The sequence below is a fragment of the Photobacterium sagamiensis genome (genome assembly GCF_050337085.1).
Taxonomy (GTDB): Bacteria; Pseudomonadota; Gammaproteobacteria; order Enterobacterales; family Vibrionaceae; genus Photobacterium; species Photobacterium sagamiensis.
The window spans coordinates 230,687-288,357 of the sequence record NZ_JAKJSP010000012.1 but is presented as its reverse complement, the minus strand read 5'-3'; the positions used below and the strand labels follow the sequence as shown (position 1 = coordinate 288,357).

General features: G+C 45.8%; 47 protein-coding genes (2 of these 47 running past the window's edge). 23 read left to right on the top strand and 24 right to left on the bottom strand.

From position 1 onward, the window contains the following. On the top strand, positions 1 to 244 hold the 3' end of the coding sequence (locus tag L4D76_RS03570; protein WP_428439557.1) for a LysR family transcriptional regulator. It extends 659 nt beyond the left edge of the window; the window shows 244 of its 903 coding nt (coding positions 660–903); its start codon lies off the left edge, out of view; it ends in the stop codon at positions 242 to 244. 31 nt (positions 245 to 275) lie between these two features. Here L4D76_RS03570 and L4D76_RS03565 read toward each other — a convergent pair whose 3' ends face one another. Then, complete coding sequence (locus L4D76_RS03565; RefSeq protein ID WP_428439556.1) at positions 276 to 692, bottom strand: thiol-disulfide oxidoreductase DCC family protein; 417 nt, start codon at positions 690 to 692, stop codon at positions 276 to 278. A 136-nt stretch (positions 693 to 828) separates the two neighbouring features. Beyond that, entirely contained in the window at positions 829 to 2,043 is a 1,215-nt protein-coding gene (mlc, locus tag L4D76_RS03560) for a sugar metabolism global transcriptional regulator Mlc (protein ID WP_428439555.1), read from the bottom strand. A 379-nt stretch (positions 2,044 to 2,422) separates the two neighbouring features. Between mlc and queE the strand changes: the two genes are divergently transcribed. The 3 genes from queE (at position 2,423) to asnS (ending at position 7,854) form a co-directional block, all read left to right on the top strand. Then, positions 2,423 to 3,091 carry a 7-carboxy-7-deazaguanine synthase QueE gene (queE, locus tag L4D76_RS03555; RefSeq protein ID WP_428439554.1) on the top strand — a complete coding sequence of 223 codons (669 nt, stop codon included), beginning with the start codon at positions 2,423 to 2,425 and terminating at the stop codon, positions 3,089 to 3,091. A 212-nt stretch (positions 3,092 to 3,303) separates the two neighbouring features. Next, complete coding sequence (locus tag L4D76_RS03550; protein WP_428439553.1) at positions 3,304 to 6,084, top strand: hydrogenase expression protein HypA; 2,781 nt, start codon at positions 3,304 to 3,306, stop codon at positions 6,082 to 6,084. A 369-nt stretch (positions 6,085 to 6,453) separates the two neighbouring features. Continuing rightward, positions 6,454 to 7,854, top strand: a complete 1,401-nt coding sequence (gene asnS / locus L4D76_RS03545; RefSeq protein ID WP_428439552.1) for an asparagine--tRNA ligase — start codon at positions 6,454 to 6,456, stop codon at positions 7,852 to 7,854. Between the two features lie 149 nt (positions 7,855 to 8,003). Here the strand turns inward: asnS and L4D76_RS03540 are convergent, their stop codons facing one another. Next, positions 8,004 to 8,510: a YehS family protein gene (locus L4D76_RS03540; protein WP_428439551.1), complete on the bottom strand. Its 507-nt coding sequence runs from the start codon at positions 8,508 to 8,510 to the stop codon at positions 8,004 to 8,006. Positions 8,511 to 8,830: 320 nt separating this feature from the next. On the opposite strand from L4D76_RS03540, the gene L4D76_RS03535 reads away from it, so the two are divergent. Both L4D76_RS03535 and L4D76_RS03530 read left to right on the top strand, forming a co-directional pair. Next, positions 8,831 to 10,711, top strand: coding sequence for a putative nucleotidyltransferase substrate binding domain-containing protein (locus L4D76_RS03535; protein WP_428439550.1), 1,881 nt, complete (start codon positions 8,831 to 8,833; stop codon positions 10,709 to 10,711). Between the two features lie 17 nt (positions 10,712 to 10,728). After that, positions 10,729 to 11,463, top strand: coding sequence for a 3'-5' exonuclease (locus tag L4D76_RS03530; protein WP_428439549.1), 735 nt, complete (start codon positions 10,729 to 10,731; stop codon positions 11,461 to 11,463). Between the two features lie 112 nt (positions 11,464 to 11,575). Here L4D76_RS03530 and L4D76_RS03525 read toward each other — a convergent pair whose 3' ends face one another. Beyond that, the gene (locus L4D76_RS03525) at positions 11,576 to 13,150 is read right to left on the bottom strand and encodes a BCCT family transporter (RefSeq protein WP_428439548.1); all 1,575 of its coding nucleotides are present in this window, start codon (positions 13,148 to 13,150) and stop codon (positions 11,576 to 11,578) included. Positions 13,151 to 13,539: 389 nt separating this feature from the next. Here L4D76_RS03525 and L4D76_RS03520 point away from each other — a divergent pair, with 389 nt between their 5' ends. Continuing rightward, positions 13,540 to 14,733 (top strand): amino acid aminotransferase, encoded by a 1,194-nt coding sequence (locus L4D76_RS03520; RefSeq protein WP_428439547.1) that lies wholly within the window; start codon positions 13,540 to 13,542, stop codon positions 14,731 to 14,733. A 131-nt stretch (positions 14,734 to 14,864) separates the two neighbouring features. On the opposite strand, the gene L4D76_RS03515 is transcribed toward L4D76_RS03520, so the two are convergent. Together L4D76_RS03515 and L4D76_RS03510 are read right to left on the bottom strand one after the other, a co-directional pair. After that, positions 14,865 to 15,170, bottom strand: a complete 306-nt coding sequence (locus L4D76_RS03515; protein WP_428439546.1) for a hypothetical protein — start codon at positions 15,168 to 15,170, stop codon at positions 14,865 to 14,867. A 243-nt stretch (positions 15,171 to 15,413) separates the two neighbouring features. Continuing rightward, positions 15,414 to 15,821, bottom strand: a complete 408-nt coding sequence (locus L4D76_RS03510; RefSeq protein ID WP_428439545.1) for a MarR family transcriptional regulator — start codon at positions 15,819 to 15,821, stop codon at positions 15,414 to 15,416. A gap of 391 nt (positions 15,822 to 16,212) precedes the next feature. Between L4D76_RS03510 and L4D76_RS03505 the strand changes: the two genes are divergently transcribed. Further along, positions 16,213 to 16,878, top strand: a complete 666-nt coding sequence (locus L4D76_RS03505) for a DUF2982 domain-containing protein (protein ID WP_428439544.1) — start codon at positions 16,213 to 16,215, stop codon at positions 16,876 to 16,878. A 226-nt stretch (positions 16,879 to 17,104) separates the two neighbouring features. Here the strand turns inward: L4D76_RS03505 and L4D76_RS03500 are convergent, their stop codons facing one another. The 4 genes from L4D76_RS03500 to L4D76_RS03485 all read right to left on the bottom strand — a co-directional run bounded on the left by L4D76_RS03500 (position 17,105) and on the right by L4D76_RS03485 (position 20,714). Continuing rightward, the gene (locus L4D76_RS03500; protein ID WP_428439543.1) at positions 17,105 to 17,758 is read right to left on the bottom strand and encodes an MBL fold metallo-hydrolase; all 654 of its coding nucleotides are present in this window, start codon (positions 17,756 to 17,758) and stop codon (positions 17,105 to 17,107) included. 206 nt (positions 17,759 to 17,964) lie between these two features. Continuing rightward, on the bottom strand, positions 17,965 to 18,504 hold the full coding sequence (gene mepK / locus L4D76_RS03495; RefSeq protein WP_428439574.1) for a peptidoglycan L,D-endopeptidase MepK: 540 nt from the start codon (positions 18,502 to 18,504) through the stop codon (positions 17,965 to 17,967). A 163-nt stretch (positions 18,505 to 18,667) separates the two neighbouring features. Next, the gene (locus L4D76_RS03490) at positions 18,668 to 20,371 is read right to left on the bottom strand and encodes a L,D-transpeptidase family protein (RefSeq protein ID WP_428439542.1); all 1,704 of its coding nucleotides are present in this window, start codon (positions 20,369 to 20,371) and stop codon (positions 18,668 to 18,670) included. Positions 20,372 to 20,510: 139 nt separating this feature from the next. Then, entirely contained in the window at positions 20,511 to 20,714 is a 204-nt protein-coding gene (locus L4D76_RS03485) for a hypothetical protein (RefSeq protein ID WP_428439541.1), read from the bottom strand. Between the two features lie 292 nt (positions 20,715 to 21,006). Between L4D76_RS03485 and L4D76_RS03480 the strand changes: the two genes are divergently transcribed. Both L4D76_RS03480 and L4D76_RS03475 read left to right on the top strand, forming a co-directional pair. Next, positions 21,007 to 21,495 (top strand): MarR family winged helix-turn-helix transcriptional regulator, encoded by a 489-nt coding sequence (locus L4D76_RS03480; protein WP_428439540.1) that lies wholly within the window; start codon positions 21,007 to 21,009, stop codon positions 21,493 to 21,495. A gap of 93 nt (positions 21,496 to 21,588) precedes the next feature. Then, a complete protein-coding gene (locus tag L4D76_RS03475) occupies positions 21,589 to 22,434 on the top strand; it encodes a LysR family transcriptional regulator (RefSeq protein WP_428439539.1) in 846 nt (281 codons plus the stop codon). Here L4D76_RS03475 and L4D76_RS03470 read toward each other — a convergent pair. Together L4D76_RS03470 and L4D76_RS03465 are read right to left on the bottom strand one after the other, a co-directional pair. Beyond that, positions 22,394 to 23,164, bottom strand: a complete 771-nt coding sequence (locus tag L4D76_RS03470; RefSeq protein WP_428439538.1) for a TSUP family transporter — start codon at positions 23,162 to 23,164, stop codon at positions 22,394 to 22,396. The genes L4D76_RS03475 and L4D76_RS03470 overlap by 41 nt on opposite strands. A gap of 161 nt (positions 23,165 to 23,325) precedes the next feature. Beyond that, complete coding sequence (locus tag L4D76_RS03465) at positions 23,326 to 24,207, bottom strand: LysR substrate-binding domain-containing protein (protein ID WP_428439537.1); 882 nt, start codon at positions 24,205 to 24,207, stop codon at positions 23,326 to 23,328. A 203-nt stretch (positions 24,208 to 24,410) separates the two neighbouring features. Between L4D76_RS03465 and cuyB the strand changes: the two genes are divergently transcribed. The 5 genes from cuyB to aspA all read left to right on the top strand — a co-directional run bounded on the left by cuyB (position 24,411) and on the right by aspA (position 32,319). Continuing rightward, the gene (cuyB, locus tag L4D76_RS03460) at positions 24,411 to 25,121 is read left to right on the top strand and encodes a cysteate racemase (protein ID WP_428439536.1); all 711 of its coding nucleotides are present in this window, start codon (positions 24,411 to 24,413) and stop codon (positions 25,119 to 25,121) included. A 359-nt stretch (positions 25,122 to 25,480) separates the two neighbouring features. Beyond that, on the top strand, positions 25,481 to 27,181 hold the full coding sequence (locus L4D76_RS03455) for a transporter substrate-binding domain-containing protein (RefSeq protein WP_428439535.1): 1,701 nt from the start codon (positions 25,481 to 25,483) through the stop codon (positions 27,179 to 27,181). Then, positions 27,181 to 28,590 carry a sigma-54-dependent transcriptional regulator gene (locus tag L4D76_RS03450; RefSeq protein ID WP_428439534.1) on the top strand — a complete coding sequence of 470 codons (1,410 nt, stop codon included), beginning with the start codon at positions 27,181 to 27,183 and terminating at the stop codon, positions 28,588 to 28,590. Before L4D76_RS03455 ends, L4D76_RS03450 begins: the two co-directional genes overlap by 1 nt. Before the next feature lie 517 nt (positions 28,591 to 29,107). After that, positions 29,108 to 30,391, top strand: coding sequence for a dicarboxylate/amino acid:cation symporter (locus tag L4D76_RS03445; RefSeq protein WP_428439533.1), 1,284 nt, complete (start codon positions 29,108 to 29,110; stop codon positions 30,389 to 30,391). A 497-nt stretch (positions 30,392 to 30,888) separates the two neighbouring features. Then, a complete protein-coding gene (gene aspA, locus L4D76_RS03440) occupies positions 30,889 to 32,319 on the top strand; it encodes an aspartate ammonia-lyase (protein WP_428439532.1) in 1,431 nt (476 codons plus the stop codon). A gap of 129 nt (positions 32,320 to 32,448) precedes the next feature. Here aspA and L4D76_RS03435 read toward each other — a convergent pair whose 3' ends face one another. After that, positions 32,449 to 33,348: a LysR substrate-binding domain-containing protein gene (locus L4D76_RS03435; protein ID WP_428439531.1), complete on the bottom strand. Its 900-nt coding sequence runs from the start codon at positions 33,346 to 33,348 to the stop codon at positions 32,449 to 32,451. A 395-nt stretch (positions 33,349 to 33,743) separates the two neighbouring features. Here L4D76_RS03435 and L4D76_RS03430 point away from each other — a divergent pair, with 395 nt between their 5' ends. Continuing rightward, positions 33,744 to 34,928, top strand: a complete 1,185-nt coding sequence (locus L4D76_RS03430; protein WP_428439530.1) for a dicarboxylate/amino acid:cation symporter — start codon at positions 33,744 to 33,746, stop codon at positions 34,926 to 34,928. Positions 34,929 to 35,013: 85 nt separating this feature from the next. Next, entirely contained in the window at positions 35,014 to 36,699 is a 1,686-nt protein-coding gene (locus L4D76_RS03425; RefSeq protein ID WP_428439529.1) for an NAD-dependent malic enzyme, read from the top strand. A 140-nt stretch (positions 36,700 to 36,839) separates the two neighbouring features. On the opposite strand, the gene torA is transcribed toward L4D76_RS03425, so the two are convergent. The 5 genes from torA to iadA form a co-directional block, all read right to left on the bottom strand. Next, positions 36,840 to 39,317, bottom strand: coding sequence for a trimethylamine-N-oxide reductase TorA (torA, locus tag L4D76_RS03420; RefSeq protein ID WP_428439528.1), 2,478 nt, complete (start codon positions 39,315 to 39,317; stop codon positions 36,840 to 36,842). A 27-nt stretch (positions 39,318 to 39,344) separates the two neighbouring features. After that, positions 39,345 to 40,529: a pentaheme c-type cytochrome TorC gene (gene torC, locus L4D76_RS03415; RefSeq protein WP_428439527.1), complete on the bottom strand. Its 1,185-nt coding sequence runs from the start codon at positions 40,527 to 40,529 to the stop codon at positions 39,345 to 39,347. Positions 40,530 to 40,565: 36 nt separating this feature from the next. Continuing rightward, positions 40,566 to 40,739 (bottom strand): periplasmic nitrate reductase, NapE protein, encoded by a 174-nt coding sequence (locus tag L4D76_RS03410; RefSeq protein WP_428439526.1) that lies wholly within the window; start codon positions 40,737 to 40,739, stop codon positions 40,566 to 40,568. Positions 40,740 to 40,910: 171 nt separating this feature from the next. Continuing rightward, positions 40,911 to 42,374 carry a C4-dicarboxylate transporter DcuC gene (gene dcuC / locus L4D76_RS03405; RefSeq protein ID WP_428439525.1) on the bottom strand — a complete coding sequence of 488 codons (1,464 nt, stop codon included), beginning with the start codon at positions 42,372 to 42,374 and terminating at the stop codon, positions 40,911 to 40,913. Positions 42,375 to 42,384: 10 nt separating this feature from the next. Beyond that, positions 42,385 to 43,521, bottom strand: a complete 1,137-nt coding sequence (gene iadA, locus L4D76_RS03400) for a beta-aspartyl-peptidase (protein WP_428439524.1) — start codon at positions 43,519 to 43,521, stop codon at positions 42,385 to 42,387. 209 nt (positions 43,522 to 43,730) lie between these two features. On the opposite strand from iadA, the gene L4D76_RS03395 reads away from it, so the two are divergent. The 6 genes from L4D76_RS03395 (at position 43,731) to L4D76_RS03370 (ending at position 48,261) form a co-directional block, all read left to right on the top strand. After that, complete coding sequence (locus L4D76_RS03395) at positions 43,731 to 44,651, top strand: LysR family transcriptional regulator (RefSeq protein WP_428439523.1); 921 nt, start codon at positions 43,731 to 43,733, stop codon at positions 44,649 to 44,651. Positions 44,652 to 44,904: 253 nt separating this feature from the next. Next, a complete protein-coding gene (locus tag L4D76_RS03390; protein ID WP_428439522.1) occupies positions 44,905 to 45,096 on the top strand; it encodes a hypothetical protein in 192 nt (63 codons plus the stop codon). 30 nt (positions 45,097 to 45,126) lie between these two features. After that, on the top strand, positions 45,127 to 45,375 hold the full coding sequence (locus L4D76_RS03385; RefSeq protein ID WP_428439573.1) for an IS110 family transposase: 249 nt from the start codon (positions 45,127 to 45,129) through the stop codon (positions 45,373 to 45,375). Positions 45,376 to 45,676: 301 nt separating this feature from the next. Beyond that, a complete protein-coding gene (locus L4D76_RS03380) occupies positions 45,677 to 46,444 on the top strand; it encodes a class I SAM-dependent methyltransferase (RefSeq protein ID WP_428439521.1) in 768 nt (255 codons plus the stop codon). A 6-nt stretch (positions 46,445 to 46,450) separates the two neighbouring features. Then, complete coding sequence (locus tag L4D76_RS03375; protein ID WP_428439520.1) at positions 46,451 to 47,068, top strand: LysE family translocator; 618 nt, start codon at positions 46,451 to 46,453, stop codon at positions 47,066 to 47,068. Continuing rightward, positions 47,068 to 48,261, top strand: a complete 1,194-nt coding sequence (locus L4D76_RS03370) for an aminotransferase-like domain-containing protein (RefSeq protein ID WP_428439519.1) — start codon at positions 47,068 to 47,070, stop codon at positions 48,259 to 48,261. Before L4D76_RS03375 ends, L4D76_RS03370 begins: the two co-directional genes overlap by 1 nt. 122 nt (positions 48,262 to 48,383) lie before the next feature. Here L4D76_RS03370 and L4D76_RS03365 read toward each other — a convergent pair whose 3' ends face one another. The 6 genes from L4D76_RS03365 to cmoM form a co-directional block, all read right to left on the bottom strand. After that, entirely contained in the window at positions 48,384 to 49,163 is a 780-nt protein-coding gene (locus tag L4D76_RS03365; RefSeq protein WP_428439518.1) for a tetratricopeptide repeat protein, read from the bottom strand. Between the two features lie 433 nt (positions 49,164 to 49,596). Further along, complete coding sequence (locus tag L4D76_RS03360) at positions 49,597 to 50,673, bottom strand: DUF4382 domain-containing protein (RefSeq protein ID WP_428439517.1); 1,077 nt, start codon at positions 50,671 to 50,673, stop codon at positions 49,597 to 49,599. A gap of 276 nt (positions 50,674 to 50,949) precedes the next feature. Continuing rightward, on the bottom strand, positions 50,950 to 55,410 hold the full coding sequence (gene mukB / locus L4D76_RS03355; protein WP_428439516.1) for a chromosome partition protein MukB: 4,461 nt from the start codon (positions 55,408 to 55,410) through the stop codon (positions 50,950 to 50,952). Then, positions 55,410 to 56,135 (bottom strand): chromosome partition protein MukE, encoded by a 726-nt coding sequence (gene mukE / locus L4D76_RS03350; RefSeq protein WP_107281427.1) that lies wholly within the window; start codon positions 56,133 to 56,135, stop codon positions 55,410 to 55,412. The genes mukB and mukE overlap by 1 nt, the downstream gene beginning before the upstream one ends. Beyond that, positions 56,116 to 57,438: a chromosome partition protein MukF gene (gene mukF, locus L4D76_RS03345; RefSeq protein WP_428439515.1), complete on the bottom strand. Its 1,323-nt coding sequence runs from the start codon at positions 57,436 to 57,438 to the stop codon at positions 56,116 to 56,118. The genes mukE and mukF overlap by 20 nt, the downstream gene beginning before the upstream one ends. A 31-nt stretch (positions 57,439 to 57,469) precedes the next feature. Next, on the bottom strand, positions 57,470 to 57,671 hold the 3' end of the coding sequence (cmoM, locus tag L4D76_RS03340; RefSeq protein ID WP_428439514.1) for a tRNA uridine 5-oxyacetic acid(34) methyltransferase CmoM. 575 nt of this gene lie beyond the right edge of the window; the window shows 202 of its 777 coding nt (coding positions 576–777); its start codon lies off the right edge, out of view; the stop codon is at positions 57,470 to 57,472.

Sequence of the window (57,671 nt, the reverse complement as noted above, 5' to 3'; positions counted from 1 at the left end):
ATCAGACAATGCCGCAGCATTGAGAAAATCGACCCTCGCAGGGAATGGCCTCTCATATCTGCCAACCTGCCTGGTTTACGATGATCTGCAAAACAACACATTAGTCGAAGTATTACCGGAACATACCGGAAAAGTCGTGGGTATTTACGCGGTTTATCCTTACACCAGAAAACCGGCAAAACGGATCCAAGCTCTAATCGAACATATTCGTGAACGTTATATGGAAATTAAAGATCATTTCTGATGCCGGCAAAATGAAGTGGGCTTGTGCAAGTTCACTTCTCTTCTTTACTCCTCGCTAACCGTGCATCGACGCTGCGCCGGTACACAGTGGAAAGCCATGCTTTAATCCAGTTGAATGACATTAACCAGGCAACTGGCTTGAGCCACCAGATTTGATTGAACAGTAAGATATAAGCATCTAACTCGCGATAGATCCTGCCGTATTGATCCCGAACATGTAGTTCACGCAATGCCTGCGCAGGATCAATCCCCCAACCTCGTAGCGTTTCTTCCTGACCGGTAATATCAAACCATTCGACCTGTTCGCGTTGCTCTTCACCCTGTACTTTATTCTGCCGCTCGCGGAGTGATGTCACGCGCCTGCCAAGCCATGATTCATATCTGGCGCGATCTGTAACACAGCTCGGGCACGCCCCGTCATAGAAGACAATCAGTTTGCAATGTGACATGACTCTATCTCTTATCCCGATTGGTCTTATCATCCTGCTTTAAGTGTTGTACAGCAGCGTGTAAAAGGCATAAAAAAACACAGCCTAAACTGTGTTTTTGATAGCAATGGGTATTTGTGGCTTAGTTAATACCAAGTTAACCTTCAACCAGCTTCATCAGCAAATGGCCGTCATACATGGCTTGCTTGACCAGCGCCGCCCCCGGCATCGTTGCCTGAGTATAAAAACAACTTTCTTCAATCAATAAATCCCGGTTATACACAGGTAGCGACTGAGCACGAATACACTCCATTATCGAAGGATAAAGAACACTCTTTGCCCGATTAAACTCGCCACCAATCAGGATCTTCTGTGGATTAAACAGATTTACCATAATGGCGATGGCTTGTCCTAGGTTATGACCCAGCTCAACGATAACCTGTCTTGCCAAACTATCACCGTCCACGGCCGCATCACAAATCTTCTCGATGGTCAGTACCGTGCCATACAGGCTGGATGGGTGCCCTTCCCTTAGTCGCTGTTCAACCTGCTCCAAAATAGCGCTAAGACTGGCAACGGTTTCTAAGCAGCCATGATTGCCACAGAAACAGCGCTTGCCATAAGGTTTGATCTGGATATGCCCTAATTCTCCGACATTACCCGTACTACCTTGTAATACCTTGTCATCGAGGACAATACCCGCCCCTACTCCCTGGTGAACAGAGATCAGGATCGAATTTGCCACGCCACGGGAATTGCCAAATAGCTTCTCAGCCAGCGCCCAGGAACGAGTATCGTTACCGATAAATACGGGTAAGCCTGTTGCCGTATGAATAACCGGCCCCAACGCCAGGTTACGAACATTGTAGTGCGGCATCTGCAAGACAATGCCTTCCTGCGCATTGACTAATCCCGGTAGTGTCACCGCAATGGCGGTGATCCGATCAAGTTCACTAACATGATTGGCAAAAAACACATTAATTTCTGTCAGTAACTTCTCGACGACGGCATCCTGGTTAAGTTCTGTAATATTCTGTCGCTCCTCCACCAGAATATCACCCCCTAACTCATGCAACGCGATCGTTAAGTAACCACGCCCTAGCCTTATCGATAAAAACTGCCAACCTTCATTGGCAGGCAAGAGCCCAATAGCCGGCCGACCTCGACTGGTAGTCTCTTGATATTGGGTTTCTTTTATAAGGTGAGCATCAATTAACTCACGGGTAATTTTAGTAATACTGGCCGGTGCGAGCAAGCTTCGCTTAGATAATTCAATGCGCGAAATAGGTCCGTCTTGATCAATAAGTTTGTATACGCTGCCAGCATTATTTCGTTTAATATGGTCAATATGTCCTGGCTGTGCGACATACATGGCGTATGCTCCCGTAATAAAAAATACAAAAAATGATAATAATAAAAGTTTCAGAGCTGATTTTTTTACTTTGCGAAGTAATTGTGAAGCCGAAACTTCTCAGTCCGTGACAGCCATCACGTCGAATGGCTAAAGACAACCGCTTTTCGTTCTGACATAATGCTCTGCTGCTGTTTTTAACACATATATTTTCCAAAATAAAATTACCGTCATTCAACATTTCTCTCTGTTTCGGGTCAACTGACAGGTGGTTTGTTCAAGAAGGAGAGAGAAGTCGGTGTTTATCAGTAGATAATGAGCACTTCAGGTATAAGTGTTGAACAAAACAGCAAGAAGTGAAGAGTTACTAGATATTTTCCAATTCACCGCGAGGTTAGCAGTGTACAAGATTAATGAAGTCTTCGAGACAATTCAGGGTGAAGGTGTCTTCACTGGGGTTCCAGCCATTTTTGTTCGCTTACAAATTTGCCCTGTAGGCTGTTCATGGTGTGATACCAAACAAACCTGGGATGCCGAGCCTGCTGATTATGCGTCTGTCGATGACATCATGGCGAAGAAGGGCGATTCCCCACTCTGGACCAATATTGATGCCCAAGGTGTTGTAACTTTGCTTCGTGAGCATGGTTATACCGCCAAGCATATTGTGATAACCGGTGGTGAACCTTGTATCTATGACTTAGTACCTCTGACTCTGGCACTTAAGCAAGCGGGCTACCGTTGTCAGATCGAAACCAGTGGTACCTCAGAAATTCGTGCAACCGATGATACCTGGGTAACGGTTTCACCGAAAATCAATATGAAGGCGAAATTACCGGTTCTCCCTTCTGCGCTGCAGCGTGCCGATGAAATAAAGCACCCGGTTGGCACAACTAAGGATATCGAACAACTTGATACCCTGCTTGACGGCGTGCAGCTGAAAGAATCAGTGGAAGTGGCGTTGCAGCCGATCAGCCAGAAGCCACGTGCAACAGAGCTTTGTATCGACACTTGTATTAAACGCAACTGGCGTTTATCGATTCAGACTCATAAATATCTGGCAATTGCATAAGACGTTGAAACAGATAAGCTCGCTGAGCAAGTTATCATAAGAAGCCGCTGATTCAGCGGTTTTTTTATTCTCAGATTCTTATGAGAATCTCAAATATTAGATTCCGAACTATCTGCGAGACCCCCCTGCAGCTTTTACATTATTAGAATGTCACCTACCTATACTAACCAAAAACATAGACATCAATGTTTTCTATTATTGGGGAAATTAGTATGCGCGCTTATCTTGGCCTTTTTCTTTGCGCTGCCGCCGCAGGATTATTGCAGGCCTGCGGCGGGGGTAGTGGTGATCCCGCGGACGTAGCCGGTGAACAATTACCGGTTTCAACACGATTTAGCATCAATGTCGACTCCCCTGAGGGGCTGACAAGCGATTCCAACACCGATGCCCCGGTTAACCTGGCCGAAAATAACTTTGCCATCGTATTACTCGACGAAGTAGGCAATATTTACCGGCAAGCCGATATTACCAGCTGGGAAAAACAGTTGAATGGCCTCTATGTCATTGATGCTGGCGTAGCGAATCGTTTTAATGCGGTTTTATTAGTTGATCTGTTTAACATGCCTGATTTTACTGTTGGTGAGCCCTTGCCTGATAACTTGTTAATGGCACCACTCGCAGAATCCGATGTGGTGGTGACATTAAATTCAACAATGGCCTATTCCGCGCTCGCCAAGCGAGTAGGACAAGACCAAGAATGGAGCATTTTTTACGAAGTAGTCAGCGATCCTAGCAACCGTAAATTAGAAGCAGCCCAAGAATTTGTTGATGATGTTGGTGAAGAACTTGATGTCACATTAATACCGCAAGTCGGTATCCGGGGCATGAGCATCCGTGATTTGATGGCCCTCAGTATTGTGAAAAGAGTGACTGCAGGAATTATTGAGCGCAAATACACTGAACAAACTGAACAAACCGGTAATGAGGAAAGCATTGTAGAGGTATTAAACAAAGGCTATTGGCGTTTAAACAGCTTTGCTTCCAATGATGGTAGCGGTATCAATGCCGATGAAATGCAATATATCGAACCGATAACCACAACGACTGAAACCGGCTGGGAAAAAGAGGGGGTTAACGACATCGAACTAGCGGAGTCATTTAAGTATGAAATTAGCAATGAGAGTGTGCCCGTGCCCCCAGCATTGGATGACATTAAAAACCAAGTGCTCACCGCTCAGGGTTGGGTCGGTCTTTATGGCTATTCCAAAGTGTTATCTACAACATCCAGCACTGCCGAGCTCACCGATGCCGCACTAATGGCTAATGATAATGCCGGTATCGACTTAGACGTCAGTTCATATTCATTGGCCGGCAAAAAGCTCCACGACTTCTTATCCACCAAAGAGAACCATCACTTAACCAAATACATTGCAGAAGATGCTGTCTTTGAAGACGGTGCCTTTGGAGACCTTGTGTTTGGTTATTATTTTACCTGGCGGCCTGAAAATGTGCGCTATACGTTATGCCGCAGTGACTCCGACGCTTGTCGTATCTCATCACCAGATGCCGCGCCTGATACCTTTTATACCACTCTCGACCTCAACGAGGTTAATTTTAAGTTTAAGCTCTCTGACAACGTCATTGTGGAATTCGTCAAGAATGAAGATGAACTTAACAGCGACAGCGGCAGCGTCCATTACGAGTTCAATAACGTTGTCATAAAAACAGCTACCTGGACATCTGCGACACCATTTGTTGACATCGGCATCGAGGTGATCCAGTTCGCAGTACCTGAAGAGATCACCCAACTCGACGGCAGTTATCGTTTTAACACCCGATATCTGTTTCTGGTCGAAGACCAAGACCGAGGTTACGTCAACATTGGCGAAGCCATACTGCCACAACAGGATTTTCACTATTCAGCCTTTAATGACGAAGCTAAAAAGCAAATTTTCGCTGCTGCCAACCGGGAGAATCTGCCACCCTTTGACGACTGTTTCTTTGGCGACAACCAAGCAGCAACAGAAGACCAATTCTTAAATGCGGTGATTGAGTGCGGCGGCGATGAACGCTTCACGACCCAGTCAGTGTCAGATCTGTTTAATCAGCAGCTGGTACAAATCAGCCCAGAGGGCAATATCAATACCATTGTCTTAAGTGAAGGCAACACCTGGCAGTATTATAATAATAGTGTCGAACAAACCCCGGATAAATCCTGGTCGCTGACCGAGCAAGGTTATTTGCGTCTTAATGGGAAACAGGAAGATGATGATTTCGAACTATGGGCGCTGACCAGCCGAGAGCCTGGCAACAAGTTACTGGCAATCAAAACGTATATGGCGCACCAAGGGAGCATTGATCCGCCTACAGGTGAAATTTATGCGCAAATCACCAAGGAATATGCACCTGACGAACTAACGGCTTGTGAAACCAACGATTCGGGCTGGAACTTTGACACCACCACCCCAACGGTCAAAAAATCCCTGACTCAATATCAGGCGCAGGCGGCCAGCTGTATGGTGACCTGGGATGACAAAACCACCCGCTTCACCGAGGCGATGCTGATCGGCCAGGGCGGCGACAACAGTGATGACATGGTGCTAACGTTCAGTAGTGATACTAACCGTTATCTGACATTAAGCGACACCCCTAGTGGTGAATTTTTCCTTGGCAACTACATTGACGAAGATGGCTGCAAATTTAACATCCCCGTTAAATGGAAGATCGAAGAAGACGGTACGCTTTATTACGAATCGGTCGATCCTTTGATGAACGAACGCATAACTATCACTGAATCAGACGGCTTAGAGTTTGCGATTAAAGCCTTTAACCATCAGACCCGCTGGCAAACCGATCAAACGCTGCAATACACCGCCGAGGAAGGGGAAATATGGAGTGACATTGTCACCTTAATAAGAGCTTCTGATCCTAAAGTACCAAACGACGTAGAACATAATCCTAAGGGCGCAGAGATACCAGCGGGAGGCACAATCCTAAACGATGGGTGGGAAGAAGGAGAGTGTGAACTCCCTCCACCTCCGGCAGAAGGTTAGCAATAACAATGAGGCGAGTATTTCGATACTCGTCTCATTTATTGTGCCATACAACAAATTCAACCATTTCTTATGCATGCGATTTAACCAATCAAACTCATCACCAGTGACTATCTTCAATTACCAATCATTCAGCACGACTATCTCTGTTTAAATTATGCACAAATGCTACAACCTTACGAGATTAGTGTGATTATTAGGCAGTTATCAGAACAACGAGAGCAATTACTTCATCAATTTACCCTTTCAAGTGATAACAAAGCTTGATGCTTGACGTAAGACAGGTAATATTGCTCTTTCGGAATGAATCTTAAAGCACAATATATCTTTAATGACAAAGTAAGTGCCTTAACGGAGAGTAATTTAAACATGACTTACGCGCCTGTAACAGACGTATTAAGCGGAAAGCTAGCAGTAGACACTGAAGTCACTGTTCGTGGCTGGATCCGTTCACGTCGTGATTCCAAAGCTGGGATCTCTTTTCTTGCCATTTATGACGGCTCTTGTTTCGACCCGATTCAGGCCGTGGTCCCGAATGAGTTAAATAATTACCAGGAAGAAGTGCTTAAACTAACGACTGGTTGCTCTGTTGAGGTAACAGGCAAGATTGTTGAGTCACCGGCTAAAGGTCAGGATTTCGAACTAGCAGCAACGGACGTTAAAGTTGTAGGTTTAGTTGAAGACCCTGATACATACCCAATGGCGAAAACTCGCCACTCAATTGAGTACCTTCGTGAAGTTGCGCACCTACGTCCGCGTACTAACATGATTGGTGCTGTCGCGCGTGTACGTAACTGTCTGTCTCAGGCAATTCACCGCTTCTACCACGAGCAAGGTTTCTTCTGGATGTCTGCTCCACTTATCACAGCGTCTGACTGTGAAGGTGCGGGTGAGATGTTCCGCGTATCAACACTTGATATGGCTAACGTTCCAATGACGGACGCTGGCGAAGTTGATTACGATAAAGACTTCTTCGGTAAAGAAACATTCCTGACAGTATCTGGTCAGTTGAACGCTGAAACCTATGCTTGTGCATTAAGCAAAGTATACACATTCGGCCCTACTTTCCGTGCTGAAAACTCAAATACCAGCCGCCACCTTGCGGAATTCTGGATGGTTGAACCTGAAGTTGCTTTCGCCGATCTTGATGACGCAGCGAAACTGGCTGAAGACATGCTGAAGTATGTATTCAAAGCCGTTCTTGAAGAGCGTCGTGATGACCTTGAGTTCTTTGCACAGCGTATCAATAAAGAAGCAATCACTCGTCTAGAGCAATTTGTAACGTCTGACTTTGCACAAGTTGATTACACTGATGCAATCCAGATCCTACAAGATTCTGGTCGTAAGTTTGAGTTTGATGTTGAGTGGGGCATTGATATGTCTTCTGAACACGAACGCTACCTGGCTGAAGAACACTTCAAGGCACCAGTAGTTGTTAAAAACTACCCGAAAGATATCAAAGCATTCTACATGCGTATGAATGACGATGGTAAAACGGTTGCTGCTATGGACGTTCTAGCACCAGGCATCGGTGAAATTATCGGTGGTTCTCAGCGTGAAGAGCGTTTAGAGCATCTGGATAAGCGTATTGCTGAAATGGGTATCGATGCAAGCCACATCGAATGGTACCGCGACCTACGTCGTTACGGTACAGTTCCTCACTCAGGCTTCGGTCTAGGTTTTGAGCGTTTGGTTACTTATGTTACAGGCATGCAAAACATCCGTGACGTAATTCCGTTCCCTCGTGCACCACGTTCTGCAAACTTCTAATCCACTTATCGTGAGTTAGACGTTTAGCCAGCATTAAAAAGGCTACCTTCGGGTAGCCTTTTGTTTATCTGTAATACCTGCAGTACATCAAGGCATTCGCTTTAACGTCTGCACATCATCGTTATACTATAGGTATCATTCACAATGCATTACGCGTCAGATTGTTCGGTATCTTCATCGCTTTGTTCTGCAGCAGATTCAGGGCGTATATCCAGCTGAATACCTTGTAAGAAATTACGCAGAATTTGATCTTTACACTCACGGTAGTGCTTGTTTTCAGGTTTACGGAAGAACGAGCTAAGCTCGTGCTTACTAAGGCTAAAGTTCGCAAGCTTCAAGATATCAATAATATCTTCCGCTTTCAGATTTAACGCAATACGCAACTTCATGAAAACCATATTGTTGGTTAAGCGTTTTTCAGGCTCCGCTTGCGGGCCTTCTTTCTTGCCACGCTTAACATTGATCAAACCATTTAAGAAGATCGCTAATTCAATATCTCTGCACTTTTTAAATGCATCGTCTTCTTCTTTTTTTAACCAATCGCTGACCTGCTCGCGCGTTACCTCATGATCGGCAGCGCCGAAGATTTCAATCATTTTTGAATCATTAAAATCAAAGGTATAGCGGATACGGCGCAAGATATCGTTATTGGTCACAAATATGTCCTAGTTCAATTGCAGTTGTGTCACAACGACTCACTGCCAGGTTATCCCATCATTTTAACAGATTTCACCGCGTTCTATGTCCCTACCCGGTCTTTATTTACAGATCCAGTCCAGACAATCCCCGAAAGGTCAAAAGATAAACGGTATTGGTATTAAAAGGGGCTTAATCACGGTATATACCCAAACCATCTCAAATGGCTGCCTTGACTAAAAGCCAATGAACTCTCGCTAAACTCTGCATCTCGAGGTGGTTTGGGTATAATGACTTTATTGTGTTGAACGAATAACTTCTAATAATAACGGATAGTGTGATGGAAGCAGAGCAGCTCGAAATACTTAATTTTATCAACCAGTTTCCTCCTTTTGACAAGTTACCTGAAGAAAAATTACAGCAAGTAGCATTACAAGTCGAAGTTGCCTATTACCGTGCGGATACCATTATTTTTAATTTGGGTGACGAGATCCATGATCTTTTCTTAATTCGTAGTGGCGTGGTTGAGATTTATCGACGTAAAGGTGAGCTTTACAACCGTATTGATGAGGGGGACATTTTTGGCCAAATGGGGCTACTAATGAACAATCGCGTACGTATGCCAGCTAAAGCATTGGAAGATACCCTTGTTTACTGTATTCCCGAGGAAACTTTTCACAGCCTTTATGAAGAATTTGAAAGCTTTGCCGACTTTGTAGACGTTGAAGATAACGCACGGCTGCGTCATGCAGTTTCAACCCATACCGATGCTAACGATCTCACGACTTCTAAGGTTCGCACTTTACTGACCCGTGAAGCGGTTATCATCCCACAAACTGAAACTATTCAGGTCGCCGCGCAAACCATGGCTGAAGAAGGTGTCTCTGCACTGCTACTGAGTGATCCGGACTCATCTGATGACGATGATGGTAAAGATGACATGATCGGAATTATCACAGATCGCGACCTCTGCACCCGTGTACTGGCTGCTGGTATTGATCTCTCATCACCCGTATCTGAAGTCATGTCGACAGAACTCATTTCGCTTGATTACAATGCTTATGTTTTTGAAGCTATGCTAACCATGCTGCGCTGTAACGTGCATCACCTGCCTGTACTGCGCAATAAACATCCCATTGGTATCATTGGTCTAACAGATATCGTTCGTTACGAGTCACAAAATAGTCTATTGCTGGTAAGTACTATTTTTCAACAGCAGAGTGTTGAAGAGTTACAGATATTATCAGTGCAAGTAAAAGATTGTTTTGTCCGTATGGTAAACGAAGATGCCAACTCCCATATGGTTGGCAGTGCAATGGCTGTGATAGGTCGTAGTTTTAAACAAAGACTGCTAGAGCTCGCCGAAGAAGCGCTCGGCCCACCGCCGATCCCCTACTGTTTTCTCGCTCTTGGATCGATGGCTCGAGATGAACAGCTCATCGTTACAGACCAAGATAATGCGCTGATCCTCGACAATGCTTATGATGAACTTCATCATGGTGCGTATTTTTCCAAACTAGCCACTTTCGTCTGTGATGGTCTTGCTGCTTGCGGTTACAGTTACTGTGAAGGGAAAGTTATGGCAACTAATCCCGAATGGCGAAAAACGCGCCATGATTGGGAAATCTGCTTTGCCGATTGGATTGACAATCCAAAACCACAAGCACTGCTCAATAGTTCTATCTTTTTTGACCTGGATGGTGTCTGGGGCCGGGTTAAATGGGCTGAACAATTAAATATTTTTATTCGCCTTCGAGCTCAACGGAGCAATCGTTTTCTCGCTTGTTTGGCTCGTAACGCCTTAAACCGCACACCACCGCTTGGCTTCTTTAAAGACTTCGTCATGGAGAAAGATGGGCGACATAACAATTCAATTAACCTAAAGCGACGCGGTACCGCCCCATTGGCCGATTTGATCCGCGTTCATGCTCTTGCTGTTGGCTCTCGTTCTCAAAATTCCTTTGAACGTCTGGATGATATTATTGAATCAAACATTCTGCCAACAGGAAAAGGGCAAGATCTTCGTGATGCTATGGAATTCATATCCATGGTTCGCATTCGACATCAAGCACTGGATATTGAAGCCGGTACAGAACCCGATAATAGTATTGAACCTGAAAACATGTCAGATTTTGAGCGACGAAACTTAAAAGACGCCTTCCAGATCCTCAGTAATGCGCAAAACTTCATAAAGTTCCGTTACCAAGGCAATAGACGCTAGCCACCATTAGGGTATTTATGTTCAACCAGCCAACAAAACGTTTGTTAAACAATACTGCAACCCCTGACTGGCCGGAGTTTTTTGCCAAGCTTGCCAGTCAGGCCAAAGACTCTCGTCTCAAGCAGTATTACAGCACCGAGATGGTCAGTGGTGACACGCCATTGCGTAACGTTCCATTTGTCGCATTAGACTTTGAAACGACAGGCCTTGATCCCAAAAAAGATGGCATTGTTAGCATCGGACTCGTGCCATTCACTCTCGAACGTATTCGATGCCGTGAATCGGCTCATTGGGTCATCAATCCCCATCAACCTCTTGATGAAGAGTCAGTGGTCATCCATGGTATTACCCACTCAGATGTAAACGATGCACCTGATTTATTGCGAATTCTCGAAAAAGTACTGGATGCTTTAGCGGGTAAAATAATTGTAGTGCACTATCAGCGTATTGAGCGGGAATTTATGAACAGGGCATTAAAGGTACGACTCAATGAAGGGATTAAATTTCCTGTTGTCGACACCATGGCAATAGAATCTGCGATACAGCATCGCCAATCAGGGGGAGTTTGGAAACGCCTGCAAGGGAAAAGACCGGGTTCCGTGCGGCTGGGTAAAGCCAGACAACGCTATGGACTACCCGCCTATCAACCTCACCACGCCTTAACCGATGCATTAGCAACCGCTGAACTGTTACAAGCTCAAATTGCCTATCACTTTGACCCAGATACACCGTTATCAGAGATTTGGCAATAGCACCTGATAATACAGGCATCATGGGTTTTGCAAAATTCAGCATAAAAAAACGCCGCTGTCACTTATCTAGAGTGCAGCGGCGTTGTGTTTTACTATCTACGCACTTCGTTAATTAACGAAAACGCTCAGTACGGAAGCCTAATACCAAGCTCACGCACATTAATAGCAGAATAAAGGTAAACGGTAATGCTGTTGAAATTGCACCAGCCTGCAGTGCTTCAATAGCCTCTGTACCTCCAACCCACAACAATACGGCGGCAATGGTGCCTTCAACAGTGGCCCAAAATACCCGTTGTGGAAGTGGTGAATCAATTTTACCGCCAGAGGTAATATTATCGATGACCAGTGAACCTGAATCAGATGATGTGATGAAAAATACCATCACCAAAACAATGGCAGTCACAGACAGTAGCGAGCTAAATGGCAGTGCATCGAACATCTGGAACATCGCCAGAGGCACTTCTGTAATACCATTCTCACCTAAACTACCGACACCATTTATCACCTGATCAATAGCCTGACCACCAAATGTAGACATCCAAAGAACGGTTACCAATGTCGGAACAATCAACACGGCAGTCATAAACTCGCGAACGGTACGGCCTTTTGATATACGAGCGATGAACATACCAACAAATGGTGACCAGGAAATCCACCATGCCCAGTAGAATACAGTCCAGCCATGAAACCACGTTTGATCTTCACGACCATGTGGATTACTCAGTGCAACAAAGTTATCGAGATAAGCACTTACCGTCGTGGGAATTGTTCCCATTGATACAGCAAAGCCCACCAAAGCAACAAATACCAGCAGCGCAACAGCAACCAGCATATTGATATTACTTAACAGTTTTACACCGCCATCGATACCGCGAGCGACCGAGAAAACAGCCAACAGAGTCACCACTACGATGACGCCGATTTGCATGCCTATACTGCTCTCGATACCGAACACATGTTCAATACCACTTGCCGCCTGCTGAGCACCTAAGCCTAATGACGTCGCCAGACCAAATAAGGTCGCGAGAACAGAAAAGATATCAATAATATGCCCAGGCCATCCCCAAACGCGATCGCCAAGAATTGGATAAAAGATCGAGCGAATAGAAAGTGGTAGACCTTTATTATAGGTAAAGAAGGCTAAAGATAGCGCTACGACCCCATAAATCGCCCAAGGGTGAAAACCCCAGTGGTACATCGTTGCACCCAGTGCCAGCTTAGCAGCTTCAGGCGTGTTTGCTTCTACCCCCAAAGGCGTTCCATACCAGCCTGTATAATAAGCGACAGGTTCTGCTACGCTCCAAAACATCAGACCGATACCCATACCGGCGGCAAAAAGCATAGATAGCCACGACATGCGTGAATAATCAGTTTCTGCACCTTTACCACCAATACGGATTTTCCCGTAAGGTGAAAAAATCAAACCTAAACAGAAAACGACAAAAATATTACCTGACCATAAAAACAGCGCATCAAAATTATTAATGATGCTATTTTTCACCCCATTAAGGACAGCTTTTGCTGTTGCTGCATCACTGACCAAAGCAGCGATCAAAAACAACGCGATTAAACCAACGCTTACTCCGAAAACAGGATTATGTACATCAAAGCCCCACTTTTGGATATTATCCTGCCCAACAGTGTAATCCGTATTTTCTATACTGTACTTATCATGTTTACTCATCATTGAATCCCATCTTGACACTCAAGCCGTCAAGATACTTAGTCCTATAAATAAATTCCAACCGAGAGATCAAATCATTTATGTGGTTTAAGTGTCAAGTTTAATTGAAAAATACTAGCTCAATAGCGTTTCCATGCATTTAGCTAGCTAAAAAAAGAATATTTTCAGCCAAAAAAAATAAAATAATATTTCGAGCTCTAATCATTGCCCTGCATTTTTGGAAAGCTGATTCATTTATAAACCCTAGGGTGGAATGTTAAGTAAAAGCAACAACAAAGCAGGGCTATGCAAATTTCTCTGGTGAAATTGTTGCATTGTCTTGTCAACCTTCTACTGCAAAGGGTATAAATAGAACTCTTGACCGAATCATTTATCAGCATGGATGACCACTAATGTTTGAAAAAATCACTGCAGCGCCTGCCGACCCAATTCTAGGCTTAACTGATGAGTTTAAAAATGATGCCCGCCCGGGGAAAATTAACCTTGGTGTTGGGATCTATAAAAACGAATCAGGTAATACACCTATACTGGCCACGGTAAAGAAAGCCGAAGCCATTTTACTGGAAAAAGAGACCACCAAGTCTTATCTGAGCATTCCCGGTACGGCTGAATATGGTCTGGCAGTACAACAACTGCTGTTTGGTGCTGACGCTTCTATTATTTCAGACAAGCGAGCGCAAACCGCTCAGGCTCCTGGTGGCACCGGTGCCCTGCGTGTTGCCGCAGAATTCATTAAGCGCCAGCTTGGCGATGTGAAAGTATGGATCAGCAACCCGACCTGGGCCAACCACATGGGTGTATTCGGCGCTGCGGGCTTAGAAACAGCTCAGTACGGCTATTACAATGCTGAAACTAAAGATATGGATTTTGACGCCATGCTGGCCGATCTGGCTGGCGCACAAGCCGGTGACATTGTTCTGCTTCACGGCTGCTGCCACAACCCGACAGGTATCGACCCAGATGCTGCTCAGTGGGAACAACTGGCACAGCTATGTGTAGAGAAACAACTGCTGCCTATGTTCGACTTCGCTTATCAGGGCTTTGCTAAAGGTGTTGAGGAAGATGCTCAAGGTTTACGTATCTTCGCGGCACAGTGTAAAGAACTGCTAGTTGCAAGTTCGTTCTCGAAAAACTTCGGTCTTTACAATGAACGTGTTGGTGCTTTTACGCTGGTCGCCGAAAATGCTGATCTGGCAGTAACCGCCTTTAGCCAGGTGAAAAGTATTGCTCGTGTTATCTACTCTAACCCTCCCGCGCACGGTGCTGCGATTGTTACTGAAATTCTGAATGATGACGCTCTGCGTGCTGAATGGGTACAGGAAGTCGCTGATATGCGTGACCGTATTCAGGAAATGCGCACCCTGTTTGTACAGACGCTTAAAGATCTAGGTATCAATACAGACTTTAGCTTTATTGAACGTCAGAACGGTATGTTCTCATTCTCTGGCCTGAACAAAGCTCAGGTTAACCGTCTGAAAGAAGAATTTGCGATTTATATCGTAGGCTCTGGCCGCATAAGTGTCGCAGGTATGACTAAAAACAATATGCTACCACTCTGTAAAGGCATTGCTGCAGTTCTTAGCTAAGGCTAAACCTGTCAATTTCACCTGTTTAAAATAACAAAAAGGGCGCTAAAGGTGCCCTTTTTTGCTATACCAAATCCATTAATTATCATGAAACATCAAAACCCTTTGTAATCATTTTTTGCTGCTGGTCGCTAACCAGATTTATCTAAGGGCAACACGTTACAAAACAGCTCCCTTTCATACTGGCGCTCCAATTGCTCACGCCAGGGCTTATTAGAGAGCGGGATCAAATAGAAATTTTCGCGGGACGTATCCGTGACGAATGCCATGCCATGCTGCATCAGTTCGTAATGAATATCGTGGACAAATCCCAGAGAAAAGCTCTGTCTGCCTGTTAACTGATTAATATCTTCGCGCGTCAAACAGACCCCTTGATTATCTTCAGCAAAGCGATTACGAAGCCAGCCAGAAAATTCTCTAGCACTTATCATTGTCATAAATAATCACCTCCGAGTGTCTCGAACCCTGAAAAAATCACTCTTTCATAAATAAGTTATAGCAGAGACAGACAAAACCGTCAGGTTCTAAGACTTGATAACGCTTCTGGAAAACACTCTCTGGGTGCTTCAATCACACGTTATTGGCCGTTTTTGAAAGGCAATAAATAATTCGGGGAGATGTTACAGAGGTAAGAGGAGGGACACCTGCTCCTTAATACTAAGGAGCAGGTCTAGCAGTCATTAAGCAGCTTTATAAAGTACTTTGTTTCCTGCTAATTGGATGCGCTCAACCAAACCTTCTTCAGTCAGTTTCTTTAGCGCACCTGTTGCCCATGAAGCTGCTTTCGCATCTTCCTGACCAGCCTGAAGGCCGATACCTTTAGGGTTAAGGCCATCTTGGTTTTTAACCACGATATCCAGCACTTGTTGCTGTTTCGGAGTCAAAGACACTTGAGCTGCAGCAGGTGCCGCCGCTTCAACTGGCTTTTGCTCTTCAACAGGCTTCGCCGCTGGAGCAGCTTTTACCGTTTCTGCAGTTGGTGCTTTTTTCACAGCGTCTTTCTTCGCTGCTGGTTTTGCTACTGCTACAGATGCCTGTACTCGCTTTTGTAGCTTAAGCTGAACTTTACGTTTGTGAGAGATTCTCATTAAATTTCCTACTCCGTTGCACTACTTTCAGTCACCACTGTACCAGCGGGAAAAAGTAAGCGCGTGTTATACCAAGGATGCCAGAGAAATGCCAGCAAACGGCTATTTAACCCACAACAAAACATGATTTCACTCAAAAATAATCGATAAGATCTCAATTTTTACAAAAAATCAACGCGATATGAGGTGAATTTTGGCAACTTTGCCAAGATAGTTTTTGGATGAAAAATAGCCAGAAAACACACCTACGTACTACATAAAAGTAACTTTATTGGCTATTAACAGTATAAAACACACATCTTGCTCGTTTTGATGCATATAAGCAGTAAATCTGATATTCAGCCATACTTATGATACGCCCGTATAAGCAGAACAGTCTGAAGGGGGCTATTTGGATACGTTATTTATCAGGCCTCAGATACCTAAACCCAGCGCTTATTTATTGATTTTCAGCTTCATTGCGTTTATTGCCATTGGTGTGGGGGTATTTTTGTATCCTGAGGCCAATGCCGCTGCTATCGCTATTTTACTGATTGCTGCCCTGACCCTGCTAATCGTCGCGATAAAGCAATCAAGCGAACCCGACCTCTCATTTACGCTTACCTTCATGCATATTCAGTTTCATAGCCCTGCTGGCGGCTGGCTGGCCAGATGGCATAACATTACAGAGATAGGCCCGGTCTCGCTCTCTTACGAAGGCTGGCACCGCCCGTTGCCTTGGGCAGGGATCAAATTAAAAGACTACGACGAGTTTCTGGAATCCATCTGCCCGCGTATTGCCAGTAAAATATTGCTGGAGCAGCGCGGGCTACTGATCCTGGCTTATAAGCGGGCCGATGTTCCGCCCCATGACATTGAGGACATGTTATTTGATGATACGCATTACGTGACACATAACGGTAACGTCATCAAAGGACTGTTGGCTATGTTGGCAAACCGGATGCGCTATAACCGGGAGTTGCTGGGGTTTGATTTTTTCATATCAGAAGATTTACTCGACAGGCCTGTCGATGATTTCATTGGTCTGCTCCGCCGTTACCTCGCGCAATCGAGGTAGTCACTATCACAAACATTCGGAGGGGATAAAAAAGCGTGAAAGTAATCACAAAAAAAATGAGTTTCGAGGGACAAGAAACTAGGAACGAGAAAGCACCAATCTACCTCTCCTACTTCCCCCAAAATAAATACTGGAAAAAAAGCGCTTCTCCCGAAATGAAAAAGCGCTTCTCAAACAAGCAGCTGGAATCTAGCGCGAGGCGTTCTCGCTACTCGCTACTCGAAACTTAATAGATCGGCATCTCATCAGCAACAAACGGGTTTGATGCTCGTTCATTACCGATAGTGGATACCGGACCGTGACCAGATACAAACGTCACGTCATTGCCCAGCGGCCATAGCTTTCCTTTGATCGAATTAATCAGGGTTTGATAATCACCTTTAGGGAAATCAGTTCGACCAATTCCCCCTTTGAAGAGTACATCACCCACAAAAGCCACTTTGGCTTCAGTGCTATGAAAAATCACATGGCCTGGAGTATGGCCGGGGGTATGCAGAACCTGCAGTTTTTGGTTGCCGATGACAACCTCATCACCTTCAGCTAACCACTGATCAGGATCGAATGCTTCTGTTAGCGGAAAACCAAACATCTCACTTTGACGCGGTAAGCCTTGCAGCCAGAAAGCATCATCTTTGTGAGGGCCAACAACCGGAACACTGAGCTCTGCAGCAAGTGGCGCTGTACCGCCAACATGATCAAGGTGGCCGTGAGTCAAAAGTAGCTGCTTCACATTCAAACCAAGCTGCTGAACTTTGTCTATAAGAAGGTGAATATCGCCGCCCGGATCGATAATTGCGGCGTCTTTGGTTTCATCGCACCAAACGATAGAACAGTTTTGTTGGAATGGGGTTACAGGAACAATTTCAAACTGGAGACTCATACGTCCTCTTTTCCTAAACTGGCATAAAAACTAGGATGAAGGATGCCACGGTTACAGCGAAAAGGGAATGACAGAGTAGATAGGACTAGAAGCGAGTTACGAGAATCGCGGAACGAGTAATTAGACGATAAATAATAATCAAGAGAGCGACGAGAAAAGAAAAATTTCTCTCTCATCACTCGCCTCTATAAAGTCGATATTTTCTCTTACCAGCGACGTACAGGCCCGGTATCAATATGGACAAAGTTACTCTTCGGATAATAGCCCACGCCGCCAAGCCGCAATTCAAGTGCCGCCTTTCGGACTTTAGACAGTGGCACGCCTTCTAAGTTGAAGTCGACAGCCTCTCCCTTCATGTGATAACTCTTGGTCGCAACGCCACCTTTTTTCTGCAGCATTCTATTGGTCGCCGGCGAGCGGTAACCCGAAATAATTCGCACCTGACCTTTATGGCCCAGATTCGCCTGAATTTCTGTAATTGCATCAAACAAACGGCGATCCATCTTAGCCGCTTCATTTTGTCGGAAATCACGACAAATATGATTAATGCGTTGTAACTCAGCGGGGATATAATTCTTACCGTTAAAATATTCTGTTTCTAAATCTTCACGCGTGTGAATATTACAAAGAGAAATTTTACGTGGATTTGTTGCTTTAAACGGGCTGGCAATGGCCACTCCTGGCAACAAGCATACGCCCAGTGTTAGCCCACCAGCAACTAAGAGCTGACGGCGCGTGTAATCAATCTCAGACATCCTAACCAAAACCAAAATCAAACAAGAAACGGGTCATAAGACCTCTATAATTCAAGCACGATAGCGTTCAGGTCAGGTTCAGTCAAACGGCGAGATCGCAAAAAAACACCACTTTATAACTAATGCGGTGTCTACTTATTGACTTATAAATAAATTATCCTTTGTAACGGTATGTGAATTTTTTATCTAACTGCGAACTGTCACTCACTTTATCATAGCGATAAACATCATCACGGAAGTTCACCAGACCTTGCGTATCAACCCATGCGGTCTGGTAAATGACATGAACCCTCACCCGGTTCTTTAAACCGACTGTCTTGGTTTCTGGATAGGATTTCAGCTCGTTTACACGCTCCTCTGACATACCCGAGTAATTCAACAATATCATGACCAGATGCTCCGCTTGCTCGACACGTACGCACCCTGAACTGAATGCCCGCTCTTCTTTGCTAAACAGACTCTTTGCCGGCGTATCGTGCAAGTAAATGGAATTCGGGTTGGGAATGTTAAATTTATAAAGTCCGAGAGCATTCTTGTCACCCGGCTTTTGGCGTAACCGGTATGGGAACAACTTGGCATTCACAATACGCCAGTCGATTGTGTGGATCGGGATCTGCTCTGTATTTGTCCAGCTCCGGATAACGGCATAGTCATGGCGATACAAATAACCCCGGTCACGTTGTGCCTTAGGTAAAATATCTTTGCGCATGATAGAGATCGGGACATTCCAAAATGGATTAAATACCACCGAGTCAACCCGTGAACTCATCAGCGGTGTGCGCCGGCTAGGACGCCCGACAATCACTTTACTGTCCAGCACATGCTCATTGTCGAGCCACAGGTTCATTTCATAGCCGGGAATATTGACTATCAATACCGATGAATACTCGACCGACCATAACCGCACTCTCTGCGAATTCAATGCCAATACGCGGATCCGCTCTTGCGGTGGCATCGCTAACCAGTAACGGGTCTTCGGCCCAATAATCCCATCATTTTTTAAACCGTGACGTCGCTGAAAATTTTTCACCCCTTCAGATAAGTCCAGATTTAAAGTGCGAATATCCATTGAACGCAACTGCTGCGCCTCGTATCCGCTGATATCTCCCAAGCTTTCCAAAATAGTGATTAATGCATCAGGTCTTTGTAACCGGTCACCTAGCCGGATAATACCTTGCTGGTAAAAACCGGGCCAAGGTGTTTCTTTAAGCACTTCGAGATCTGTTATTGCCTGTGTGATTTTGCTGTAACTCTCATCAGCCGGCTTTAGCGAAGCAATAAAAAATCGCAGGCGGTTACTTTCAACGGCACGTAACATACGCTCGATTGCCATTTCAGATGGTAAAGGCAATCGTACATCAACCCCGGCACCAAACAACCAGCCTCTGCCGTACGCTGGCATATTTTCAACGTAACTCATGAACGCAAGTAAGGTATCAGTCGCCAAAAGATCATACTGACGCCAATCATTCGACAACTTGTAATACTTGAGCTGAGTATAACGGCGGGAAAAATCTGAGCTGACTGCGGATAAAGCAACGACGCGGAGCTGCTCTTCAAATTCGTTAGCGGCAAATGAATCATGCCATAGCGGGGTATAACCAAGACTAAAATAAAGTTTCGCCAGCTCATCAACATACTGGATTTCAGATAAATTATCAGAAACCTCCTCCACCCATAGCTTTGCTTGTTGATACTGCAAAGCGATATCAGGTGTCACCGTTGGCTCAGACAGTGCCTGCTGCTCTGATAAAATATCAATTGAAGGTGTTGTCAGCAGCGGTTGTTTTGCCAATACCTGCAAGCTAAAGGCGAATATCAAAACCAGCGCGATACAAGATTGCCTTATCATTGCCATTTCAGCTCCCCCGAAGAACATCAATTCAAGTATGGCAAATACACATACCTTTGGGCTTAAATGTAGCTTTCAGTGATAATTTATACCAATTCTTATCAAAATCTTGCCATCAGCAACCTTGAGCTTAAACCAATATCGCCTAACTCCCGGGACCAATGCGCTCCTTTAGGCTCATATGAGGCGAACCATCTTGCGCTTTCAGGCGGATCCGATCTTCAGGCTGACTATCATCAAAGCTGGCTTCATAACGAACAAAAGCAGACGAATCTGGTAACTCGTAACGAACACGAATGATTTCCAGGTTTTCAACAACATCTTTTACTGTAAAATTATCAGAACTCATAACATTTCAAATTAGCTAATAGAATCAAACCAGTACTAAAAATGATGAACTTATAAAAGCTAGCCTCAAAATAGACGAAAATACCATCCAGTTATGACAGTAAAAGTCACAATTTGACACTTTGTTAAACGCATACGTCAAAGCCCAAAGTAAAATTTAATTAGTACACTAAACTTTTCATGTCAAAGCTTAGTATAACTGGGCCTGAAAAATGTCGTTTCTATAAGCAACAAAGACTTTCATGTTCAAGCCGTTTGATGTACCTTCGCGGCAATTGTTTTGGGAGAGTTAAATGGACAAACACGAAGAAGTTCTCATTGCCCTTCGACAGATAATCCGAGCCATCGATTTACATTCGAGAAAACTCAATAAAGATGCCGGATTAACGGGGCCTCAATTGGTGTTGATGCGAGCAATTCGAGGCTCTGGTGAAGTCACGATTCGTCAATTATCAAACAATACCAACATGAGTCAGGCGACAGCGACAACGATTCTCGATCGTCTTGAAAAACGTGAGCTCGTCGTTCGTGAAAGAAGCAAGCTTGATAAGCGCAAAGTTCATGCTCATTTAACTGAAAAAGGCAAAGCGTTGCTCGAAAAAGCTCCTCTCCCTTTACAGGACAATTTTGTTTCAGAGTATCAGCAACTTGAAGATTGGGAACAATCTCTGCTTTTATCATCGGTACAGCGTATTTCATCGATGATGAATGCGGAGCACCTGAATGTTGCTCCTCTACTTGAAGTCGGCAGCATTACCCAGCAAGAAGCCCCTACTGAATAATTGAAGAAAGCCAGGTCTGCTTCTAATTGGCTCTGGCTTTCACCTCTCGCCATCAGTATATTAATTCCATAATTTCAATGGTCGGACAGCGTTGTGTTACTAGAAGGAATTGAAACCTTATTGGTTCTGGCAAAAGAAGGAACGATGAGCAAGGCCGGAAGTCGTTTATATATCAGCCAATCGGCGGTCAGCAAACGTATTGCCAATTTGGAAAAACGGTTAGGCAAAAAGCTGATTGAGCCTGTAGGCAGAAAAATAAAACTCACATCTGATGCTTTGGCTTTAATTGAGAGTGTCGCTCCAAGCCTGACAGAAATTCAGGGGGCACTGTTTGACCATCAAACAGTACAGGATCACTCACCAATCTTACTTGCTTGCTCTGAAACACTGGTATCGGCCTACCTGAGTAAAATGATGAAGCGCTATCTTGCGCAAGATCCTTATATCAATATCTCTACCCATCAAACGCCATTCATCGTTGAACGAGTGCAATCCGGTGATGCCAGTTTAGGCTTTTGTGCCGGACACCTTCCCCCTCAGCATGGCTTAGCAACCAAGCATGTTTTCAACGAATCATTTACCATAATCAGTAATATGCCGCTAGAAAAGACACCATCGGCCCTATTAACCAACGACTTCAAAAACCCGGCTAATACCTATCAAGCGGGAATATTACAGAAAGCCGGGATCAAGCCGCTGATGCAAATGGACTCCTATACGGCGGCAGCACTCTTAGCTCTCGGTGGAGTAACGCCGGCCCTGGTACCCGAGTCTGTGGTAAAAACCCTCAATATAAAACCAGAGCATTGCCATCATTTTGATTTTCTCGACGATTTAACCCGGCCGGTCAACCTTTGTTACCGTCCCAATAGCTACAAAGTTGACAGAATTAAACAGCTTATTGAAACCATTGCGGATTTTGTTCGACCAACAGCTTGATAGCCATAGTCATAGAAACAATCACCACCATCGGACGGATAAGTTTCTGTCCCTTGGTGACCACAATTTTAGCCCCCGATCTCGCGCCGATAAATTGACCGGCAGCCATCAGCAGACCGACTTCCCATACCGGAAGCCCCCCGATAATAAAGAACAATAACGCCGCGATGTTTGATGTAAAGTTCAGCACTTTTGTTTTCGCCGTCGCTTCAATTATTCCTCGTTTCGCAATGGCAACAAAGCAGATGGTAAATAAGGAACCGGCACCCGGACCAAAAAAACCATCATAAAAACCGATTGATGTGCCTACCGTTAAGGCAAACATATTCTCGGACAGCTTAGACTCACCCGGTTCGACAATAGATTTTGGCGCCAGAAGAAAATAAAATGAGATCCCTAACAGCAGTAGCGGAATGATCGCAGTTAATACCGACGCATCAATTCTTTGTACCAATACAGCGCCTAATGCCGCTCCGATGAAAGTACAAATGATCCCATTTCGCATCTCACTTAATTTCACGACGCCATTGCGAATGAAATAAAGGGTGGCAGAAAAACTGCCAAAAGATCCCTGCAGCTTGTTAGTCGCTAACGCCTGTGCCGGTGATAACCCGACAGATAAAAGTACGGGAACGGTTAATAATCCTCCCCCGCCCGCTATTGCATCGATAAATCCAGCCAATGCCGCAACAACGAAAAGTATGGTGATAATCTCGACCGATAAATCCATCTATTGTTTCCCTAATAATAATCATCGGCCGCTAGATTACCTGTATATATTAGTAAACAAAAACGAAACACACGACAGCAACCCATTCCAGTTTGGAGTAGGTTGCCATAGTCAATCCATTAGTTATCTGATCGGTTCAGCGAGAGTTAGTGGAATTGGTATTACTTCACCATATTGCACAGCATTTGCCATACTTGCTCACCGGCAGGATGCAACCGAGCCTGATAACGATACGCGTAATAAGCAATAGGTAACCTCAGATAGGGTTCGCCGATTAAAGCCACTTTTCCTGCGGCTAATTCCCGCTCAATCGAATAATCAGGCAACCATGCAACTCCTAGCCCTTGCAGTACCTGTATTTTCAGCAAATCCGTCATCGAGGAAGAAAAAACGGCCTCTAATTTTACCTGTTCCCGAATCGCTTCAACTTGCCGTCCCATGTAAGAATTCGGGTTATAAGCGAGCCAGGGTACCGCTTTATTTTTATCAAGCAGGTATAACGGCTTTCCTGCACTGTCGCAGGCACAAACCGGTAATAGCTCAGCTTCACCAATGCGCAGTGACTGGTAGGGAGGTAATCGCAGCAATTCGTTATCGAACGCAAGTAACAAATCGCATCCTCCTTCCTGCAACTCCACGATAGCCTGATCAACATCAATCGCTTCAACGCTTAGTAAAGGGTTATGTTTCCCGGATAGTAGCTGGGGTTGGATTGTTGGCACTAAGCTGGTTGCCAGGGAATGGGCAGCAGCAACCCGCACAATATTGCCGCCAAGCTTTGAGAGACCGGATAGCTGACCAATGCCATCTACCATCTGATTAATTAAGTTACGTGCTGAAATTCGAAAGAGCCTTCCACTTGGTGTTAACTCGATAGGAATTTTACTTCGATCGACCAGCTCTGCACCCACTGCATGTTCTAATGCTCTGATACGGCGACTAAATGCAGGTTGTGTCACATTACGTATTCCTGCAGCCTGAGAAAAGTTACGAACATCCGCCAGTGTTAAAAAATCTTCCAGCCACTTACTTTCTATATTCATGCGTTATTCATGCGCTACAGTCGAGAAATGAAAAATAGTATAACGGACCGTTAGTGTATATCGACCAGACTTCAAGCGATCAATATCACAATTCCAATCATTAACTATACCGATCCGGCATGGGAGAATCAGCAATGGCATTTCTCAACGTGAACGTTCTATTTTATCGTTATTACAGTTAAAAACACTGTAGGGATAAGAACATGAGCAGGAAATTAGGTATTTTGGGCGGAATGGGGCCATTAGCCACTGTGGAATTTATGCAGAAAATAATTGCGCAAACACCAGCTCGTAATGATCAACAACATATTCCCATGCTGGTTCGTAATATCCCTCAGATCCCGGACCGCACCGACTTTCTGATTGGTAATGGCTTGGACCCTTTCCCGGCATTAAAAAAAGGCTTTGAAGAACTTCAACAAGCCGGCGCTGAATGCATCGTCATACCGTGTAATACCGCGCACTATTGGTACCCACGACTTCAGGCAATCAGTAAGGTGCATACCATCAACATAATCGACAGTGTCGTTACTGAAGCAAAACAGCGTGGTTATAGTCAAGTGGGTATTTTAGCAACATCAGCCACTATGATGACGCGTATGTATCAGGAAAAACTGGCACAATGTGGGATTGATGCGATAGAAACCACAGAGCAAGAACAACAAGCTGTCATGGAAGGTATCTGTGCAGTCAAAGCCGGGGATGTTGAACACGGGCAACGTTTAATGGCACCTGTTTTTGATGCCATGCTTTCCCGCGGTGCGAATGCTGTTGTTTTCGGATGTACTGAAATTCCCGTCGCCTTGGCAGAGCAAGGCCACCAGCAGCCTGATCAGTGTCTGGATTCACTTGAAATCCTAGCGACTCAGTGTATTTCCTGGTCGCAAGAAGATCCTCACGAACTTGTTGCCTAGTGTCTTCTGACGCCATCTCATCTTTGCTGCGCTCAAAGCCACATAGGCAGCGCAGCAAAGAGTATCAATATAATATTCTGAAGCTACTCTCGCAACACACCGCAGCTAAGTTGCCGCTTCGCTAACCCTTTCTCTTCGCTCCATCTTCTCACTCATGCCATTTAACTCCCTTGCTTGTTGATTCTTAGACCCGTACCCCCATTTCAAGCCTAACTGATTAACCTTTGACCCACTTGTATCAGTACCGAGGGTTATACGCCTTGGCTATCCGTTATATAATATTTTAAATATCAATAGTATCAGCCGCCAACGGCGCATCCTCAGGGAAAATGATGAGTTCAGCGAAAAGGAACAGCGGTATGATATATGCCCCAATTCAATCTATTTTCAGGCAGCTTACGTTAGCGCTCCTGTGGCTTGCTGCTGCATGCATCCTTCCGGCCGAAGCATCCGACCATGGCGGTATAATTCGGGTGGGAGGAGATCATAACTACCCCCCCTATGAATTTCTCAACGAGAACGGCGAACCGGACGGTTACAATACTGAGCTCACCCGGGCTATTGCTGAAGTGATGGGGATCAAGGTCGACATTCAACTTGGCGGATGGGACGATATGCGCGGAAAGCTGGAAACCGGGGAAATTGATGCACTACAGGGGATGATCATTTCCGAAGCCCGGTCCCAGGATTACGACTTCGCGCCAGCTCATGCTGTTGTCCACCAGTCCGTATTCGCCCGTAAAGGCTCGCCAAGTATTTCTGAGCTAAGCGAATTGAGTGGCAAAGAGGTTATCGTGCAAAGCGGTGGCATCATGCACGACTATTTATTACAAAATAACGTGGGAGCCCGGCTGATCCTGGTCGATACCCATGCCGATGCGCTGAGGTTGCTGGCATCGGGCCAGCACGATTATGCTCTGGTTGCCAATCTGCCCGGTCTTTATATGGGACGGGTACTTGAGCTATCCAACATACTCCCGGCTGGCAAACCTTTTAGTGCCCAGCTTTATGGTTATTCTGTCCTGAAGGGCAGGCAAGAGTTACTGGCCCAGTTCAGCGAGGGGTTGGCAATTCTCAAAAATACCGGGCGACAGCAAGCTATTTATGACAAATGGCTGGGCCCACTGGAAAACCGGGGAGTGACCTGGAAGAAATTGGGTATGGCAGCCGCTTTTGTTTCCGCACTGCTGTTGCTGATACTGGGGATCATTATGATCTGGAACCGGACCCTCAGCCGAGAGGTCGCACGGCGCACCCGGGAACAGCAACTGCAGCAACAACAGTTAATTCAGGCCGACAAAATGACTTCGCTGGGTATCTTGGTTTCCGGTGTTGCCCACGAGATCAACAACCCCAGCAGCCTGCTACTGCTTAACCTGCCAATACTGAAAGACGTTTATCAGGATGCCGAAGAGATCCTGGAAGCCCATTACCAGGATCATGGTGATTTCCTTATTGGCGGCCTGGAATACAGCCGAATGCGTGAGGCCATTCCGCCTATGTTGGATGATATGCTGACCGGTATTCACAGGATCCGCCGAATTGTTGATGATCTGAGGGATTTTGCCCGCCAGGAGCCGGCCGATCTGAGTGAAACGGTCGATCTTAATGATGTCGTCGCCACGGCCATTCGTCTGGTCGACAATACCATTTCAAAGTCCACCCATCACTTTAAGGTCAACTACGCCGATAAGTTGCCGTGTTTTGAAGGTAATGCCCAGCGTATAGAGCAGGTGGTGATCAATTTGATCATCAATGCCTGTCAGGCGCTGGAAAGTCCTGCTAATGGAATTTCAGTCCGTACCGTCTATCAGGGTCCTGAAAACATGCTGAAATTAGAAGTTTGCGACCAAGGGCGGGGGATCGCTCCCGAGCACTTGCCGCACCTGAGCGATCCGTTTTTCACCACCAAGCGGGAACAAGGTGGGACCGGTCTTGGGCTATCGGTCTCGTCCACCATTATTCAGGAACATGGTGGTACCCTAACCTACGACTCTACGCCCAAGCATGGAACTTGTGTGACACTCTCGTTACCCGCCATTAAAGGAACCACATCTTAATGAATACTAATCGCTACCCCACTTTTGGCGTATTGCTGGTCGATGATGAAGCGGCCTTCCTGCGCAGCCTCAGTATTGTTCTGGAACGACGAGGAGGAATTAACCACATATTCCAATGTGAGGATAGCCGCGACGTAATGGGGATCCTCGCTAAGGAGAATATTGGGCTGGTGCTGTTGGATCTGACCATGCCCAACCTCTCTGGCGAAGTCCTGTTGCAAAAAATCGTCGAAGAATACCCGGAGATCGGGGTCATTATTATCAGCGGGTTGAACCAGCTGGAAACAGCAGTGAACTGTATACGCCTCGGTGCTTTCGACTATTTTGTCAAGACCACAGAAGAGGACCGGCTGATCGAGGGGATCAAACGCGCCATTCAGATGCAGGAGATGCGGCTGGAAAACCAGGAGCTGCGCAGGCGTTTTCTCACCGATACTCTGGAGCACCCTGAAGCCTTTTCGAAGATCATCACTGAAGATAAAGGCATGCGATCGGTCTTTCAGTATCTGGAGTCTGTCGCACCCAGCAATCAGCCCGTCATGATCTGTGGTGAAAGTGGCGTCGGCAAAGAGCTGATCGCCCAGGCCATCCATACGCTGAGTAACCGTCAGGGATCGCTGGTCTGCGTCAATGTTGCCGGGCTGGATGACAATGTGTTTGCCGATACCCTTTTTGGCCACCACCGCGGTGCGTTTACCGGTGCGGACAAAGCCCGGGCTGGCATTATAGAGCAGGCTGCAGGCGGTACCCTGTTTCTGGATGAGATCGGAGACTTGAGCCAAGCCTCGCAAGTTAAATTATTGCGCCTGTTGCAGGAAAGAGAGTACTACCCCTTGGGCAGCGACCGGCCAAAACGTTTACGTGCACGGGTAGTGGTGGCAACCCATCAGGATCTGGCGCAAAAACAAAAAGAGGGGAATTTCCGCAAAGATCTTTACTACCGCCTGAAAACCCATGAGGTGGATATCCCTCCCCTACGCCAGCGTAATGCAGATATTCCGTTGTTGCTTGAGCATTTTCTCAAAGAGGCGGCAGACGAGCTGGGTAAAAACAAACCCACCATCCCCAAAGAACTGCCTGTCTTGCTCGCCAACTATGCGTTTCCCGGCAACATACGGGAACTCAGGGCACTGGCGTATGACGCTATGAGTTTACACCGCTCGCGGATGCTCTCTATGGACGTTTTCCGCCGTGTGCTTGACCAAAACATCCCCCCTCCGGAGCCCGAAGCCAGCAGCGAACAAATGCTCTTTAATCCGGACCGCCCTCTGCCGACCATACAAGAAGTCGGGGATCTTCTGATCAATGAAGCTATGCACCGGGCACAAGGCAATCAGTCACTCGCCTCCAAGCTGCTAGGGATTTCACAGCCAGCATTAAGTAAGCGGCTCAAAAAAGCCCAGTCCTAGGGTCACACCCTATGGACCTGACTCATTAATTATGATTGACCAAGCATATTAATTCTTTATCGATGAAAGCAAACAGTCATCATCCCAAAAACCGCCAGACACAAGACTTACCTGGCGGTTATCAGGGATCCATGTGCGGGGATATTTGATGACTGAATTCGTCAAACTTCTATCGTGATAGTACTCACCCATTAAACCCCTATAACCTAACGAAAAGTTATAACCCAGCCATTAACAGGTAAGCTACTGATTATAAATAAATAATAAGGTAACCGCACCATCAGCCCATTCCTTTGGTTATACCCCTCCATAAAATCCAGTCATATTCATTAACCTATTTCTTCCTTTAAAAACAAGAAGATAATGTAAAATGTTAACTTGGCGTTAAAATTGCTATATGTATTCCAAGGCAAAATGGGATATACCCCCGTTTAGCCGTTTATTGAACACTTTAAACACAAAAAATTATTGGAAGTAACACAACTTCAACCCGCTAAACAACGGACAAGGAAATAACATGGAACAAGCACAAGTTAAGCCAAGCGGCTTCTGGGGCAACCTCGCCCTGTGGAAGAAAATTCTGATCGGTATGGTGCTCGGTGTGATCGCAGGAAGCGTACTCGGGCCTGATGCTGAAATGCTCAAACCTATCGGAACCCTCTTTATCAACGCCATCAAAATGTTGATTGTACCTTTGGTTTTCTGCTCACTGATAGTGGGTGTCACTTCAATGCAAGATACCCAAAAGATGGGACGTATCGGTGTGAAATCAGTCGCGATCTACCTCGCAACGACTGCTGTCGCCATCAGTATTGGCCTGGGCCTGGCAACCTTGCTGACACCGGGAGAAGGTTTGAATATGACAGCCTCTGCGGTAGCAAGCGAGGGTAAAGAAGCGCCAACGCTAGTGCAAACCATTCTTAATCTAATCCCTAAAAACCCTATAAGCGCACTGGCAGCCGGTAACATTTTACAAATCATCGTCTTTGCTCTTGGCCTGGGTGTTGCCCTTAATTTATGTGGCGAAAAGGCGAAGCCTGCCGTACAGGTATTCGAAAGCCTGGCTGAAGCCATGTACAAGCTGACCGAGCTGGTCATGAAGTTTGCGCCTTACGGTATCTTCGGCCTGATGGCCTGGGTGGCCGGTAAATACGGTCTGGATATTTTGCTGCCGTTGTTCAAGGTGATTGCCGTTGCCTATATCGCTAGCCTGCTCCATGTACTGGTCTTCTACACAAGTGTTATCAAGATTTTTGGCCGCCTGAACCCTGTACCTTACTTGAAAGGGCTGGTTAACCCTGCCGCAGTGGCTTTTACTACCACAAGCAGCTCCGGCACCCTACCGGCAACCATTAAGTGCGCACGTGAAGAAATGGGTGTTTCTAAAGGGATCTCCAGCTTCGTATTGCCGCTTGGTGCAACCATCAACATGGACGGTACGGCCTTGTATCAGGGTGTGGCCGCTCTTTTTGTCGCCCAAGCCTTCGGCATTGATCTTTCTTTTGCTGATTACCTGACGATTATCATGACCGCGACGCTGGCCTCTATTGGTACCGCAGGCGTACCGGGTGCCGGCCTGATCATGCTCTCGCTGGTATTGACAACCGTCGGTTTACCAATGGAAGGTCTGGCTATCATTGCCGGTATCGATCGGATCCTGGATATGGCGCGTACCAGTGTTAACGTCTGTGGCGATCTGATGGTGTCTATTCTGGTAGGCCGCAGCGAAGGTGAGCTGGATACCGAGGTTTATAACAGCACCAGCGAAGTTTATAACCGTACCGGTGAAGAGGCTGCATAAAGCTCTGCTATTTAATTCTGTTACAGTCTCGCCTTCATAAACAGGTAAGGCTGCAACCGAAAAAATGCGCCTGGCGACTACGTTCAGGCGCACTTCCTGCCCTACTTCGTCACAGATATCCAAGCCACCTCAAGATGCAGAGTTCAGCTTATGCAGCAATAGTGAATTGTGCGATCAAACAATGTAGCAAAATTATATATATAAAAATGACTGCTGCGGTTTAACACGTATTAAATTAAACATCAGATACGCTAAGTCCGTATTGGCTCGGCCTAAATACCTCAACCTCAGAATAAAATCTGTGAGCCCGCTTCAATATTCTGCTTAACTAATAACTCTAGCCGTTAAAATTAACAAAAAAACAACTGAACACTATTTTTAACAAATAATCCCCACTATGCATTAAAAGCATTATTACTTACTTTTTAGCATTTCACTTTGGATGGTGAAAAGACCATTGTGTCGGTGTCTTTTCATCATCATCAAAGGTAACGGCTATGCTCAACAATTCTAATAAGGTACGTATCGAAGAAGATCTACTAGGTGAACTGGAAATTCCGTCATCGGCTTATTACGGGATCCACTCTCTGCGTGCCTATGAGAACTTTTCTATTTCGTCGATGACAATTTCTGATGTACCTGAGTTTGTTCGCGGCATGATGTTTACCAAGAAAGCAGCCGCAAAGGCCAATATGGAACTGGGCACTATCCCTAGTGATGTGGGCAAGTACATTATTGAAGCCTGTGATCTGATCCTTGATACTGGTAAATGCATGGATCAGTTTATCTCTGATGTATATCAGGGCGGTGCCGGTACTTCAGTCAACATGAATGCCAACGAAGTTGTCGCTAACGTTGCGCTCGAGCTAAAAGGGCACGAAAAAGGCGAATACCACATCATCAACCCCAATGATCATGTGAACAAGAGCCAGTCGACTAACTGCGCCTATCCAACAGGATTCCGTGTTGCTGTATATAACAGCATCATCAAGATGATCGGTTCAATCGAATATCTTCAAGCAGCCTTCGATGCAAAAAGCGAAGAGTTCCAAGATATCCTAAAAATGGGCCGAACTCAGCTACAAGATGCCGTACCGATGACTGTGGGTCAGGAATTCCGTGCTTTTAGCATCTTGTTAAAAGAAGAAATCAAAAACCTGAAATACGCAGCCTCGCTGCTTCTGGAAGTAAACCTTGGCGCTACTGCTATCGGTACCGGTCTTAACGCACCAGCGGGTTATCAGGAACTGGCAGTGAAATACCTTGCCGAGGCAACCGGACTGGACTGCGTTCCTTCCGAAGATCTTATCGAAGCCACTTCTGACTGTGGTGCCTATGTAACCGTTCACGCCGCGCTTAAACGTCTGGCAGTCAAACTGTCTAAGATCTGTAATGACCTGCGCCTGCTTTCTTCCGGACCGCGTACTGGCTTAAACGAGCTTAACCTGCCTGAAATGCAGGCCGGCTCTTCGATTATGCCAGCCAAGGTTAACCCGGTTATACCTGAAGTGGTTAATCAGGTTTGCTTTAAAGTGTTCGGCAACGATACTACGGTTACCTTTGCCGCAGAAGCCGGCCAGCTGCAGCTCAATGTCATGGAGCCGGTGATCGGTCAGGCTATTTTTGAGTCCATTGAACTGCTGAATAATGCTTGTATCAACCTTGCCGATAAGTGCATCAGCGGTATCACCGTGAACAAAGAAGTTTGCGAAAACTTCGTCTTTAATTCTATCGGTATCGTTACCTACCTGAACCCGTTTATTGGCCACCATGAAGGTGACATTGTCGGTAAAATTTGTGCTGACTCAGGAAAAAGTGTTACAGAAGTGATATTGGAGCGCAAGTTACTTTCAGAAGAACACCTGAACGAAATATTTTCTGTACAAAACCTGATGCACCCTGAATACAAAGCAAAACTATATAACTAATATAGATTATAGATAACACCAAAAATAAAAGGGCTAGATACTAGCCCTTTTATTATGCTTGCATTGAGGATATATATTGCAAATAAACGCTTTCATGCTTGAGGGGAATTTAAAAACTCACCCTATTAATTAGCCAGTCAACTCTTTGATCGGACTCACTTTACTTAACTCGTTCCACATAGCTTCACATGATGAGTGCAGCTTAGAATAATAGCGATAAACATACAGGTCTAATGGAACCGGCTCTCTCTCTGTTAGTATTTTTAATTGACCTGATGCTAGCTCCTCTTTTATTGCATAATCAGGTAACCAGCTGATTCCCTTGCCTTGCAACACTAAAGCCTTGATAAAATCAGTCATTGAAGATGAACATACCGTATTAGAGGTAAGCTTGGCATTGGCTCGATGAAGCGCTCTTCCCATATAGCTTTCTGGTGTATAGTCCAGACATGGAACATCATCATTTTGTGTAAGATCAAAAAGCGGAGTTCCATTTTCGTCCACCGCTGAAACACAGTACAAATAACTACGGCCAAGATATATTGATCGGTACGGGGCAACTTGCAGCCTATCTTCGTAAAATGAGAATAAAAAGTCGCACTTTCCGTCTATGAGTAATTCAACTGCGTCATCAACTTCATTGGCATCAACAGATAAACTTGTATTCAATTTTGGGTTAAACAGACACGAATGTAATTTAGGCAACAAGCTGATAGCAACGGAGTGCGCAGAGCTTAACCGAACAGTATGTCGACCATGAAAAGAGCTTCCTGCTAAACGGTTAACTTCTTCATCTATTTGATGAATAATAGATTGTGCCGTCGTTTTAAACTGCTTTCCACACAGAGTCAGTTCAATAGGTGATTTACTGCGATCAATCAAGACTAAACCTAATTCTGCTTCAAGCGATTTTATTCGTCGGCTAAATGCTGGTTGAGTAACATTGCGGACAGCTGCTGCATGGGAAAAATTTTGTAGTTCAGCAAGGGTAAGGAAATCTTGCAGCCATTTTGTTTCTATATTTTTCATTTATTTTGCTCAATACTATTGATTCTACGGCAGTCGTCATTTCAAAATAACTTTGTATAAAAATAAGCTCTTACATAGATAATTATAGGTCATTAGCAGATGATACTAAGGATCAATTAGTTATTAACAATTGTCTATTAAGTTGATCACAAACCTTAAATTTAACCTGATGCTTTTTAATAACCAAGCCTTTTATTTCAGCATTTCACAAGCATGGCAGATAATCATACCATTCACCTGTAACATTATTATAAATAACACTGCCATTGTATTAACAAATGCGATGGGTGATACACATACAAATAGATTCAATATTAACCGTTCAATCCAAATTAGAAACAAGTCAACATATTATTATAAGAAACTCGTATCCTAATAAATTAAAGGTCAATAAAATGAACTTAATCGTTAAATTATTGTGTGGAATATTAATAGGCATACTGATGGGTATGTTTGCGCCAGATGTACTTATTCAAAGTCTGATCACTGTAAAGTATTTGGTTAGCCAATTAATTAAATTTACCATCCCGTTATTAATCCTCTTTTATGTTACCAGTGGCATAGCAAGCCTACCGAAAAACTCCGGAAAATTATTGGGGAAAACCGTCGGCCTGGCATATATGTCAACGTTAGGTGCCGGTATTCTTGCGTTCTTGGTCGCAAAGAGCCTGTTCCCTATTTTACTCGATGGTGCTGGCCAGTTGCCCGAGGCTAAAGCCGCTCTTGCACCATTCTTAGCACTTCAGATCCCGCCAATAATGAACATTATGACGGCGTTGACTATTGCCTTCATTTTTGGTCTGGGCATTTCAAGTTCTGGAGCTGAACACCTGAAGAAAGTAAGTGATCAGGGCCGTGATATCATTGAGTTGTTTTTAAATAAAGTCATCATCCCGGCACTGCCTTTTTATATCGCAGGCGTCTTTGCCGATATGACAGTAAAAGGCACCGTATTTGCCACCTTGCAAACCTTTAGCCTGGTGTTAGTTGCTGTTATCGTCATGCACTGGGTTTGGTTGACCTTCCAGTTTGTCACTACAGGTATTGCCATACAGCAATCTCCGCTAAAGATCCTTCGTACCATGATGCCAGCCTACTTTACCGCTGTTGGTACGATGTCCTCCGCCGCGACCGTTCCGGTAACGTTGCAACAAACTAAACGCAATGGCGTATCAAGTTCAATTGCCAATTTCGTCGTGCCATTGTGTGCCAACATCCACATGTCAGGCTCGGTGATCAGTATCGCCAGTGTTGCGGTAGCCGTCATTCTCATGACCGGTGGTTCTGTCCCTAGCCTGCTCGAAGCCCTGCCATTTATCGCCATGTTAGGTGTCACCATGGTTGCCGCTCCGGGTGCGCCTGGTGGTGCCGTCATGGCTTCTGTCGGCTTGCTTGGTTCAATGCTTGGCTTTACCGAAGAAATGATTGCGCTGCAAATTGTTCTTCACTTAGCACAAGACAGTTTTGGTACCGCCTGTAATGTGACCGGTGATGGCGTAATTGCCCTGTTGATTGACAAGATGTCCGGCGAGACGGGAGAGACTGAAGAAGGATTAGAGCTGGTAGAAGAGACAATCTAACCAGGCTTAATTTTATTCATTGAATATCACAATAAGAGTTGTTTCAGGGCAACTCTTTTTTAAAGATAAACAGGATAAGCTGTAAATGTACGAAAATAATAAAACGCTATATCTTCCTTATGCCGGTCCAACCCTGCTAGAAAATGCCCTGCTCAACAAGGGCAGTGCGTTTTCGCCGGAAGAGAGACAAAACTTCAGCCTGATGGGGCTGCTGCCAGCAACAATCGAGTCCATTACCGAGCAGGAAGAAAGGGCATACAGCCAATATCAAACTTTCAACCATGATCTGGATAAGCATATCTTCCTACGCAACATCCAAGATACCAACGAAACGCTCTACTATCGTTTGATTGAGAATCATATTGAAGAGATGATGCCGATCATTTACACCCCGACGGTTGGTGCAGCCTGTGAAAAATTCTCAAACATCTACCGTCGCGGACGAGGACTGTTCCTCACCTACCCCGAACGCGGCAACATCGTTGATATTTTAAACAACGCGGCCCGTCAGGATGTGAAAATTATCGTTATTACCGATGGCGAGCGTATTCTTGGCCTGGGCGACCAAGGGATCGGCGGCATGGGTATTCCTATCGGCAAACTGGCGCTGTATACGGCCTGCGGCGGCATCAATCCTGCCAACACGTTGCCAATCGTATTGGATGTTGGCACCAATAATACCCAACTCTTATCGGATCCTATGTATATGGGATGGCGTCACCCGCGCATTACCGGACCGGAATATGATGATTTTGTGGAAGAGTTTATCCAGGCAGTGAAATYCCGCTGGCCGAATGCATTGATTCAGTTCGAAGATTTTGCTCAGAAAAATGCCATGCCTCTGCTCAATCGCTATAAGGATGAAGTCTGTTGCTTTAACGATGATATCCAAGGGACAGCCGCCGTTACCGTAGGCAGCTTACTTGCCGCCTGCAAGGCCGCCGGTTCCAAGCTTTCCGAGCAACGGATCACTTTTGTCGGGGCCGGCTCAGCCGGATGCGGGATTGCTGAGGCTATTGTTGCGCAAATGGTAGCCGAAGGGCTAAGTGACAGTGCTGCGCGCGAACGTATTTTTATGGTTGACCGCTGGGGGCTGCTCACTGACAACATGCAGAACCTGCTCGACTTCCAGCAGAAGCTGGTCCAGAAAAGTGCCACCGTCAGTCAGTGGAATGAGACCGGCAGCATCTCCCTGCTGGATGTAGTAAGCAATGCCAAGCCAACGGTCCTGATCGGCGTTTCCGGTGTCCCCGGCCTGTTCAGTCAAGAGGTGATCACGGAAATGCATGCCCACTGCAAGCGCCCGATTGTCTTGCCGTTGTCAAACCCCACCAGCCGTGTCGAGGGCACGCCGTCAGACATTATTCGCTGGACTGAAGGCGACGCGCTTATTGCAACTGGCAGCCCGTTTGACCCGGTGACTTTTAATGACAAGTCCTACCCCATCGCCCAGTGTAACAACAGCTATATTTTCCCGGGCATTGGTCTTGGTGTGCTGGCATCCGGTGCGACCCGTGTCACGGATGAAATGTTAATGGCAAGCAGCCGCTCCTTAGCCGAATGTTCGCCACTTGCTCGCAATGGGGAAGGTGCTTTGTTGCCACCTTTACAAGAAATCCACCAGGTATCCCGTCATATTGCGCTGGCGGTGGCCCGAAAAGCCGTAGAACAAAATAAAGCGCCGCAACGTACCGATGAACAGTTACTTGAAAAAATTGACAGTTTTTTTTGGAAACCTGAATATTTAAAATACAAACGAACCGCACTGTAAATTTATACCAATCTGATTAATGCCCCCACATTATTCAGATTGGTATTCGTTCTGTTTTCGGGACAGGAAGAGCCTTACAAAAAACCACAAAATGGCTTGGAACATTTTTTACGCCCCAAGCCATTTATGCCAAAGCTTATCTAGCTCTCATAAATCGGCCCACCGAACGATGTCACCGGCGGTGCTTCACCTTTGAACTTCTCTATATCGACACTACAGGTGTTAGCACTGGTCGCCTGCGCCAGTTCTGATGACGCAATATCCTGAGTGAGCGTATTAGGATCACCGTAAGTATCGATAGCACCCACTTTTTCATTCAATGGGCCATACCACGCACCTTCTTCGATGCGCACCACACCTGGGGCATAACTATCGGTAAGTACCGCACCGGCTAATAGCTGACCACGGTCATTAAATACGCGAACCAAATCGCCATCTTTGATCCCTTTTGCTGCCGCATCTGTCGGATTGATATAAATCGGCTCACGGCCCTGTACCGTATAAGTCTCACGGAACTCATCCGATTCACACATCTGCGAGTGCAAACGCTTATCCGGGTGACAAGACTGCAACCAGAACGGGTGTTTGTCTGAGCCCGGACCGCCATGAGATCGCTCGCTCTTCTCGAACCACATTGGATGGCCCTGGCACTGCTCGTAACCAAAACGGTCGATTTTACGGCTGAAAATTTCAATAAAGCCTGATGGCGTGCCTAATGCGTTTATTTCCGGATCTTCACGGAAGTCAGCATGGCGAACCCAGGGTTTACCGCCACCAAAATCAAGCACCCCTTTTTCCCAGAACACGTCAAACTCAGGCATCTCAAACTTGCCTTTATTGGCGTTACGACAGTCGGTATAGAGTGAACGTACCCATTCCATTTCGTCCATACCACGGGTGTACTCTTTGTGACGGCCGAAACGGCGGCTTAATTCTGTAAAGATCTCGAAATCTGTTTTTGACTGAAACAGCGGATCAACCAGCTTGTGCATTGCAAGCAAGCCACGACCACTGTATGAACCATAGACATCAATGTCATTACGTTCGAACTGGGTACAAGCGGGCAGAACGATATCAGAGAAACGACAGGTCGCGGTCCAGGCAAATTCAATGGTGACGACAGTTTGCAGCTTCTGGAACGCTTTTTTCATTCGGTTACGATCCTGATGGTGGTGCCATAGGTTATTACCACTCACCACCATCATTTTATAATCCGGTAATTTAACTTTTGAGCCGTTGTAACGAATTTCTTTACCCGGCTCCAGCAGACAATCCACCCAGCGCGCAACAGGGATCGTACGGCTGTAACCCTTGAAGTCGTCATTATCCCATTTAGGCTTCTGGCCTTGATCGACATTACGAGGGAAACCACCCGGTGCAGCAAAACCGGAAGAAGGTACACCAATCGAGCTGTAGTGGTGACCATAAGAGACCCCGCCGCCAGGCAGACCAATCTGGCCAATCATTGCCGCTAGCACTGCCCCCATCCAGTAGGGCTGCTCACCATGTTGCTGACGTTGAACAGACCAGCCAAATAGGAGCTGAGTACGTTCAGCCACCAACATACGTGCAAATTCACGGATCTTGTCAGCAGATATCCCACAAATTTCAGCTGCCCATTCCGGTGTTTTCTCTACCTTATCTTTACTCTCACCCAATAGGTATGGGACAAAATCTTCAAAACCTAAGCAGTAAGTCTTAATGAATTCCTTATCGTACAGATCTTCTTTATATAAGGTATGCGCCAGCGCCAGCATAAATGCCACGTCAGTCTGCGGGTTAATATAAAGATGCTTATTACCCAAATAACGCTGAGTTTTATTTTTCACCGGATCAACAGAAACAACGTTGATATTCCCTTTCGCCACTTTCTCTTTCAGCAGTTCCAGGTAAGCAAACGACTCATGGGTTTCACAGTTCCAGCCGACTTGCAGGTTCTTATGGGGATCATTCGCCCATAAGATAATATTCTTGCTGTTATCCAGAATTTCAGACCAAGATGTACCTTGTGCATAGACTTCCGTCGAACCCAGAACATAAGGAAGAATCGTCTGACCGGCCCCTGTTGAATAGTCTCCCACTTTAGTGATGTAGTTCCCATGCATACCTACAGCGCGTTGCATATGGCTGGTACAGCTGTGGAACTGACCAGTCTGACGCCAACCGGTCTGGCCGGCATGCAATGCCCACGGGCCGTAATCTTTCTGTACTCGTTCAAGCTCCTGATAAAACAGATCCAATGCTTCATCCCATGTCACCCGAATAAAGCGATTATTACCCCGGGTTTCACCACTGTATTTATGCTTTTTCAGCCAATCTAAACGAACCATCGGGTAACGTACCCGCGACGGGTTATAAATGATCCCCTTGATCCCGTTGATCATCTCCGTCGGATGCTTATCCAGCTCTAACGGTTTAATTTCAGCCACTTTGCCATTATAAATACGAGCCCGAAAAGCACCCCAGTGCGAACCAGATACTTTCCAGAGACCGCTGGCTTGATCACCTGCCGCTTCTGTTGCGGCTTTAGCCGCTGACATTAACAAACCCGGCCCGATAACAGACGCAGCGCTTGTAGTTGCCAACCCTTTTAAAAATTTACGTCGACTCAGAGACATATTAAATCCCTCGCTTACTCTGTCACTTTAATGGCCTGCGTCAGAAAAATCTGACGAGTGTTTTTGTAAATATTTCAATACCAAGGCTTGACTGTCATGATCGAAGTTAACAAACGCTTGCATTCCGTCGTACATACCAGGCCAGGTATTGGCATCAAAGTGATTTTCAGCCGGTTGGGTATGACACACACTACAGTTGGTATTGTAAGCAGATTTCGCTTCATCCCAGATGACTTGAACATCATCAATTAATGAATCTTGCGGCATCCAGAGCTTCACCTTTACACGCTGCCAAGGAAGACCGGTCATTTCGTCTTCTTTTTCTTCAAACGTTTCTACCAGGCTTTCGTTCTGGGCAGTCGCTTTACTCAGCGCTGCTGTTGAAATATTAAAACCAAAGTCTTCATTAATTACCCGCCCAAAGCCTTTCATTTTTCGCCAGCCTGATAACTCGATCTGTATCGCCTTATCGGAGACCGCAACAACCTTAATCGCAGAGGCAGGATTCAACTGACCGCCATCAACGGTTAACGCTTCGTCTTCATATATCGGCAAATGACGCACACTGTAATAGGTCTCTCCGGCATTAAAGCTTGTACTGGAAGATTGCTGAACCAATTGCGAAATCATACCACCAGAGCTTTCCATATCGGCGGGTAGCTGGTGGGCAATGCCTTTATGACAATCAATACAGCTCTGATCGCGCTCGGCGGCCTGTTTCATTTGCACTTTGGCAAGGCTCGACATCTCTTCCCACTTCAAGCTGTCGTAATCATGGCAGTTTTTACATTCCAGCGATTTATTGGCAGAGAAGCGCTTCCACTCGTGTTGCGCAAGTTCCAGACGTTTCTCCATGAATTTTTCACGGGTACTGATGGTGCCAAAAATAGCCCCGTAAACTTCTTTGCTGGCCTGCATTTTGCGTGCAATTTTATCTGTCCAGTTATGGGGAACATGGCAGTCTGGACAAGTCGCCCTGACACCAGAACGATTCGACCAATGCACCGTTGATTGCAGCTCTTCGTAGACGTTGTCACGCATTTCATGACAACCAATACAAAATTTCTCGGTATTGGTCATTTCCAGGGCGGTATTAAATCCTCCCCAAAAAAGTACTCCGGCAATAAAGCCGCCCAGGGTTAATACGCCCAAACTTATATGCACTGCAGGACGCCAAAAAGTAGCCCACAGCTTTTTAATCAAACTCATCATAATAACCTACCTGTTTTTATTGGCTGTGATTTTGATTTAGCCGTGACCAGGAGGGCCGAGGAAGAATACTTGGAATGCCCAGATAAGAAAACCGTAGCCACCAACTATTGCAATGGCAAGAATGGGGAATAGGCAGACAGCGATAAAGAGAAAAGAGCGCCACTCATATTTAGCTCGGTCTTTTTCTTCTACTGCATCAGAATTACTCATTGCTAACATCCTATTATTGTTATGTTTACCCCCCTTCACTAAACGCTAAAGGGGCAGCCATACCCGAAAGTATAGTTAAGGATGTTGCAGCCTTAGATAAAAAAACGCCGCCTGACAAGGCGACGTTATTGTTAGAGCCTGTTTCAGATCACAGGTTTAGTGCCGTTGGCATTACACCTGGCTGGCAAGTTGCTGCTTAGCCCTTTTCTTGATGATAAAGGTGATAACCACAAGCAGGGCGATAATACCGATTAAGAATGGCAGTAACTGCATAAACTGGCCACTGCGGGCAAAGGTGATCGCCAGCATGATCAGCCAACCGCTCAACATAGGGATAACGGTGCGGCGGACGATATCAAAAGGGGACAGTCCCGACAGACCGGCGACCGCAATGATGACGCCGGCAATCGGCGAAATAGTCCGACCCATACCAGCAGACAACTGAATGGGCAGGATCATATCGGCGACATTGGTACCTATTTTTTCCGCTATTTGTGGCACCATCGGCGCGAAGGAGAAGAAAGCTGCATTGCCAGAGCCCATGAGTGCTGAGATTGAAAAGGTCAATACAGCCATAAACAGCACAATCACACTGGCTGCAAAGCCTGCACTGCTTGCCATGTCTAACAGTGCCTCAATAGCCCCGATTGATTTCAAACCCATAGCGAAAGTCTGACCTGCAATGATCAGGGTAACCACAGTGGCGAACACCTTGCCCATGTCATTGAAAATCCCCTGCAACTTTACAAATACCGGCTTGGCTTGTTTATGGCGAAGGTATTCACACACCAGACCGATAAAGATGCTCAGCAAAATCGCGGTATCCATCCCCACTCTAATTGTACCGACACCCATCTTGCTGAAAGTCAGCATGAAAAACAACGGCAGCATCGGTAGCAGCAAGTAGTAGAGAGGAGCGTCAGCTTCTGTCTCTTCAATTTCACCTTGTAATTGTGCAGACTGTTCTTCCGGGGCCATTTTGCTATCAAAATATCGCTGTACCAGAGCATGGATGCCGGCAACAATCACAATTAGCATGCTGATGACCGGAAGCTGCTCGTTAACAAAATAGTCTGTAATATCCATCCCGGCAGTTTGTGCCGCGAGGATCGAATTGCCAGAGCCCGGGCCGAACTCAATCGCACAGGTGCTGGCAAGTACTGCCGCAACGGCGGCTTTACTGCAACCTAAGCGGATCAATACCGGATAGAGCGTTGCCATCAGCAGCAAGCCCAAACCAGTTGCACTGGAAATAAACAGCGACAGTGCCTGACCCAGGATCAGGGCTAGTGCCAGCATCAGATAGGGAGAGTTCAGTTTCATCAATGGCTTTGCAGCCACTTTTACCATCACCTGGCTGGCACCGATTGCAGACATGAACATCGCAAAACCGCCGATCAGCATGATCTTAAGGCCTAAGCCCCCTGCTCGGTGACTAAACGTATTCCGGATATACTCGAAAATATCAAAACCAAGCCATCCTGTTGATTTATCAACAAAAGCTGCATCATTGGTAAAAACAGCGATGGCCATCATGGCAATACCGGTTAAAAACAGTACGGCCTGTGGGTTGTAGTTTTTTAAAATCAGTCGACCCGCAAAAATGAGTCCGATCAATGCTATAAGTAAGCTCATGATTATTCCTTTATTCGAAGTTACCAGCGACCAGCAGATTATTATCAGCCAGCATGGTTTTGCCTTTAGCGATCACACCGTGCAGAGTAAAGTCATCGTTAAATATACAAATATCAGCATCCCGACCAGCCTGAATACGCCCTTTGTTAATGCCAAGTGAGTCAGCGACATTAGATGTCAACATGGCAAAGGCCTGCTCTGGTGAAATCCCTTGATCGATAAGTTTTGGCAGCAACAAAAGGTTGCTGTCGACATCCGCGGCGGCCAGTCCGGTTAGTTCCCCCTGAGGGTTGAACTTGGGTAAGCTGCCGTTACCATCGGAACTAATGGTGATTTGTCTGGCTGCAATGCCCGACTCCAGCGCCAGTTTCACAGCATGCTCGGGCGGGGTGAAGCGGCTGCCGCCGGAGGTAATATCAATGCAACCACCACGTAAGGCGAATCCAATTGCTTCATCAAACAACGACTCAGTTCGGGCGACATGGGTCGGTGAGAAATGATGGATAGGTATTCCCATATCAAGCAGTTCATTAATCTGAGCAAAGGGTTGTGGCAGGCTGCCCATATGGGTATGTAATACCCCCCGCTTTCCCGATAACAAGCTGGCAATGCGGAGATCGGAGACAATCCGTACCAGTTCTTGTGTCGTAGGAAACGAGCAGCGATGATCGGCCAGCGCTATTTTTACCCCGAGAATACGGGGAATGAAGGTGAGATCATCACGGATATTGCCGGTGATGGTTCTGGTCGGCACTTCATAAGATCCGGTGTGCATGAAGGCGGTAATGCCTTCCTCGGTCAGTGCCGCCGCTTTGGCATAAAGGTCTTTGGGTGAACGGGATATACCGTCGGTACCGAGAACACCAACAACGGTGGTGGTTCCGGCCTTGATCAGTTTTGACAGCGTGACCTGCGGGGTTCTGCTGGCAAAGCCTGCTTCACCGCCACCTCCGGTAAGGTGGATATGCTGATCAATCAGTCCCGGTGTGACCATCCTCCCCCCGCAATCGATGACAGTGACATCACTCAGTCCTGTTATGTTCAGTGCTTGTTCAATTGCCACGATCTTGTCATGGGCAAGCAGAACATCGGTTCTGCCAACATGCTCCGGGCAATAGAGATCGGTATTTTTCAGTAGGGTAAACATATTTTCTCTTAGTATTATTTTGGATAAATGTCTCAGACCACTTGATAAAAAGCGGCGGAGGAACTAACAAAAACTACCGCTTTATACGGCTTCTATTCATTGCCAGTCAGCATACCCGCACTTTAACTGTGAGTATTTTGTTTTCCATTGCTGATTTCGAATGATAGTATGCATTCAGATCATAAAGACCGAAAAATAAGGATAATTGAATGGAATTCAAGTGGTTAGATGACTTCATGAGCCTGCGGGAGCAGGGAAACTTCTCGGCTGCGGCACAAGCCAGGCATGTTACCCAGTCGGCTTTCAGCCGTCGGATCCAGGCTTTGGAGGTATGGGTCGGCGTAACATTATTTGATCGTACCTCTTACCCGATTGAGCTAACCGAACACGGGAAAAAATTTGTTCCCTATGTGGAAAACTTGCTTGATATGGTAAAAGTGACGAAAGACGATTTTTCTCAGGCATCACTGAAAACAGACAAGTCCGTTCGCATTGTCTGCCTCCATTCCTTTGCGGTAAATTTGCTGCCGAGTCTGTTTAGCCAGGCCGAACAATTATTCGAAGGACTCAATTTCGCAGTTAACCCGTCAGTGCAAGGAATAGATAATCACTTTCAGGCACTGCTCGACAACTCTAACGATATACTTTTTGCCTACAATACCAAGGGAATGCGTCCTTCGTTTTTAATCGAAAATAAACTCGATCGCTGTTTAGTCTGCAAAGAAAGCATTATTCCGGTTATTTCACCACAGTTACTCAAACAGCACCCGAACGATCAGAGCTATCCCTATCTGGCTTATTCTGAACATACTTTCTTGTTTAATGTTGTCGCACCATTAACCAAAAGGATCAAGCTTCCGCTAGAGCAGGTCTTTGAAACAACGCTTAGTGAGTCACTCATCAAAATGGCCGTTAACGGAGCAGGTATCGCCTGGGCGCCCATGCATGCGATTGAAAACGAATTAGAGCAAGGTTTGTTGGTTCAGGCATTTACTGATCAGCCCGAAACGGTAATTTCTCTGGAGGTTGTCTGTTATCGTTCGAAAAACCCGACACGCCCCGCTATTAATCAGTTTTGGCAGGGTATTGAGCAATTATCACAAGAGGCTTATACCAATCGGGATAAGTAAGTGTTCAGATAATTGCGCAGGAAATATCGCCTAAGATAAGGAATAGTTTGCAGTAACTAGTACTTAATCACAGACGTTTTGACCAGTTCAGCCAAAAAACTTCGTCATTCCGTAAAATGAGGTACGAACTTATACGGAATCTAAGGCGCACACAGCTAGAGCTGGATCCCGGATATCTCAATGGTATGGACTCCCCACCTTAACCGACAGCGTCGACTAAGGTAATAGTGTCAACTAACCAGGAGCCCATACCATGAATAAGCCTAACACTATTTATATTGACCTTGCCAAAACTGTTTTTCAAGTTGCGCTGTTTAACAAGCATGGCAAATTGAAATCTTCTCAGAAAATGTCCCAGAAACAGATGGTAGTATTTATTGCTAATAATCCTGGTTCTCTGATTTGCATGGAAGCCTGTGCGACAGCACATTTTTGGGGACGATAGTTTCAAAAAAGTGGGCACACGGTTCAACTCATTCCTGCACAAATCGTCAGAAAGTATCGCTCTGGTAATAAAAATGATGCGAACGATGCACTTGCTATTTTTGAGGCCGCTCAACGTTCAGATGTGCATTTTGTTCAAGTAAAAACCACAGAGCAACAAGATATTGCCAGTGTGCTTAAACTTCGAGAAAGCTACATTAAACAACGTACAGCAACCGCAAATCGCATTCGAGGCTTTGCCATGGCAATATGGTGTAGAATTCCCTCAAAGCATCAATAAACTGCGCAAGTTACTGCCATTTGAGTTAGAGAGCACTTATAACGCACTGACTTCTTCTGCTCGGTTTATCTTGAATCAACTTTTTGCAATCCTTTGTCGGTTTCTATTGTTGAAGATGGTTATTAGTACCACCGAAGAAGATGGCGACCATTTACTAATTTTATATCAATAACTTAATCTGAAACGTGGGAAATTTTACATAAATTAGCGCAATCCCCCCCAAAAACCATTTTCTTGAGTTGAATTTGACATCACCTCGCATATGCTACCGCACTCATATTACAAAAGAAAGGAATCTAATATGTCTGTTGAGTTTGGTGAAGTTCGCTCGAAGTCTTACCAAAGTGCTATTTCTCAGTTCCCAGGTGTTTGGGATGAAGATATGCAGATAATGCATCAATATCTAAGCCCAAAAGAGGGAGACGTTGTTGCTGAATTGGGAGCTGGTAGTGGATTTTTTAGCTTTGCAATTTTAGATGGGGTCAAAAACTCAGGGCAGTTGCATGTCATTGATCCTTCGAAAGCTCAGCTTGCCCCTCTATTTGCTGTTGATGCTCAAAACTTAACAATCTCTTGTACGACTGCGGAAGACGCTGCTTTTACCAGTGATACCAGCTTTGATCTTATTTGGAGTCGTGGTGCATTTCATCATGTGGCTGATAAAACGGCAGTAATGAGCAAGTTGTCGAGACACAGTAAGCCTGGTTCTAAATGCATTATCTTTGATATTTTTTCCGGTAGTACAACAGCCAAGTTTTTTGATGATTTTGTAGCTAAAGCCTGTACTACCGGCCATGAAGTTAGCTTTCTCAGTAAAGAATTTGCGAAGAGCTTGTGTCTAAATAGTGGCTGGGGGGCGCCTGAGCTTATCGATATCCCACTAAAGTGGAAGTTTAAAACGGAAAGTGATATCGGCAAGTTCATTGGCTTATTGCTATCTAATAAACCAGGGGTTTCTGTTGATGACACGCTTAAGAACGCCAAAGAAATTTTGGGTATCGAAAAGCACGCAGATGGTGTTTACCTTAATTGGCCTATGACGCTAATGATCGCTGAGAAAGGGAGTTAAGAAATAATGGTCATCGACAATATTGCTTTATATGTGCTTACTTGTACATTGGCGGCTGGCACTCCTGGCCCGGGTACTATTGCCGTTTTAAACAGTGCATCGCTGAATGGCTTTAAGAAAACACTACCACTCATGTTGGGAATTGTGTTTGGTATGGGGTTTGTAGGCATTCTGTCCTCCTTTGGGGTTAATGCGGCAGCAAGTTACTCCGACGACCTATTCAGCCTTTTACGGGGGCTGGGAGGGGTTTACATCGGCTATATAGCTATTCTTTGCTTTAAGAGCGCATTTAATAGCAAAAGTGGCTCGAGCAGTACCAGTAACAAGAATGTAAATTATTCGTTTCTTACTGGAACGATGGTGGTGTCACTGAGCCCTAAGACATTTATGTTTTTTTCTGCATTACTTCCAACATTTTTGATTCCTGGTAATGCTGTTGAATGGCAGTTCATTATGTTGACAGCCATTTTACTACTGTGCACATTTTCAGTTCATTTGGTGTATGCGTCATTTTGCTCAGCATCTAAGAACTTTTTGCAGTCTAAGTCTTTTTATATTGAGTTGATATCAGGTATTACGTTCTTATTTTTTGCTTTCACTGCAATATTTAGTGGAGTCAATTGATGAGACTGACACAGAAGTTAAGTAGCAACAATGTGCCTTTTGTTGATGAGTTGTTCGCTGCTGCGATTGACCCAGGCATCATTTCTTTAGCTGGAGGTCTACCAGATCCCGACACATTTCCTGAAGAGATTATTAGTTCTTTGGGCAGCGACTATCTGAAAAATGCTGGTGTGTATCAATATGGCTCATCAATCGGATACCGCCCTTTAGTCGACTACCTATCCGCCGACTATGAGCTCGAGGAAACTGGCTCGTTGATGATGTGTAATGGTGCGCAGCAGGGACTTGATTTGGTTGCTAGGGCTTTTTTAGACGAGAGTGACTCTGTGGTTATGGAAGTGCCAAACTTTGTTGGTGCTATCCAAGTGTTTAAAATGACCTCCGCTGCGATAATCGCTGTTCCACCGTTGACCAATGACCAAGCTTTCTTTGAGTTGGAGAAGGTGTTTAGGGATCGTAGGCCGAAGGTGTTCTATGCTGTGCCTGATTTTTCAAACCCTACAGGTTTTACGTGGTCACTGGCAACGCGCAAACGTGTCGCCAACCTCTGTATTCAGTATGGGGTGATTCTACTGGAGGATGTTCCCTATCGACAACTTAGGTTCTCAGGAACTAGCCACCCTTTAGCCTCGAAATTTTGTCCTGGCAATTCTATTGTTCTTCGTTCGTTCTCTAAGGTGACTGCTCCTGGCTTTAGGCTTTGTAGTGTTAGCGGATCTAATAAGTTGCTAGCGCCTTTAATAAAGTTGAAGCAAATAACCGATATCCACTCTTCACTACCTATGCAAGCTTTGTTATTGGAAGTGTTGAAGCATCCTGGGTTTTCTGAACACTTGTCTAAGGTGAGGAGAAATTACAACAAAAGGTACTCCAAGATGATGGCTGTTATCAGGGGTAACTTACCCAGTTCGTTTGAGGTGGATGGCATTGAAGGTGGGATGTTCGTTTGGATGAAGGTTCCCAAGTGCGATACCTTGGATTTGGCAGATTACCTTTTGCAAAAAGGTATCGCGGTTATGCCAAGTGCATCCTTCTACCCTGACGGGAATGCAATAGAGATAGGCATTCGGATCAACTTTACAAGTCTCCCATACAGCCAGATTGAAAATGCGGTAATTAAACTTTGTAATGCTCTTAATGATTACAGTTATAACGACGGGTTCTGTGCAAAGTTTTCGAAAGTTACAAGGTGATTTTAACCAGCAAGTATGAGCAAATGTTTATGCTGATTGGTATTAACCAGAAGGGAATTACAGGCAAATAAAAAAGGAGCCTTTCGGCTCCTTTCTCTGATACTAGATGTACAATCGATTTATTATAGTGATGCGCTATATAGCGTCTGGCTGTGTTTGTATAACTCTAAACGCTGCTCGAATTTTACAAAACGTTGCGTATTTGTGTTTTCCAATTTACCCATGGCTTCTACCTGCGCCTTTACTGCCGCTCTGAATTCGCCACAAGCCGCGTAAGCTGCTGCCAGATTATCGTAGTCACCGGCATCTCCTGCTCCGCTACGACTCAATACTTGCTTCGCCAATTTTAATGCCCGCTGACCATCACGCATACGTTCATCAGTACAGGTTGCATATAACCAAACTAAGTTACGCTTCGATTCCAAAGAGCCGCCATTTGATGCTTCATTGAACCATTTAATCGCATTCGCGCAGTCAACCTGGCCAGTAGCACCCGAGGCATAATAACCACCCAGCTCAACCATTGCCGGCACTGAACCTTCTTCGGCCGCTTTTGTATACCACTGTACCGCCTGTGCAGGATCTTTTGGCAATACCTGACCGGCTTTGAACATATCACCAATCATTGTTTTCACTTCAGGCATATCAACTGCAGCTTTTTGCAGCCAGTACAAGCCTTTCAATGTATCCGACTTTAACCCGTTTGAGCCTTCAAGGTATGCGCGTCCAAGAAACAGCTGCATGTTTGTATCACCTTGCTCTGCTTCCAGTTCAACGTATTTAAGTGTAGAAAGCAGATGATTGGCCGGAGAGGTAGTCACCGAAGCAGTGGCAGTAGAAATACTATACCCAGTAACAGCCAAGCCAAATACGGCACTGAGGGCGAATTTTTTCAGAGTCATAACAGCTTGCATAAAAAGGTCTCTTTCAAAGGGGCTAACTGGTGTTTGAATAGAATTTATATAAGCGGTGATTAAAAAACAACCAGAAAGATATAGGCAGGTATGACTGACTTCACTGACAAAACGCGTTATTTATAGTTTGGTCAAGATGTTATAGCAGATGAAAGTGTGTAGTGCATTCTTAATAATGAGAGGTAGATCTTTTTCAGGCATCATAAAGCATAGCGGTTAACGCTGAACCCTCGCTGAATGGTTCGGCTAAAATGCTGAGTCCGGCGATTGATGCAAAGAAACTGATAATATGAAAAGGCTGACACGCTAGAAGCCGGTAGACGATCATCTCATCTACCGGCTCTGCGGGTTTGCTTCATCGTTTAACAATATTACTGATACCAAACAGGTTCATTATCTGGGTTAAAAATCAAGATCAAGGTCAGTGAAAATCAAGATCAAGGTCAGTGGAATCGAGTTTTTGATCCATGTGTACCGATAAATCTATATCCAAGAACTGATCAGGAATATCGGGGGTATCAGCCGAACCGTTACATACTAAGGTCAGATCATAGTTACCATAAGGCACAAATTTCATCTTATAATCGCTGTCAATTACCTTTACCTTCGCACTGAGTACAGGTGGATAATCTGAACCTAGATCATGATGGAACGCGGTATCGGCATGATAGAGATAGACATAGGCGTCATCTAACGATGATGCACAGGCTGATGGATTGATAATGCCGTGAATAACACCGGACAGCAGATTGTCGACCAGACGCATTCCTTCGTTTATCATCTCATTTGCCATCTCATAAAATTTGTTTTCACCTTCCACTTTAAGCTGAAGAATACTATGCAGATCAAATGCTATGGTATACGTGTTCTTCTCGCCAGGATTAACAGTAAAACCATCATCAAAGGTCAGCTGCTCACCAGCAATATTTAATTGCTTGGGATCATCACCAGAAAGGTCACGCACATAAGAATACGGTGTGTGCATGATGTCACCATAACCTTGATCATCTGGATCATACATAGATAATGTCAGGCTTGAGTATTCACCGGCTGGCAGCAACTGCTCGGAAATAAGACGAACAGTATCTGTACCGTCATCTACCAGGTCGACAAGATTAACTACGATAAATAGTGGGTTACCATCATCACCGAGCGGCACTGAGAAAAGAGGAGGAATACACTCATCTGAACTTACCGCTTGTTCCATAGATACTGTTATAGTCTCATCGGCTTTGGTTACTTCCATGCCATCAATAGCCACACAAACTTGTAATGCTGGTGCCTCTTGTACTGGTGTCTGTGCGATATCAACCGTTAGCAGACCTGTCTCCGGATCCGTATCTCCTGGAACCGTACCTCCTGGATCCGTACCACCATCAGTTGCTGAAGTCGAATCAACCACTTCGGGATCTGCAGCTAATGTAACTGAGTCACCAGAAGAGCCGCCACATCCAGCCACCACAAACATGGTGAGCACCATTAAAATTATTTTTTTCATGTCATCACCCCTACGATAATGTGAAAATAGTTATGTTGGATGGCCGAATCCAACACTAAAATTTTAGGAGTTAATGAGAGCGCCAAATATTTATCGAAGGTGTTATTAAATAATGAGAAAAGGATCTTACTCTCAAGACATGCTTGTCGGCGTTATTCGTACATCTCTTTAGTCGTAAAGATAAAAAAAGGCCAGTCGATCCGTTTAAACGAATTCATACTGGCCTTGATTATTGATTACCGCGTTAACAGATAATCATATTAGGTATGATTGGGATTATGCAGGATCAAGTTCTAGCATTTCCTGAATATTGAGTTGAGGCTTAGCCTCTTGACCAAATCCACGCAGACCCACCACATGTACGTGTTCGCGATCTTTGAAGATCTTACGCACTAGCTTGTAGGTGGTGCCTCTTTCCGGACTGATATTCTCTGGTGCTGCAATCAATAACTGCATGTCCAGACGATCACACAACTCGAATAAAGTGGCGATTGATTTGCCATCCAGACGAGCCGCTTCATCAAGGAATAGCAGACGACATGGGATAATGTCTTTACCCCGCAGTCGACGTGATTCTTCTTCCCAGCTTTGTATTACCATCAGCAGAATCGCCTGACCGGTACCGATCGCTTCACCCGTTGATAATGCGCCCGATTCTGCTTGTAGCCAGCCGTCTGTACCACGGTTAACTTCAATGCTCAGTTCCAGGTAGCTGCGGTAATCCAATAGCTCTTCACCCATGATTTGCGGTGAACGCTGACCCATTTCGATATGCGGATTCAGACGCTGGAACAGCTTTGCGATGGCTTCAGAGAACGTCAGACGGTTATTACCAAACAAATCCTGATGCTGATCTTGCTGCTCAGCCAGACCCGTTAACAATGATTCGTGGGTATCCCGTACCTTCACGTTCAGTCGCACACCATTAACCTGACCAAAGCCAATATTTTGCAAACCCTGGTTCAGCATACGAATACGGTTCTGTTCACGCTGGATCGTTTTACGAATGATATTAGCGACAGAGTCAGAGCTGATTGCCAGACGCTGTTCACGCGCTGTCAGTTCTTCAGTCAGACGAGCCAGTTCCACTTCCATCTCTTCGATCGCTTCAACCGGATCGTCAGTACGAATGATGTCATGACGGATCCGTTCGCGAAGGTGCTGATACACTGCGATATAGAACAGTACTTTTCGCTCCGGACGAGAGACATCTTCTGATGCACGTAATGCATCCCGCAGGTCTTCGTTATTAGCAACAGCAAGACGCAGGGCACCCAGTGATTTATCTGACAGCGAACGCAGTTCATCGGCAGACATATACGCCATTTCACGGCGGTGCAAGCGACGTTCAACATCACTTTCGCGCGCCAGGCGCAGTACTGCACACCAGCCTGCTTTGGCATTCACCACCAGCTTACGGATCTCTTGATAATCTTTACCGACTTTGCGCAGACGCTTCATCAAGCCTTTCATTTCAAGCTCGATTGATGTAATTGCTTTTTCCAACTGGCTACGACGAGCACGAGAGCTATGCAGGCGCTCATTGAGTTCATCTCGACGCACACGCGCCCGCTCTTCTGCTTCGAGATCGGCACGAACACCCAGTTCTAGCAGTTCACGTTCAAATTCCTGAACCGTTTCCTGTTTTGCCTGGTGCGAACTCTTCAGTGATGCAAATAACTGGTTGTACTGGTTCGTCTGAGCACGCGCTTGTTTCAGGCTTTCACGGCAGCGTGTACGTTCACGCTCTGCTGCAACCAATTTCGCTTTCAGCTGTTCATTCAGCTCTGAGCTCTTATTAAGCAACTCAACAGAATCGGCGTAACCAAAATGGTGACGACGCTCAACCAAATCAGCAACCGCAAATATCTGTGTTTTCAGTCGTTGAAGTGCGCTATCAGCTTCAACATAATTTGCTTGAAGTGCATCAAATTGCTCGGGATCGGCATCAAGTGCAGAGACCAGACCTTCAAGCTCAGTAATAGCTTTACCATGACGGTCAAGATAATTACGCGCTTCATCAAGGTGGGACAATTGTTGCTCAACGTCGGCGAAACGCTCGGTTAAGGTTTCATCTTCCAGCAGGTTAACGACCGGATTCAGTTTACCCAATAATGCTAAACCTTCACGTGCAGCGACAAGTTGGCTACGTTGCTGCTGCTCTTTGGCATCCACATCGGTCAGTTGACGTACAACCTGATTACGCTGGTCGCGAGCGACCTTCAGCTGAGCTTCAGGGTCGGCATTGAAGGCCACGCCCATATGGGTTGCCACAAAGCTATTGAAGCTCTGGTACAAGCGTTGCAGTTTTTGCGAATCAAATGCGGCTTTTGCATGATTTTCGACAACTTGCTCACGCTCGTCACGCAGCTGTTCCAGACGTTGCTCACGGGCAGCACGACCAAACAGCGGCACTTTAGGAAAACGAGAATAACGCAATTGGCGATCATTAAGATGAACACATATCGCGCCATCCAACTCGTCGACATCAAAACCACTGTCATCAAATGAATCGACATCACCTTCGATGATATACAAATCATCCGGGCAATCATCCAGGGCGCTCAATTTCTCTTTGATGCCTTTCAGATCGGGAACGACGATGGCGTGACGTGACGGGCCATACATAGCACTGAAATACGGCGCATCTGCCAGAGTAATATCATCATAGATTTCTGAAAGCAGGCTGCCACCTAAGGTGTCAGCCAATCCACTCAGACGTGAATCATCACTACCACCCGGTTGAGCTAGGCGTTCAATACTCTCTTCAAGCTGCTGCTTACGCACAGCCAGTTGGTCACGGTTTGCTGACGCTACACGCTCTTTATCCAGTGTCGCCTGCATAGCATTCATTACGGTCTGACTATCGAACAACTCCAATTCAGACTGTTCCGCCAGCTTTTCTAACGCGTCAGATGCTGCTATCCATGCAGGGGCTGTCGCTTCCAGTGTTTTGATCTGTGCAGCCAATGTTTGCTCATGACGGCGCAAGTCGCTGCGTTGTTCAACCAGCAGATCTTGTTCTTGCTCCAGGCTTTCCAGCGTCGCTTCGTGACGCGCCTGCTCTTCAGCCAGCGCCAGCTCACTGTCAATTGCCGTTGCAAAACGCTTGCTATAGGTTGCAGCCAGCTCCGTTGCCTGACGCTGATTGCGAATACTACGCTCAAGATCGCGATACTGTGCTTTTAGCTGCTCACCACGTTCAGCAACGCTACGAAGCTGACGGGCACGGGCAATCAGTTCACGCGCTTTGTTACCCGCTGTAGCACGATCAATCACACCTGCAATCGTGGTCACAATCTGCAGGCCTTTATCAAACTGCTGCGCCGCAGCTGATGACATATCTAACTTATGTTTCAGCGCCAGCAATGCGGTTGTTTGTAACTCTTGCTGCTGCTTCAATTGAGAAAGCACTGCGGGTGCATTATCAGCAAGAAGCTCATCATCACCAGAAAGCTGACGGGCTTTTTCAAGCGCCTGAACAGCCTGCTGATACTGCAGTGCGCGGGTTTGCTGCATATCCAGCGCTTGCTGATAATCAGCCAGCTGGGTTTTCAGGCTATCAACTTCTTCTTCCGTCAGTTGCGCCTGCTCTTCCGTCATCGCAAGTTGTTCAGCGGCTTCTTCCACCACCATCACTTGCTCTTCAAGACGTTCTGTCAGCTCTTCAAGATCTTCTTTATAGCGCTCGATCTTTTCTTGCTGACGAACTGCAGTTTGCACGAGTTGCAGATGATCAGAAGCCGCCTGATGATCCTGCTCCAGCGCCCCTTCGCGCTCTGTCAGCTCATCAAGTTCACCGGTCATATTGATCAGCGATTTTTGCTGATCGCCTAAGATCTGGCGTGAACCTAATAGCTCACCACGCAGACTAAGCGTTTTTTCCAGCTTCTGACGACGCTCATTGGCATGGCGCATATAATCTGCTGCCACGTAATTGGTTGCTTCTGTGATCAGGTGTTTAAACAGATCACGGTCGCTTTGTGTCAGCTTGATCGCTTCCAGCGTCAGGCGGTTTTCACGCAAAGCTGCTTCCATATCCTGAAAGGCTTTCTTAACACCGGTATTTTGTGGCAACAGGTAGTCACGCAATGAACGGGTAATGGCGCTGGAAATCCCCCCGTAAAGTGACGCTTCAATCAAACGGTAGAACTTAGAGCGATCCTGGCTGTTACGCAGTTTCTTCGGCAATACACCGAACTCAAACATTTGAACATGGTAATCGGTTACCGAGTTAAATGCTTTGAACTGCACACCTTCATATTCACCAACGATTTCTTTTACTTCGCTAATTTGGCGAACACGAGCCTGGTTTTCAGACAAGGTTTCAACCAGCAACTCAGTTGGTTTGATATGTGAGGGTAAGCCCTGAATAATAAATGGCTTAATATCGACTTTTTTGTCTCGACCAGCCACTTGCTGCAATTTCACTGCAAAAACAATGCGCTGTTTTTTCGAGTTAACCACATCAAGGGCCGCATAACATGCGCCCGGTTTCAATTTACCGTGCAGGCCTTTATCACGTGAAGCATTCGAGCTGCCCGCTTCTGTGGTATTGCGGAAGTGAAGCAGGCTTTGATCGGGGATCAAGGTGGTAATAAATGCTGCCATGGTGGTGGATTTACCCGCACCATTACCGCCAGATAACGTGGTTACCAGATTATCAATGTCAAAAGTACGGGCAAAAAAACCATTCCAGTTGACCATTGTGAGCGATTGATACTTACCGCGTTCCATTAGGCTTCGCCCTCCAGTCCTGCGTACTCGGTTTCTAATTCTTGTTGTTCTGTGCCATCTAGCAGGCTTGACTGACTAGGCTCTTGCTGATGAACAACGGCTTCACCATCACGGATCAGACGCAGTTGGGCTTCACGGACATCATCGCCGGTGCGTACATCAGCACCAAAGCGGAATACCGCTTCACTGATCCGGAATTTACCATTTTCACCAATTGGGATGATCATACCGATACGACGAAGACGACGAAGTGATGTTTTCACTTTGTCGTACAGTTTTTCACGATCTAAGTCAGAACCACTCGCACGGTTAGTCACCAGCTTCATCAGCTTGTTTTCATCTGCCAGTGCCAGTAACTCTTCAAACATTTCCTGATTAGTGAAAATGCCTTCATGGGCCAGGCGCTCAGGGCTGAGGTAAAGGAAACACAGCACTTTACCCACCAGCATGTCGATTTCAGACAGAACCGAACGGCTGATCAGTGAGGTTGAACGCGGGCGCAAGTAAAGGAAACCTTCTGGCGCGCGTACCAGTTCCGCATTATAGCGGCGGTAGAACATACCCAGCTCTTGTTCAAATTCAATCAACAAAGCATGGTTGTCTAAATCTTCGCTGGAAATATGACGTCCAGAACGAAGTGCATTATCCAGCGCCGGGAAAAGAGGGTTAGCAATTGCTTTTGCCAGCTTTTCAGGCATAAATTCTTCAATATTTATCGATGACATTGGCTTGTACCTTGGCTCCGTATTCATTAATCGCTTCCCAATCAGGCTGAATCGCATTGAAATCCGATTCTGAGTAACCGAGTCGTACTGCCTGATCAATCACAATTCGCGCCAGATCAAAGTGCTGCGCGTATGGGTGTTGAGCCAAATAATCTTTCAGAAGCAGGCTCAAATTAATGGCTGCACCTGTTTCTTTATGGGCTTGTAGCATCTCGGCAACCTGCTCAGCGAGCTGATCATTGACGAGGCTGAGTTCTTCAAATTCCATCTCTTCCGGCACGATACCCATGACTTCATCATCACGTAGTACCAAGGCTTCATCACGCATATCCAGTAAGCGCTCCGCATCGGCATAGGTCAGTAACCATGGATCATCAAAATAATCGGTCACAGACTGACGCAAACGCTGGCTGAAGGCCCGGTTTTTATCCATATCGATCGCGGTTCGAATGAACTTATGAACGTGACGGTCATAACCAATCCACAAATCAATCGCTTGCTGACCCCAGTTAATTATGCGATCTAGTTTCATCTGTAGAATGAAGATCATTCCATCAATGAAATCTAACTCAGGTTTACCCTGCACTTCTTCCTGGATCGCCAGTAACTGACTCTGCAATTGGTCGCCCGCTGCCTGCAAAGTATCTTGCAGTTCACGCAATGTACTGGAGGTTTCATTCAGCAGGCTTTCGCAATTGGTAATCGCCGCACGCCAGTCCTGGTTTAACAGCTCAGCAATATCCGTTTTCACTTGTTGCTGCTGTTCATCCATAGTGCGCTGGTTTAAATCGATTCGATCGAAAATTTCAGCGACCGAATACTTCAGTACAGCGTAAACGTCCTGGCGCCAATGTTTTTCATCACCGCCCTCTTTTGCTGCCTGAGCCGCTTTGTTAATTTCATCGGCCACCATGGCCAACTGAATCGACAATTTCAGCGTCGAATATTCGCGCTGGCGGATGTAGTAATCGGTAATGCCCAACGCTAATGGGCTAAGACGGTAAATACTTGCACCGTCAGTGACTTCACTGGTAAAACGCGTAATTAAGCGCTGGCGTACCAGTTCGTTTATGGCGTTATTGGCACGAAAGGCCAGGGTTTCTTTCGACTGATCGAACATATCGCTCACGATGCGGAACGCATCAACCAGCTCGCTTTCCCCTAATTCTTCATCAAAGCGATCGCCGCTTAATACCGCAATCGCCAACAAGAACGCCAGCCGCTCGGTTGGTAGGTTAAGCGAAAAGTCATGTTGCTTAACCCAATTAACCAACTCAGGAACGGTCTGGGATACTTCACTCATCCGTTGTCCTTATTGCTGTCATATCATTTTATTAATAAGGCTTCTGGGCATACACGTGAATGTAGCGGCCAAGAGACAAATAGGGTTCCTGACGACAAAGCTGTTGCTCCATCTCAAGAACTTGTTCAAAACTGTAATCACCGACCATATGGTTTTGCATATAGTCGTGGAAGGTACGTACACCCGTTTTACCTAAAATCGTTAACCCGGCATTTTCCAGGCAACTATACACC

Coding starts and splice junctions, on each gene's coding strand:
- L4D76_RS03565 (WP_428439556.1), bottom strand. CDS start 692: ATGTCACATTGCAAACTGATTGTCTTCTATGACGGGGCGTGCCCGAGC.
- mlc (WP_428439555.1), bottom strand. CDS start 2,043: ATGTATGTCGCACAGCCAGGACATATTGACCATATTAAACGAAATAAT.
- L4D76_RS03550 (WP_428439553.1), top strand. CDS start 3,304: ATGCGCGCTTATCTTGGCCTTTTTCTTTGCGCTGCCGCCGCAGGATTA.
- asnS (WP_428439552.1), top strand. CDS start 6,454: ATGACTTACGCGCCTGTAACAGACGTATTAAGCGGAAAGCTAGCAGTA.
- L4D76_RS03535 (WP_428439550.1), top strand. CDS start 8,831: ATGGAAGCAGAGCAGCTCGAAATACTTAATTTTATCAACCAGTTTCCT.
- L4D76_RS03530 (WP_428439549.1), top strand. CDS start 10,729: ATGTTCAACCAGCCAACAAAACGTTTGTTAAACAATACTGCAACCCCT.
- L4D76_RS03525 (WP_428439548.1), bottom strand. CDS start 13,150: ATGATGAGTAAACATGATAAGTACAGTATAGAAAATACGGATTACACT.
- L4D76_RS03520 (WP_428439547.1), top strand. CDS start 13,540: ATGTTTGAAAAAATCACTGCAGCGCCTGCCGACCCAATTCTAGGCTTA.
- L4D76_RS03515 (WP_428439546.1), bottom strand. CDS start 15,170: ATGACAATGATAAGTGCTAGAGAATTTTCTGGCTGGCTTCGTAATCGC.
- L4D76_RS03510 (WP_428439545.1), bottom strand. CDS start 15,821: ATGAGAATCTCTCACAAACGTAAAGTTCAGCTTAAGCTACAAAAGCGA.
- L4D76_RS03500 (WP_428439543.1), bottom strand. CDS start 17,758: ATGAGTCTCCAGTTTGAAATTGTTCCTGTAACCCCATTCCAACAAAAC.
- L4D76_RS03490 (WP_428439542.1), bottom strand. CDS start 20,371: ATGGCAATGATAAGGCAATCTTGTATCGCGCTGGTTTTGATATTCGCC.
- L4D76_RS03485 (WP_428439541.1), bottom strand. CDS start 20,714: ATGAGTTCTGATAATTTTACAGTAAAAGATGTTGTTGAAAACCTGGAA.
- L4D76_RS03480 (WP_428439540.1), top strand. CDS start 21,007: ATGGACAAACACGAAGAAGTTCTCATTGCCCTTCGACAGATAATCCGA.
- L4D76_RS03470 (WP_428439538.1), bottom strand. CDS start 23,164: ATGGATTTATCGGTCGAGATTATCACCATACTTTTCGTTGTTGCGGCA.
- L4D76_RS03465 (WP_428439537.1), bottom strand. CDS start 24,207: ATGAATATAGAAAGTAAGTGGCTGGAAGATTTTTTAACACTGGCGGAT.
- cuyB (WP_428439536.1), top strand. CDS start 24,411: ATGAGCAGGAAATTAGGTATTTTGGGCGGAATGGGGCCATTAGCCACT.
- L4D76_RS03455 (WP_428439535.1), top strand. CDS start 25,481: ATGATATATGCCCCAATTCAATCTATTTTCAGGCAGCTTACGTTAGCG.
- L4D76_RS03450 (WP_428439534.1), top strand. CDS start 27,181: ATGAATACTAATCGCTACCCCACTTTTGGCGTATTGCTGGTCGATGAT.
- L4D76_RS03445 (WP_428439533.1), top strand. CDS start 29,108: ATGGAACAAGCACAAGTTAAGCCAAGCGGCTTCTGGGGCAACCTCGCC.
- aspA (WP_428439532.1), top strand. CDS start 30,889: ATGCTCAACAATTCTAATAAGGTACGTATCGAAGAAGATCTACTAGGT.
- L4D76_RS03435 (WP_428439531.1), bottom strand. CDS start 33,348: ATGAAAAATATAGAAACAAAATGGCTGCAAGATTTCCTTACCCTTGCT.
- L4D76_RS03430 (WP_428439530.1), top strand. CDS start 33,744: ATGAACTTAATCGTTAAATTATTGTGTGGAATATTAATAGGCATACTG.
- torA (WP_428439528.1), bottom strand. CDS start 39,317: ATGTCTCTGAGTCGACGTAAATTTTTAAAAGGGTTGGCAACTACAAGC.
- torC (WP_428439527.1), bottom strand. CDS start 40,529: ATGATGAGTTTGATTAAAAAGCTGTGGGCTACTTTTTGGCGTCCTGCA.
- L4D76_RS03410 (WP_428439526.1), bottom strand. CDS start 40,739: ATGAGTAATTCTGATGCAGTAGAAGAAAAAGACCGAGCTAAATATGAG.
- dcuC (WP_428439525.1), bottom strand. CDS start 42,374: ATGAGCTTACTTATAGCATTGATCGGACTCATTTTTGCGGGTCGACTG.
- iadA (WP_428439524.1), bottom strand. CDS start 43,521: ATGTTTACCCTACTGAAAAATACCGATCTCTATTGCCCGGAGCATGTT.
- L4D76_RS03395 (WP_428439523.1), top strand. CDS start 43,731: ATGGAATTCAAGTGGTTAGATGACTTCATGAGCCTGCGGGAGCAGGGA.
- L4D76_RS03390 (WP_428439522.1), top strand. CDS start 44,905: ATGAATAAGCCTAACACTATTTATATTGACCTTGCCAAAACTGTTTTT.
- L4D76_RS03380 (WP_428439521.1), top strand. CDS start 45,677: ATGTCTGTTGAGTTTGGTGAAGTTCGCTCGAAGTCTTACCAAAGTGCT.
- L4D76_RS03375 (WP_428439520.1), top strand. CDS start 46,451: ATGGTCATCGACAATATTGCTTTATATGTGCTTACTTGTACATTGGCG.
- L4D76_RS03370 (WP_428439519.1), top strand. CDS start 47,068: ATGAGACTGACACAGAAGTTAAGTAGCAACAATGTGCCTTTTGTTGAT.
- L4D76_RS03365 (WP_428439518.1), bottom strand. CDS start 49,163: ATGACTCTGAAAAAATTCGCCCTCAGTGCCGTATTTGGCTTGGCTGTT.
- L4D76_RS03360 (WP_428439517.1), bottom strand. CDS start 50,673: ATGAAAAAAATAATTTTAATGGTGCTCACCATGTTTGTGGTGGCTGGA.
- mukB (WP_428439516.1), bottom strand. CDS start 55,410: ATGGAACGCGGTAAGTATCAATCGCTCACAATGGTCAACTGGAATGGT.
- mukE (WP_107281427.1), bottom strand. CDS start 56,135: ATGTCATCGATAAATATTGAAGAATTTATGCCTGAAAAGCTGGCAAAA.
- mukF (WP_428439515.1), bottom strand. CDS start 57,438: ATGAGTGAAGTATCCCAGACCGTTCCTGAGTTGGTTAATTGGGTTAAG.